This window comes from Mesorhizobium sp. f-mel, from assembly GCF_053850215.1.
Genome location: NZ_JBSPTO010000008.1, coordinates 55,857 through 110,357, shown reverse-complemented (window position 1 = coordinate 110,357; position 54,501 = coordinate 55,857). Strand labels below are relative to the sequence as shown.

Annotated in this window: 57 protein-coding genes (2 of these 57 running past the window's edge); 36 read left to right on the top strand and 21 right to left on the bottom strand. The window is 63.3% G+C overall.

Features of this window, described 5'->3' with window-relative positions; translation table 11 throughout:
* The 3 genes from ACWUKX_RS13195 to leuC form a co-directional block, all read left to right on the top strand.
* A protein-coding gene (locus ACWUKX_RS13195) for an amino acid ABC transporter permease (RefSeq protein WP_456007186.1) crosses the window boundary here: on the top strand, positions 1 to 722 show its 3' portion. Its footprint begins 94 nt before the window's first position; the window shows 722 of its 816 coding nt (coding positions 95-816); the start codon falls outside the window, past its left edge; the stop codon is at positions 720 to 722.
* A 56-nt stretch (positions 723 to 778) separates the two neighbouring features.
* Positions 779 to 1,414: a class I SAM-dependent DNA methyltransferase gene (locus ACWUKX_RS13190; protein WP_456007184.1), complete on the top strand. Its 636-nt coding sequence runs from the start codon at positions 779 to 781 to the stop codon at positions 1,412 to 1,414.
* A 258-nt stretch (positions 1,415 to 1,672) separates the two neighbouring features.
* A complete protein-coding gene (gene leuC / locus ACWUKX_RS13185) occupies positions 1,673 to 3,082 on the top strand; it encodes a 3-isopropylmalate dehydratase large subunit (RefSeq protein ID WP_456007182.1) in 1,410 nt (469 codons plus the stop codon).
* 68 nt (positions 3,083 to 3,150) lie between these two features.
* On the opposite strand, the gene ACWUKX_RS13180 is transcribed toward leuC, so the two are convergent.
* Positions 3,151 to 3,462, bottom strand: a complete 312-nt coding sequence (locus tag ACWUKX_RS13180; RefSeq protein WP_029349343.1) for a hypothetical protein — start codon at positions 3,460 to 3,462, stop codon at positions 3,151 to 3,153.
* Positions 3,463 to 3,625: 163 nt separating this feature from the next.
* Between ACWUKX_RS13180 and ACWUKX_RS13175 the strand changes: the two genes are divergently transcribed.
* Both ACWUKX_RS13175 and ACWUKX_RS13170 read left to right on the top strand, forming a co-directional pair.
* Positions 3,626 to 4,846: a diguanylate cyclase gene (locus ACWUKX_RS13175; protein WP_456007180.1), complete on the top strand. Its 1,221-nt coding sequence runs from the start codon at positions 3,626 to 3,628 to the stop codon at positions 4,844 to 4,846.
* A 52-nt stretch (positions 4,847 to 4,898) separates the two neighbouring features.
* Positions 4,899 to 6,122, top strand: a complete 1,224-nt coding sequence (locus tag ACWUKX_RS13170) for a diguanylate cyclase (protein WP_455840789.1) — start codon at positions 4,899 to 4,901, stop codon at positions 6,120 to 6,122.
* On the opposite strand, the gene ACWUKX_RS13165 is transcribed toward ACWUKX_RS13170, so the two are convergent.
* Positions 6,106 to 6,456: a hypothetical protein gene (locus tag ACWUKX_RS13165; RefSeq protein WP_127208335.1), complete on the bottom strand. Its 351-nt coding sequence runs from the start codon at positions 6,454 to 6,456 to the stop codon at positions 6,106 to 6,108. The two genes, ACWUKX_RS13170 and ACWUKX_RS13165, sit on opposite strands and share 17 nt — an antisense overlap.
* A gap of 235 nt (positions 6,457 to 6,691) precedes the next feature.
* Here ACWUKX_RS13165 and ACWUKX_RS13160 point away from each other — a divergent pair, with 235 nt between their 5' ends.
* The 7 genes from ACWUKX_RS13160 to ACWUKX_RS13130 all read left to right on the top strand — a co-directional run bounded on the left by ACWUKX_RS13160 (position 6,692) and on the right by ACWUKX_RS13130 (position 12,402).
* On the top strand, positions 6,692 to 7,027 hold the full coding sequence (locus ACWUKX_RS13160; protein ID WP_456007178.1) for a hypothetical protein: 336 nt from the start codon (positions 6,692 to 6,694) through the stop codon (positions 7,025 to 7,027).
* 481 nt (positions 7,028 to 7,508) lie between these two features.
* On the top strand, positions 7,509 to 7,928 hold the full coding sequence (gene sdhC, locus ACWUKX_RS13155) for a succinate dehydrogenase, cytochrome b556 subunit (RefSeq protein WP_456007175.1): 420 nt from the start codon (positions 7,509 to 7,511) through the stop codon (positions 7,926 to 7,928).
* A 23-nt stretch (positions 7,929 to 7,951) separates the two neighbouring features.
* Entirely contained in the window at positions 7,952 to 8,326 is a 375-nt protein-coding gene (sdhD, locus tag ACWUKX_RS13150; protein ID WP_210335001.1) for a succinate dehydrogenase, hydrophobic membrane anchor protein, read from the top strand.
* Positions 8,327 to 8,331: 5 nt separating this feature from the next.
* Positions 8,332 to 10,170, top strand: a complete 1,839-nt coding sequence (sdhA, locus tag ACWUKX_RS13145; protein WP_456007173.1) for a succinate dehydrogenase flavoprotein subunit — start codon at positions 8,332 to 8,334, stop codon at positions 10,168 to 10,170.
* Positions 10,171 to 10,476: 306 nt separating this feature from the next.
* Positions 10,477 to 10,935 (top strand): DUF3052 domain-containing protein, encoded by a 459-nt coding sequence (locus ACWUKX_RS13140; protein WP_456007171.1) that lies wholly within the window; start codon positions 10,477 to 10,479, stop codon positions 10,933 to 10,935.
* Positions 10,935 to 11,714: a succinate dehydrogenase iron-sulfur subunit gene (locus ACWUKX_RS13135; protein WP_065007241.1), complete on the top strand. Its 780-nt coding sequence runs from the start codon at positions 10,935 to 10,937 to the stop codon at positions 11,712 to 11,714. Before ACWUKX_RS13140 ends, ACWUKX_RS13135 begins: the two co-directional genes overlap by 1 nt.
* A 46-nt stretch (positions 11,715 to 11,760) precedes the next feature.
* Positions 11,761 to 12,402: a YceH family protein gene (locus ACWUKX_RS13130; protein ID WP_456007169.1), complete on the top strand. Its 642-nt coding sequence runs from the start codon at positions 11,761 to 11,763 to the stop codon at positions 12,400 to 12,402.
* Positions 12,403 to 12,447: 45 nt separating this feature from the next.
* On the opposite strand, the gene ACWUKX_RS13125 is transcribed toward ACWUKX_RS13130, so the two are convergent.
* Positions 12,448 to 12,873, bottom strand: coding sequence for an OsmC family protein (locus tag ACWUKX_RS13125; protein ID WP_456007166.1), 426 nt, complete (start codon positions 12,871 to 12,873; stop codon positions 12,448 to 12,450).
* Here ACWUKX_RS13125 and ACWUKX_RS13120 point away from each other — a divergent pair.
* The 3 genes from ACWUKX_RS13120 (at position 12,872) to ACWUKX_RS13110 (ending at position 14,279) form a co-directional block, all read left to right on the top strand.
* Complete coding sequence (locus tag ACWUKX_RS13120; RefSeq protein ID WP_456007164.1) at positions 12,872 to 13,276, top strand: hypothetical protein; 405 nt, start codon at positions 12,872 to 12,874, stop codon at positions 13,274 to 13,276. The genes ACWUKX_RS13125 and ACWUKX_RS13120 overlap by 2 nt on opposite strands.
* A 3-nt stretch (positions 13,277 to 13,279) precedes the next feature.
* Positions 13,280 to 13,636 (top strand): YciI family protein, encoded by a 357-nt coding sequence (locus ACWUKX_RS13115; protein WP_456007162.1) that lies wholly within the window; start codon positions 13,280 to 13,282, stop codon positions 13,634 to 13,636.
* A 115-nt stretch (positions 13,637 to 13,751) separates the two neighbouring features.
* Complete coding sequence (locus ACWUKX_RS13110) at positions 13,752 to 14,279, top strand: hypothetical protein (RefSeq protein WP_456007327.1); 528 nt, start codon at positions 13,752 to 13,754, stop codon at positions 14,277 to 14,279.
* Positions 14,280 to 14,324: 45 nt separating this feature from the next.
* Here the strand turns inward: ACWUKX_RS13110 and ACWUKX_RS13105 are convergent, their stop codons facing one another.
* Entirely contained in the window at positions 14,325 to 15,587 is a 1,263-nt protein-coding gene (locus tag ACWUKX_RS13105) for a ubiquinone biosynthesis hydroxylase (protein ID WP_456007160.1), read from the bottom strand.
* A 95-nt stretch (positions 15,588 to 15,682) separates the two neighbouring features.
* On the opposite strand from ACWUKX_RS13105, the gene tesB reads away from it, so the two are divergent.
* From tesB to ACWUKX_RS13075, 6 genes are all read left to right on the top strand, one after another.
* Entirely contained in the window at positions 15,683 to 16,558 is an 876-nt protein-coding gene (gene tesB / locus ACWUKX_RS13100) for an acyl-CoA thioesterase II (protein WP_029349314.1), read from the top strand.
* Between the two features lie 218 nt (positions 16,559 to 16,776).
* Positions 16,777 to 17,115 (top strand): P-II family nitrogen regulator, encoded by a 339-nt coding sequence (locus ACWUKX_RS13095; RefSeq protein WP_023800571.1) that lies wholly within the window; start codon positions 16,777 to 16,779, stop codon positions 17,113 to 17,115.
* 31 nt (positions 17,116 to 17,146) lie between these two features.
* On the top strand, positions 17,147 to 18,574 hold the full coding sequence (locus tag ACWUKX_RS13090; RefSeq protein ID WP_456007158.1) for an ammonium transporter: 1,428 nt from the start codon (positions 17,147 to 17,149) through the stop codon (positions 18,572 to 18,574).
* Positions 18,575 to 18,848: 274 nt separating this feature from the next.
* Positions 18,849 to 21,503: a DNA translocase FtsK 4TM domain-containing protein gene (locus tag ACWUKX_RS13085; RefSeq protein WP_456007156.1), complete on the top strand. Its 2,655-nt coding sequence runs from the start codon at positions 18,849 to 18,851 to the stop codon at positions 21,501 to 21,503.
* A gap of 167 nt (positions 21,504 to 21,670) precedes the next feature.
* Entirely contained in the window at positions 21,671 to 22,354 is a 684-nt protein-coding gene (locus ACWUKX_RS13080; protein WP_455840863.1) for an outer-membrane lipoprotein carrier protein LolA, read from the top strand.
* 386 nt (positions 22,355 to 22,740) lie between these two features.
* A complete protein-coding gene (locus tag ACWUKX_RS13075; protein WP_065007232.1) occupies positions 22,741 to 23,547 on the top strand; it encodes an exodeoxyribonuclease III in 807 nt (268 codons plus the stop codon).
* A 209-nt stretch (positions 23,548 to 23,756) separates the two neighbouring features.
* Here ACWUKX_RS13075 and ACWUKX_RS13070 read toward each other — a convergent pair whose 3' ends face one another.
* Complete coding sequence (locus ACWUKX_RS13070) at positions 23,757 to 24,212, bottom strand: cyclic nucleotide-binding domain-containing protein (protein WP_456007154.1); 456 nt, start codon at positions 24,210 to 24,212, stop codon at positions 23,757 to 23,759.
* 231 nt (positions 24,213 to 24,443) lie between these two features.
* Positions 24,444 to 25,127 carry a response regulator transcription factor gene (locus tag ACWUKX_RS13065; RefSeq protein ID WP_029349304.1) on the bottom strand — a complete coding sequence of 228 codons (684 nt, stop codon included), beginning with the start codon at positions 25,125 to 25,127 and terminating at the stop codon, positions 24,444 to 24,446.
* 84 nt (positions 25,128 to 25,211) lie between these two features.
* On the opposite strand from ACWUKX_RS13065, the gene ACWUKX_RS13060 reads away from it, so the two are divergent.
* Positions 25,212 to 25,808: a L,D-transpeptidase family protein gene (locus ACWUKX_RS13060; protein ID WP_456007152.1), complete on the top strand. Its 597-nt coding sequence runs from the start codon at positions 25,212 to 25,214 to the stop codon at positions 25,806 to 25,808.
* A 113-nt stretch (positions 25,809 to 25,921) separates the two neighbouring features.
* On the opposite strand, the gene ACWUKX_RS13055 is transcribed toward ACWUKX_RS13060, so the two are convergent.
* Entirely contained in the window at positions 25,922 to 26,158 is a 237-nt protein-coding gene (locus ACWUKX_RS13055; RefSeq protein WP_456007150.1) for a hypothetical protein, read from the bottom strand.
* 165 nt (positions 26,159 to 26,323) lie between these two features.
* Between ACWUKX_RS13055 and gcvA the strand changes: the two genes are divergently transcribed.
* Positions 26,324 to 27,265 carry a transcriptional regulator GcvA gene (gene gcvA / locus ACWUKX_RS13050; protein ID WP_456007148.1) on the top strand — a complete coding sequence of 314 codons (942 nt, stop codon included), beginning with the start codon at positions 26,324 to 26,326 and terminating at the stop codon, positions 27,263 to 27,265.
* A 51-nt stretch (positions 27,266 to 27,316) separates the two neighbouring features.
* On the opposite strand, the gene ACWUKX_RS13045 is transcribed toward gcvA, so the two are convergent.
* The 6 genes from ACWUKX_RS13045 to tsaD form a co-directional block, all read right to left on the bottom strand.
* Positions 27,317 to 27,739 carry a DUF1761 domain-containing protein gene (locus ACWUKX_RS13045; protein ID WP_456007146.1) on the bottom strand — a complete coding sequence of 141 codons (423 nt, stop codon included), beginning with the start codon at positions 27,737 to 27,739 and terminating at the stop codon, positions 27,317 to 27,319.
* A gap of 109 nt (positions 27,740 to 27,848) precedes the next feature.
* Positions 27,849 to 28,448, bottom strand: coding sequence for a class I SAM-dependent methyltransferase (locus tag ACWUKX_RS13040; RefSeq protein ID WP_456007325.1), 600 nt, complete (start codon positions 28,446 to 28,448; stop codon positions 27,849 to 27,851).
* Between the two features lie 53 nt (positions 28,449 to 28,501).
* The gene (locus ACWUKX_RS13035; protein ID WP_029349291.1) at positions 28,502 to 28,927 is read right to left on the bottom strand and encodes an EVE domain-containing protein; all 426 of its coding nucleotides are present in this window, start codon (positions 28,925 to 28,927) and stop codon (positions 28,502 to 28,504) included.
* A 27-nt stretch (positions 28,928 to 28,954) separates the two neighbouring features.
* Entirely contained in the window at positions 28,955 to 29,251 is a 297-nt protein-coding gene (locus ACWUKX_RS13030; RefSeq protein ID WP_065007224.1) for a YciI-like protein, read from the bottom strand.
* A 24-nt stretch (positions 29,252 to 29,275) separates the two neighbouring features.
* Positions 29,276 to 30,286, bottom strand: a complete 1,011-nt coding sequence (locus ACWUKX_RS13025; protein ID WP_456007144.1) for an NAD(P)H-dependent glycerol-3-phosphate dehydrogenase — start codon at positions 30,284 to 30,286, stop codon at positions 29,276 to 29,278.
* Positions 30,283 to 31,368, bottom strand: a complete 1,086-nt coding sequence (gene tsaD / locus ACWUKX_RS13020) for a tRNA (adenosine(37)-N6)-threonylcarbamoyltransferase complex transferase subunit TsaD (RefSeq protein WP_456007323.1) — start codon at positions 31,366 to 31,368, stop codon at positions 30,283 to 30,285. The genes ACWUKX_RS13025 and tsaD overlap by 4 nt, the downstream gene beginning before the upstream one ends.
* A gap of 93 nt (positions 31,369 to 31,461) precedes the next feature.
* On the opposite strand from tsaD, the gene hemC reads away from it, so the two are divergent.
* From hemC to ACWUKX_RS12990, 6 genes are all read left to right on the top strand, one after another.
* Positions 31,462 to 32,388, top strand: coding sequence for a hydroxymethylbilane synthase (hemC, locus tag ACWUKX_RS13015; RefSeq protein WP_456007142.1), 927 nt, complete (start codon positions 31,462 to 31,464; stop codon positions 32,386 to 32,388).
* Position 32,389: 1 nt separating this feature from the next.
* Positions 32,390 to 33,106, top strand: coding sequence for a uroporphyrinogen-III synthase (locus ACWUKX_RS13010; protein ID WP_456007140.1), 717 nt, complete (start codon positions 32,390 to 32,392; stop codon positions 33,104 to 33,106).
* A 314-nt stretch (positions 33,107 to 33,420) separates the two neighbouring features.
* Positions 33,421 to 34,917: a COG4223 family protein gene (locus tag ACWUKX_RS13005; RefSeq protein WP_456007138.1), complete on the top strand. Its 1,497-nt coding sequence runs from the start codon at positions 33,421 to 33,423 to the stop codon at positions 34,915 to 34,917.
* Between the two features lie 10 nt (positions 34,918 to 34,927).
* Entirely contained in the window at positions 34,928 to 36,529 is a 1,602-nt protein-coding gene (locus tag ACWUKX_RS13000) for a heme biosynthesis HemY N-terminal domain-containing protein (RefSeq protein WP_456007136.1), read from the top strand.
* Positions 36,530 to 36,574: 45 nt separating this feature from the next.
* Positions 36,575 to 37,054: a tellurite resistance TerB family protein gene (locus ACWUKX_RS12995; RefSeq protein ID WP_456007134.1), complete on the top strand. Its 480-nt coding sequence runs from the start codon at positions 36,575 to 36,577 to the stop codon at positions 37,052 to 37,054.
* An 11-nt stretch (positions 37,055 to 37,065) separates the two neighbouring features.
* Positions 37,066 to 37,782, top strand: a complete 717-nt coding sequence (locus ACWUKX_RS12990) for a glutamine amidotransferase (protein WP_456007132.1) — start codon at positions 37,066 to 37,068, stop codon at positions 37,780 to 37,782.
* A 249-nt stretch (positions 37,783 to 38,031) separates the two neighbouring features.
* On the opposite strand, the gene ACWUKX_RS12985 is transcribed toward ACWUKX_RS12990, so the two are convergent.
* Complete coding sequence (locus ACWUKX_RS12985; protein ID WP_287336324.1) at positions 38,032 to 38,847, bottom strand: oxidoreductase; 816 nt, start codon at positions 38,845 to 38,847, stop codon at positions 38,032 to 38,034.
* 89 nt (positions 38,848 to 38,936) lie between these two features.
* Positions 38,937 to 39,293 carry a hypothetical protein gene (locus ACWUKX_RS12980; protein WP_455848991.1) on the bottom strand — a complete coding sequence of 119 codons (357 nt, stop codon included), beginning with the start codon at positions 39,291 to 39,293 and terminating at the stop codon, positions 38,937 to 38,939.
* Positions 39,294 to 39,513: 220 nt separating this feature from the next.
* Here ACWUKX_RS12980 and ACWUKX_RS12975 point away from each other — a divergent pair, with 220 nt between their 5' ends.
* The gene (locus ACWUKX_RS12975) at positions 39,514 to 40,116 is read left to right on the top strand and encodes a TetR/AcrR family transcriptional regulator (protein WP_456007131.1); all 603 of its coding nucleotides are present in this window, start codon (positions 39,514 to 39,516) and stop codon (positions 40,114 to 40,116) included.
* A 193-nt stretch (positions 40,117 to 40,309) separates the two neighbouring features.
* A complete protein-coding gene (locus tag ACWUKX_RS12970) occupies positions 40,310 to 40,579 on the top strand; it encodes a hypothetical protein (RefSeq protein WP_456007130.1) in 270 nt (89 codons plus the stop codon).
* Between the two features lie 211 nt (positions 40,580 to 40,790).
* On the opposite strand, the gene ACWUKX_RS12965 is transcribed toward ACWUKX_RS12970, so the two are convergent.
* The 6 genes from ACWUKX_RS12965 to ACWUKX_RS12940 all read right to left on the bottom strand — a co-directional run bounded on the left by ACWUKX_RS12965 (position 40,791) and on the right by ACWUKX_RS12940 (position 48,492).
* Positions 40,791 to 42,023 (bottom strand): MFS transporter, encoded by a 1,233-nt coding sequence (locus ACWUKX_RS12965; RefSeq protein ID WP_456007128.1) that lies wholly within the window; start codon positions 42,021 to 42,023, stop codon positions 40,791 to 40,793.
* Positions 42,024 to 42,230: 207 nt separating this feature from the next.
* Positions 42,231 to 42,692: a MucR family transcriptional regulator gene (locus ACWUKX_RS12960; RefSeq protein ID WP_029349266.1), complete on the bottom strand. Its 462-nt coding sequence runs from the start codon at positions 42,690 to 42,692 to the stop codon at positions 42,231 to 42,233.
* A gap of 147 nt (positions 42,693 to 42,839) precedes the next feature.
* A complete protein-coding gene (locus ACWUKX_RS12955; RefSeq protein ID WP_456007126.1) occupies positions 42,840 to 43,544 on the bottom strand; it encodes an ROK family protein in 705 nt (234 codons plus the stop codon).
* A 17-nt stretch (positions 43,545 to 43,561) separates the two neighbouring features.
* A complete protein-coding gene (gene zwf / locus ACWUKX_RS12950) occupies positions 43,562 to 44,938 on the bottom strand; it encodes a glucose-6-phosphate dehydrogenase (protein WP_456007124.1) in 1,377 nt (458 codons plus the stop codon).
* Positions 44,939 to 44,954: 16 nt separating this feature from the next.
* A complete protein-coding gene (gene gnd / locus ACWUKX_RS12945; RefSeq protein WP_455848996.1) occupies positions 44,955 to 45,971 on the bottom strand; it encodes a phosphogluconate dehydrogenase (NAD(+)-dependent, decarboxylating) in 1,017 nt (338 codons plus the stop codon).
* Positions 45,972 to 46,089: 118 nt separating this feature from the next.
* Entirely contained in the window at positions 46,090 to 48,492 is a 2,403-nt protein-coding gene (locus tag ACWUKX_RS12940; protein ID WP_456007122.1) for a glucan 1,4-alpha-glucosidase, read from the bottom strand.
* A 193-nt stretch (positions 48,493 to 48,685) separates the two neighbouring features.
* On the opposite strand from ACWUKX_RS12940, the gene ACWUKX_RS12935 reads away from it, so the two are divergent.
* The 5 genes from ACWUKX_RS12935 to ACWUKX_RS12915 form a co-directional block, all read left to right on the top strand.
* Complete coding sequence (locus ACWUKX_RS12935; protein WP_456007120.1) at positions 48,686 to 49,699, top strand: substrate-binding domain-containing protein; 1,014 nt, start codon at positions 48,686 to 48,688, stop codon at positions 49,697 to 49,699.
* 45 nt (positions 49,700 to 49,744) lie between these two features.
* Positions 49,745 to 51,265: a sugar ABC transporter ATP-binding protein gene (locus tag ACWUKX_RS12930; RefSeq protein WP_456007118.1), complete on the top strand. Its 1,521-nt coding sequence runs from the start codon at positions 49,745 to 49,747 to the stop codon at positions 51,263 to 51,265.
* Between the two features lies 1 nt (position 51,266).
* On the top strand, positions 51,267 to 52,247 hold the full coding sequence (locus ACWUKX_RS12925) for an ABC transporter permease (protein ID WP_456007117.1): 981 nt from the start codon (positions 51,267 to 51,269) through the stop codon (positions 52,245 to 52,247).
* A 3-nt stretch (positions 52,248 to 52,250) separates the two neighbouring features.
* Complete coding sequence (locus ACWUKX_RS12920) at positions 52,251 to 53,198, top strand: ABC transporter permease (RefSeq protein WP_456007115.1); 948 nt, start codon at positions 52,251 to 52,253, stop codon at positions 53,196 to 53,198.
* A 120-nt stretch (positions 53,199 to 53,318) separates the two neighbouring features.
* Positions 53,319 to 54,501 carry the 5' portion of a 3-hydroxyacyl-CoA dehydrogenase NAD-binding domain-containing protein gene (locus ACWUKX_RS12915; protein ID WP_456007114.1) on the top strand. 887 nt of this gene lie beyond the right edge of the window, so 1,183 of the gene's 2,070 nt are visible here — the first part of the coding sequence; the start codon lies at positions 53,319 to 53,321; its stop codon lies beyond the right edge, outside the window.

The window sequence follows — 54,501 nt, the reverse complement described above, 5'->3', positions numbered from 1 at the left end:
CCGCAAGCGACCTCTATGCCCAGGTTTTCGCGACCGTCGCCAAGGGCATCGGCATCACCGTCTTCGTCACGATGGTCGCCTTCGCGCTGGCCTCGGCAATCGGGCTCGGCATTGCGCTGATGGGGCTGTCGGGATCGCGCTCGCTGCGCCAGATCGCTCGCTTCTATGTCGAGATCATCCGCGGCGTGCCGATGCTGGTGCTGTTGTTCTGGATCGCCTTCGCCGGGGCGCCAGCCTTCGTAGCGGCGTGGAACGCAGTGACCGCGCCATTGCAAAATGCGGGTCTCTTCGGAGAACTGCTGGTGCGCGACGTGTCGTTGCTGTGGCGCGCCATCATGGCGCTGACCATCGGCTACTCCGCGTTCATCTCGGAGGTCTTCCGCGCCGGCATCCAGGCAGTCGAGAAGGGCCAGATCGAGGCCGCGAAGGCGCTGGGGCTGACCCGCACGCAGCGTTTCCGGCTGATCGTCTTTCCGCAGGCGATCCGCACCATCCTGCCGCCGCTCGGCAATGATTTCGTCGCCATGGTCAAGGATTCCTCGCTGGTCTCGGTGCTCGGCGTCGCCGACATCACCCAGATGGGCAAGATCTACGCCGCCGGCTCGTTCCGCTTTTTCGAAACCTATTCGATCGTCGCCTATATCTATCTTATCCTGACGGTCGGCCTGTCGCTCGCGTTGCGGGGGTTGGAGAAGCGGCTGCGCCGCCAGCATGAGCAATAGCCGGCGGGCGAAGTCGGCGCTACGATTGACCTGTCGGGTTGCAGAGGAATTGATCCATGAACATCGACAAAGCCAACGCGGCACTGGACTCCGTCTATACGGCAGATACGCCGAAAGCGCTGGCGGAGGCCTATGCCGCATGGGCTGCGACCTATGACAGCGAAACCGCCTCGCTCGGCTATCTCCTGCCGTTCCTGATCGCCGCCTGGGTGGCGCGCCATGTGCCATCAGGCGAGGGGCCGCTGCTCGACGCCGGCTGCGGCACCGGTCTGTCGGGACCGTCGCTCAAGGCGCTCGGCTATCGGGACATCGCCGGGCTCGACCTGTCGGAGGACATGCTGAAAATCGCCGGCAGCCGCCAGGCCTACAGCGAGCTGAAGCAGGCGATGCTTGGCGGTCCGCTGCCTTGGCCGGACGGCTATTTCCGCGCCTTCTTCTCGACCGGCGTGTTCACCATCAGCCACGCGCCGGCGTCCGGCCTGTATGAACTGGTGCGCATCACGAAAAAGGGTGGCCACGCCATCTTCACCGTTCGCGACCAGGTGTTCGAGAGCGGCGGTTTTCGTGATGTCTTTGCCGAACTGGAGCACAACGAAAAATGGCGGCCGATCGAGGAAAGCCCGTGGTTCCGCTGCTATGCGAATGCCGAGCCCGAGGCGCTGGTGAAGACCTTCGTGTTCGAGGTGGTTTGAGCACCGGTTTGCAGGACCTGGGTTCTGCGAGGGCAGCCGCGATTGCCGAAAACCCAAAACATTGGTATGAGCCACGCCATGGAACAGCTTTTTGGCGATCCGGCCTACAAGGGCTTCGTGCTGCAGGACAGAAAACGCCTGCCGTCGCGATTCTCGGCGCGCGTTTCCGGCGCTCTGACCAGCCGACTTCGCTAGGCCGTGTTCGCCGGCTAGCCGGCGCTTGTCCTTTCCCATTTTCATATCGACGGATTTACGCACATGAGCGCACCTCGCACCCTCTACGACAAGATATTCGACGACCATGTCGTCGATCGCCAGGACGACGGCACCTGCCTGCTCTACATCGACCGTCATCTCGTCCATGAAGTGACCAGCCCGCAAGCCTTCGAAGGCCTGCGCATGACCGGCAGAAAGGTCCGGCATCCGGAAAAGACGCTGGCCGTGGTCGATCACAATGTGTCGACTTCGCCGGAGCGCAAGTTCGGCATCAAGAATGAGGAAAGCCGCATCCAGGTCGAGGCGCTGGCCAAGAACGCCAAGGATTTTGGCGTCGAATATTATTCCGAGAAGGATATCCGCCAGGGCATCGTCCATATCATCGGTCCCGAGCAGGGCTTCACGCTGCCCGGCATGACCATCGTCTGCGGCGACAGCCACACCTCGACGCATGGCGCTTTCGGCGCATTGGCGCACGGCATCGGCACCTCGGAAGTCGAGCATGTGCTGGCCACGCAGACGCTGATCCAGCGCAAGGCCAAGAACATGCTGGTGCGCGTCGACGGCGTATTGCCGGAGGGCGTCACCGCCAAGGACATCATATTGGCGATCATCGGCGAGATCGGCACTGCCGGCGGCACCGGCTATGTCATCGAATATGCCGGCGAGGCGATCCGCGCGCTGTCCATGGAAGGCCGCATGACCATCTGCAATATGTCGATCGAGGGCGGCGCCCGGGCCGGTCTGATCGCGCCTGACGAGACGACCTTTGCCTATGTCAAGGACAAGCCGCGCGCGCCGAAGGGCGAGGCGTGGGATGCCGCGCTCGCCTACTGGAAGACGCTGCAGTCCGACGAACGCGCGCATTTCGACAAGGTGGTCGTGCTCGACGCGGCGAAATTGCCGCCGATCGTGTCCTGGGGCTCCTCGCCGGAGGATGTCGTCTCGGTCCAGGGCATCGTGCCGAACCCCGACGATATCACTGATGAGAACAAGCGCACCTCCAAGCAGCGCGCGCTCGACTATATGGGCCTGACGCCGGGCACCAGGATCACCGATATCGCGCTCGACCGCGTCTTCATCGGCTCCTGCACCAACGGCCGCATCGAGGATCTACGCGCCGCCGCCAAGGTGATCGAGGGCAAGACGGTCAATCCGCGGGTCAATGCGATGATCGTGCCGGGCTCCGGTCTGGTCAAGGAGCAGGCGGAGGCCGAGGGTCTCGACAAGATCTTTGTCGCCGCCGGCTTCGACTGGCGTGAGCCGGGCTGCTCGATGTGCCTTGCCATGAATGACGATCGGCTAAAGCCGCATGAGCGCTGCGCCTCGACCTCGAACCGCAATTTCGAGGGCCGTCAGGGCTTCAAGGGCCGCACCCATCTGGTGTCGCCGGCCATGGCGGCGGCAGCGGCGATCGCCGGCCATTTCGTCGACATCCGCGAGTGGAAATAACTCAGGCTGCAACTGTCCGCATATGAGTGCATACCAGAGCCCGAACCGCGATACGGTTCGGGCTCTTTTCACGCCGGGCGCCTGACGAGTTCATGGAATTGCTCACGCCGGCCGGGTTGCTCTGCGGCGACCACCAACGCCAGTTGGCGTTCGTCGAACAGCTTGAACCACTCGTCCCATTCAACCAGTTCGTAGCCGCCCGCGTTGGTCGGGCGTTCGGCCTGATCCTGGTCCTGATAGGCGTGCTGGCCGAAGACCAGCCTCAGCAGGGCTTGGGTCCCTGCTTCGGGCGACACGTCGACGATTGCCGGAAATCCAGCGCGCGCCGCGGCCCATGAACGAATTGCGTCGTGGTCGGTCAGCATGATCGTATCGGCCATGAAAGCGTCTCCTCTTGGCTGCTGCCGGAAAACGCCGGCCGCGGTTTCAAGTTCCGTACAGCAGCTTCATCGGCGACCTTGCGCATATTCGACTTTGCTTAACCGCTTGTTCGGGCTTCCGCTCTAACGTCTTGCCTGACGGAAGCGTGGGGGTCACGGTCCCTTGGACACCGGTCTGCTGATAGGGTTGCTCAACCCGACGATCGCGCTTGCGCTCGGCACGGTGTTTCTCGTGCTGTGGTTCTATCAGCGTCACCGTCCCTATCTGGCCGTGCTCGCCGCCAGCTACTGGCTTTCGGCGGCCGGTTTCCTGTTGCAGTATTTCACGCTGCCCATCGGCATGGCGCCGACCAAGCTACTCTCCAACCTCTGCTTCACCATCGCCGCCTGTGGTCTCGCTGGCGCGATCGTGACGCGTTATGGACGGCGCGTGCCCTTTGTCGCGATCGGCGTCCTGGCGAGCGGCGGCCTGGCCGCTTTTTGCTGGTTCATGTTCTTCCAGCCGGATCTCACCTGGCGAATCCTGGTGATGAATTTCGCTTTCGGCGGCCTCAGTCTGGTTGTCGCCGCCGAACTGCGCGTAGTGCGCGACAAGGGCCCGACGGAAATGATCCTGTTCGTGCTGTCGCTGCTTTCCGGGTTGAACTTCTTCGTGCGCACCCTCGTAATCGTCATCGCGCATGGACCTTACCAAAGCTATGACGGGTTCTATGCCTCGTCCTACTGGACAACGGCGCTGCTGTCGCATGCGCTGCTGTCTTTGCTCATCGCGCTTTGCCTGTTTTGCGCGGCTGCACTCGACGTGATGAAAGCGCTGAAGGCCGAGGCGTACACCGACCCGCTGTCGGGCCTGCTCAACCGCCGCGGTTTCGAGGAGCGCGCCACGCTGCTCCTGCAGCACTGCTTCACCGCCAAACTGCCGGTCGCGCTGGTGCTCGCCGACCTCGATCATTTCAAGGCGCTCAACGATCTGCACGGGCATGCCGCGGGCGATCGCGTGATCGCCGACTTCGCCGCCAAGCTTCTATCGGCTGCCGGCACCAGCGGCGTCGCCGGCCGCATCGGTGGCGAGGAGTTCGCCGTGCTTTTGCCGCTGAGCGACCTTGGCGCGGCAAGGCTGTTTGCCGAAGCAATTCGCACGCTCTATTCGGCGGGCAGCATCGACGGGCTTCCGCACGGTACAAGAGTGACGGCGAGCTTCGGCGTGGCGGCCCGCACCGACGAGGAAGGGCTGGAGCTGCTGATGCGCCGCGCCGACGAGGCGCTTTACAAAGCCAAGAGGAACGGCCGCGACAGCGTGCAGCTATCCCATGAACGGTCGGAAAAGGTGCTCGTTGTGGAACCGCTCAAAGCCGCTGATCATCCCGCTCTAGGCCGACGTTAACGTCTTTTTCGCCCGTTCATGATTTGCTGGCGCAGGGAGTGCGAAAAACCACATGGGCGGCGGCGCAGAGTTCATCCTTGCAATCAACTTGCTCGTCGCCGGCCTGTTGGCGGCTGCCTTTATGACCATCTCGTTCAACGATGTGGCGCGCGCGCCGGCGCGCTGGCTGGTCTTCGGTTATCTGCTCGGGATGGCCTATTTCGCCATCGAGTTCAGCATTCCGATCTTCGAAAATGCGCGACCGGCAGTCGTCGCGGGTTTCGCCGTTTTCCTGGGCGCCACCATCGCCTTCAATGGCGGGCTTGCCCATAAATACGGCGTGGCGCCGCGCTGGGCGCCGATGCTCGTCTTCCTGTTTGCGGCCACCGTGGCCGTGTATTTTGTGCAGGACCTGCCGCGCCAGTCGTTTGCCCGCATGATGGCCTACCAGCTTCCCTATGCGGCCATGCAGTTCGTCGGCGTCGGCATCGTCTGGTCGTCCAGGCAAAGACGCGACTGGCTCGATCATGCGTTGATGGCCGTTCTGACGGCCAGCGCCCTGCAATTCGTGAGCAAGCCGTTCATCGCCCATGCAATGGGCGGCTGGGGTGTCAATCCGCAGGCCTATCTGCAGAGCAACTACGCTCTGGTGTCGCAATCGCTCGGCACGGTGTTCGGCCTGACAATCGCGCTTCTCATTCTGGTCATCCTGGTCCGCGACGTGCTCGCCGAGGCGACGTCGAAGTCGGAGACGGACACGCTATCGAGGTTGCTCAACCGCGGCGGCTTCGAACGTCATGCCGAGCTGGCGATGCGTGACGCCGTGCGCAAGGGTATTCCGGTCGCCCTGGTCATCGCCGACCTCGATCATTTCAAGAGCATCAACGACAGTTTCGGCCACGCGTCCGGCGACCGGGTCATCGAAGCCTTTGCCGGCTTCCTGCGTGATGCGGCCGCCGATCATCACGTCGCCGGTCGCATCGGTGGTGAGGAATTCGCCATCATCCTACCGGGAACCAACCTCGCCGCCGCGCGGCTCTTCGCCGAAGGGACGCGCAGCGCTTTCGGGGCCTTGCCGATCGACTGTCTGCCGGCGGACCATCGTTGCACCGCCAGCTTCGGCGTTGCCGAGCTTCACCCGGCCGAAGGGTTTTCCGACCTGCTGCGGCGCGCCGACGAAGCGCTCTATCAGGCGAAGGGCAGCGGACGCGATTGCGTGCGCATCTCGATAGGATCAATCGCCGCCCGGCAGACGGCTGTTGCCAACGCCGGGCCGAAGATCAGCGGCAGGGGCTGAGTTCGGGCATCTCGCCGTCGGAAAGCCCGTACATATAACTGCGGCCCTTCACAAAAACCGGCGGCCTGTAGCAGTCGCGGCTGCTGACGTCATCCGCGTCGTTTTCATAGATTTTGGGCTGGCCGGCGCCGGTGTAGTCCGACAGTTCCTTGGCCAGGCTGCCCTCGCCAACGAGGATGCGCTTGTAGCCGGCGGCGCTTTCGATGACGAGATTGCCAAAGGAATCGGCGTAGACGCGGTCGCGCGTCCCGGCGAGTGCCGGTGCTGCGAGGCCGATGGCCACCGCCACCAGGATGAGCGCCGTAAGGCGCGATCTGCCTGAATTCGAATGCATGGCGTCCCCCATTTGTCAGAGGCGAGTCTTCCTCGAATCATAAATTAACCTTTTATTAACCTTTGTTAAGAGGCCAGGCCTGCTGGCAGCCAGATCTCGGCAAACATGGTTAATATCCGGCGCCTTGGAAGGCTGCGGCCATCTTTCGGCCATGCTTGCCCGCACCATCGCGGCCGGCGCGGGTGATCTTGGCCACGCATCGCGGCTGGATTGACGCGTAGGGAGGCAGCAGCATATGGCGTTAAGCCGGACGTTTCGGGTGACGCTTGTCCATGTTCCATTGCTGATCACCGTTGCCTGCGTCTCGCAGACCAATGCGCCGGCCACCGCGACCGATTCACCACAGCCGCGCACCGCCACCTACAGTTGCGCTGATGGCACAAGGATCACCATCGAAAACCTCGGCACATCGGTGCGCGTGCTTGGCCCGGACGGCGCCAGCGAGGACCTGCCGGCCTCGCCCGCCAATCAAAGCAGCCGCTTCGGCGCGGCGCATGACGCAATCGTGATCGACGGACGCGACGCGCTGGTGATGAAGGGCGGGAAGACGCCGCTGACCTGCACCCGCTGACCGGGTGTGTCGATATTCAGGTGATGCCGGCCTGCAAATGGTGGATCCCTGCGCTTCCCTACAGCGCTGCCTCTTAGGCGCGCAAAGGACGCTGTAGAACTTTGATTTTGCGCATGACCCTTCCGAAACGAATTCGATTTCGGGATCATGCGCGGGCTCACGTACCGAAATGTACGCTCCGCTCCGGTTCTCGGCATCCACCATTTTCGGCGCGGCCTGACCTGAATCTCAACACACCCTGGACTGCTTGGTCGGGCAGATATGCCGCACTGCAGCGAACATTGCGCCGGCTTTGGCTCGCGCCCTAATCGATTGAAGCGAAACACCGCCCTTTTGTCAGACTAAATTACGTTTTCGAAACGATTTTCCGGCTTTGACGCGGTGCAAAAAGCGCATTAGAAACCGGCTGTCCGAAGTCGCAACCGGAAGCGGTAACGCCGCATTTCCCCTGGGGCTCCAGAGACGCCGAACTGGGGGAGCCATGAGCAAATCACCAGCCACCCGCGAATTTGCCAGACGTGAACGGCCGCTTTCGCCGCATCTGACCGTCTATAGACCGCCGATCACGATGACGATGTCGATCATCCATCGCATCACCGGTGGGGCGCTTTATTTCGGCACGCTGCTGGTCGCGCTGTGGCTGATGGCGGCGGCGAGCTCGCAATCCACCTTCGATGCCGTCAACTGGGCCTTCGGCTCGTGGCTGGGACGGCTGGTGCTGTTCTTCTATACCTGGGCGCTGATGCACCACATGCTGGGCGGCGTGCGCCATCTGATCTGGGATACCGGGGCCGGTCTTGAAAAGGACACGGCCTCCAGGATCGCCTGGGCGACGCTGGCCGGCTCGATCGTGCTGACGCTGCTGATCTGGATCGCCGGCTACGTGGCACGGGGAGCCTGATCGTGAGCCACCGCAACACCGACATGCGCACGCCGCTGGCGAAGGTCCGCGGCCTCGGCTCCGCCCGCGAGGGCACGGAGCATTTCTGGCGCCAGCGCCTGACGGCGATCGCCAACATCCCGCTGATCCTGTTCTTCGTCGGCTTCCTGATCGCGTTGAACGGCGCCGGCTATGCGGAAGTGCGCGCCGCACTTGCCAACCCGTTCGTTGCGCTGGTCCTGGCCCTGGTGCTCTTGTCCGGGCTCTACCATATGCGCCTCGGCATGCAGGCGATCATCGAGGACTATGTGCATGGCGAGGGCATGAGGCTGGCGCTGCTCGCACTCAACACATTCTTTCCCGTGGTGGTCGGCGTCGCCTCGATCTTCGCCCTGCTCAAACTGGCATTTGGAGGCTGAAAATTTTGGCCAAGGACGCGAAAAACGCCAACACGGCGTCCGCCTATAGCTACGTCGACCACAAGTTCGACGTGGTGGTCGTCGGCGCCGGCGGCGCCGGCCTGCGCGCCACGCTCGGCATGGCCGAACAGGGACTGCGCACCGCCTGCATCACCAAGGTTTTCCCGACGCGGTCGCATACGGTCGCCGCTCAAGGCGGCATCGCCGCCTCGCTGTCCAATATGGGCCCCGATTCCTGGCAGTGGCACATGTACGACACCGTCAAGGGGTCGGACTGGCTCGGCGATGTCGACGCCATGGAATATCTGGTGCGCGAAGCACCTGCCGCCGTCTACGAGCTTGAGCATTACGGCGTGCCGTTCTCGCGCACCGAAGAAGGCAAGATCTACCAGCGGCCGTTCGGCGGCCACATGATGAATTTCGGCGACGGCCCGCCGGTGCAGCGCACCTGTGCGGCGGCCGACCGCACCGGCCACGCCATCCTGCATACGCTCTACGGCCAGTCGCTGAAGAACAACGCCCAGTTCTTCATCGAGTATTTCGCGCTCGACCTGATCATGGAGCCGGACGGCACCTGCACCGGCGTCGTAGCCTGGAACCTCGACGACGGCACCATCCACCGCTTCTCGGCAAAAATGGTGGTGCTGGCGACAGGCGGTTATGGCCGCGCCTATTTCTCGGCGACCTCGGCGCACACCTGCACCGGCGACGGCGGCGGCATGGCAGCGCGGGCCGGGCTGCCGCTGCAGGACATGGAGTTCGTGCAGTTCCACCCGACCGGCATCTACGGCGCCGGCTGCCTGATCACCGAGGGCGCGCGCGGCGAGGGCGGCTATCTCGTCAACTCCGAAGGCGAGCGCTTCATGGAGCGCTACGCGCCGTCGGCCAAGGACCTTGCCTCGCGCGACGTGGTCTCGCGCTGCATGACACTGGAGATTCGCGAGGGACGCGGCGTCGGCAAGAACAAGGACCATATTTTTCTCCACCTCGACCACCTCGATCCGGCCGTTTTGCACGAGAGACTTCCGGGGATTTCGGAATCGGCAAAAATCTTTGCCGGCGTCGACCTGACCAAGGAGCCGATCCCGGTGCTGCCGACGGTCCACTACAATATGGGCGGCGTGCCGACCAATTACTGGGGCGAGGTGCTCAACCCCACCGCCTTGAACCCGGACCAGGTGTCGCCAGGGCTGATGGCGGTCGGCGAGGCTGGCTGCGCCTCGGTGCATGGCGCCAACCGGCTGGGCTCCAACTCGCTGATCGATCTGGTGGTGTTCGGCCGCGCTGCGGCGATCCGGGCAGGCCAGGTGATCGACCGCAACGCCGCGATCCCGTCGCCCAACGAAGCCTCGGTCGAGAAGATCATGGACCGCTTCGACCGGCTGCGTCACGCCGACGGGTCGACGCCGACGGCGGTTTTGCGTGAAAAGATGCAGAAGGCAATGCAGGACGATGCGGCGGTGTTCCGCACGCAGGAATCGCTGGAAAGCGGCTGCAAGCGCATTTCGCAGATCTGGGCCGAGCTCAAGGACGTAAAAGTGTTCGACCGCTCGATGATCTGGAACTCCGACCTGGTCGAGACGCTTGAGCTGGAAAATCTGATGGCCAACGCCATCACCACCGTCTACGGCGCCGAGGCGCGCAAGGAGAGCCGCGGCGCGCATGCGCGGGAAGATTTTTCGGCTCGTGATGATCTGGCCTGGCGCAAGCATACGCTGGCCCGGCTCAGCGAAGACGGCGAGGTGTCGCTCAGCTATCGGCCGGTACACACCGAGCCGCTGCTCAAGGAAGCGGACGGCGGCATCAACCCGGCCAAGATCGCGCCCAAGGCGAGGGTGTATTGACGATGAGACTGCTGGCGATCTTGATACTCTCCATTGCCGTCAGCGGGTGCGCGACGTCGGCCGATACCGTCTATATCTATAGTGACGTCTACAAGCACTCAAAGGCAGTGGACGATATTCCGGTTTGGAAGGACGCCTCCAGCGCGCAGTCGTCAAACAGGTTTTGGTTCGAGAAAGGCAATGGGCCAGTTAGGTGCGTGGTAGGAGACCGGAATTTGCCAGCCCGTGCCGCGAGAAAGCAAATTATAGGGAAAGCCGTGGAAGTGCGCGTATACGGCAGTTGCACGGGATTCGTAAATTCCCTCTATGTTCACGCGGAGAAATAGGGTGGCGTCGACGACAGCGGGATATTCCGGCACGCCCCTGCCGGCTAAGCTTGGCTTCAAGGACGGGATGACGGCGGCCTTCATCGCGCTGCCGGCGGAACTGGATGATCTCGCCGATGCCGTCAATTTTGCCCAGCTCGACCGGCTGGCCGAATGGTCTGCGATCTCGGGTATTCGCCACAAATATGATGCCGTCCATGCCTTCACCCGGCAGCGCGCCGAGATCGAGGATCGCCTGAGCGATGTCGAGATGGCCGTCAAGCGCGACGGCATGGTCTGGGTCTCCTGGCCGAAGAAGGCGTCGAAAGTGCCGACCGACGTCACCGAGGACGTTATCCGCGCCGAGGCGCTGAAGCTCGATCTTGTCGACGTGAAGGTCGCAGCCGTGAACGATATCTGGTCCGGGCTGAAGCTCGTCATCCGAAAGGACCTGAGGTAATGGTCGAACTCACGCTTCCGAAAAACTCGAAGATCAAGGCCGGGAAAACCTGGCCGAAACCGGAGGGCGCGACCAATCTGCGCGAGTACCGCATCTACCGCTGGTCGCCGGACGATGACGAGAACCCGCGCATGGATACCTATTTCGTCGACATGGACGATTGCGGGCCGATGGTGCTTGACGCGCTGCTCTACATCAAGAACAAGATCGACCCGACGCTGACGCTGCGCCGCTCCTGCCGCGAGGGCATCTGCGGCTCCTGCGCCATGAATATCGACGGCTCGAACACGCTCGCCTGCACCAAGGGCTGCGACGACATTTCCGGCGCGATCAAGGTCTATCCGCTGCCGCATATGCCGGTGGTCAAGGATCTGGTGCCCGATCTCACCAATTTCTACGCCCAGCACGCCTCGATCGAGCCATGGCTGAAGACGGTGTCGCCCGAGCCGGCCAAGGAATGGCTGCAGAGCCATGAGGACCGCGAAAAGCTCGACGGGCTTTATGAATGCATATTATGCGCCTGCTGCTCGACCTCTTGTCCGAGCTATTGGTGGAACGGCGACCGCTATCTTGGCCCGGCGACGCTGCTTCAGGCCTATCGCTGGCTGATCGATTCCCGGGACGAGGCCACGGGCGAACGGCTCGACAACCTCGAAGACCCGTTCCGGCTCTATCGCTGCCACACCATCATGAACTGCGCCCAGACCTGTCCCAAGGGGCTCAATCCGGCCAAGGCGATCGCCGAGATCAAGAAGATGATGGTGGAGAGAAGGGTGTAGCTTCGGCGGCGCATGTCGCGATCCAGCTAAAAAGGATAGCCGACCTATGACCGACACCGAACTGCCCATCCTTTCTCCCGTCGAAGCGCGCGTGCTCGGTTGCCTGATCGAAAAGAAGGAACTGACGCCCGATATTTACCCGCTGACGCTCAATGCGGCACTTGCCGCCGCCAACCAGAAGACGGCGCGCGAGCCGGTGATGTCGGTCGAGCTTGTTGAGGTAAGACGAGCGCTTGGCCAGCTTGAGCACAAGGGCTTGGTCAGGCAGGTCTTTGCTTCGCGCGTCGAGCGCTACGAGCATGTCGTCGCGCAGCGCTTTTCGCTGACCTCAGCGCAGATTGCGCTGCTTGGGCTGCTGTTGCTGCGCGGTCCGCAGACCGCCTATGAATTGCTGGCGCGGAGCGAGCGCATGGCGCGGTTGCCCTCCATCGACGAGCTTCGCAGCAATCTCGACCTGTTGATCGGCCGCAAGCCGCCGCTCGTTCAGCAGATCGATCGTGGACCCGGCCAGCGTGAGGACCGCTATGTGCATCTCTTGAGCGGGCCGGTGCAGACGCCGGTGGTGGCTGCACCGCCCCTGCAATCACCTTCGCCGGCCTCGGATCTCGAAGCACGCGTGCAAGCTCTCGAGGAAGAGGTCGGACAGCTGCGCGCACGCATCAACGCGCTGACCGGCGAGGGACAGTAGCGCCCCGCCGGTCCAGTGCGCTGCCGGTTCGCGAGGTTCGGCCGCTCAGCGGAGCTTGGCGTCGAGTGACACTTTTATCGCGCCGAGCGCCTTCGAGACCGGACACCCGGCCTTGGCCTGTTCAGCCAGCTCCTGGAATTTCGCGGCATCGATGCCTGGCACTTTGCCGACCAGTGTGAGCGCGCTGCCGGTGATGCCGGTGCCCGGAATCAGCGTCACCACGGCCTTGGCGTCGAGTTCGGTGGCGGGGGTGCCGTTCTCGGCCAGGACATGCGAAAGCTGCATGGCAAAGCAACCGGCATGCGCCGCTGCGATCAGTTCCTCCGGATTGGTGCCGGATTTGCCGCTCTCGTCCTCGAAGCGCATCTTGAACGAGTAAGGCGTGCCTTTCAGGGTCCCGCTCTGCGTGTCGAGCGTGCCCTTGCCCTCTTTCAGATTGCCTTTCCAGACGGCGTTTGCGGTGCGGTCCATGAATTCCTCCTTGATGCGGTGGCTCAGCCGTGATCGGCGTCTGATCGACTATAGCGCGCGCGGGCGCGAAGGCCACCCGTGCTTTCGCGCCAATGGCGAAGCAAAAAAATCCGCGTGCAAAATGTCGACTTCCATCTGCCTCGGCCGTCCTGCGGGCGGCCACGGGTTTCGTGGCCGGATGGAGGATCACATGAATGATTTGTTTTCTGCCCACTGGAGAGACACCGGCCGAAAGGCGGCTGAACAAGAAGCCGACTGGTTGCATCGGTCACCTTCCGGTTTCGGTCGACTGCTTGCGGCGGTCGCCATCATCGGGATTGCGGTTTCGCTTATCGATCATGCGGCGGTCAAAAGCCCGGCTGGGACCTCGGCTGCCAACGGTTCGTCCCAACAAGGAAGATGAGAGATGAAATATGTTTGCCTGGTCTACGGTGAGGAAAAGGAGCTTTATGCAATGAGCCCGGAGAGGTTGGCCAAGCTCGACGCCGACTCGCTGGCTTATGACAAATCGGTGGAGCAAAGCGGCCGGCTGATCATCGCGCAGGCGCTGCAATCGGTGAAGACCGCGAAAAGCGTGCGCCGGCGCAAGGGCAGGCGGCTGGTCACCGACGGCCCTTTCGCCGAGACCAAGGAGCAATTGCTCGGCTTCGTCATGATCGAGGCCGGGGATATCGACGAGGCGATGGAGATTGCCGGCGGCATCCCTCTGGCCGAAATCGGCACGATCGAGGTCAGGGCGATCTACAACGTGCCGGGGTCCTAGAGATTATTCTGTTTTGCGTCCGGCTGAATCAGTGTTTCTTCTGCGGGCGCAACTTTTGCGTGTTGAAGCGAGGCTGCACTTCTCCTATCGTCGCTGCGGTTTGGGGATCACGGGCATGCATATACTGATTGCTGCAATTGGGCTGTTGGGAGCGGCGGCGTTCTGGTGGTATCGGATGAAGGCCATGAACGATGCGGCGCGCGAGGTCGCGGACGTCGTCGGCCGTGTGCAAGGGAACATTCGCCGCAAGAGACTGCGCAAGCAGGCGGCGCTCTCACCGCTGACGGCGATCGACGATCCGGTCGTGGCGGCCGCGACGCTGATCACCGCCATCGTTTCCGAGAACGGCCCTGTCCTGCCGCAGCGCGAAGCCGCGATTCGGTTGGTGATTTCCGAAATTGCAGACGAGAAGAAGACGGATGAGGCCGTGGTCTACGCCAAATGGGCGGCGTCACAGATTGACGATGCCACTGTTGTCATCGACAAGCTGGCGCCGTTCCTGCGCGAACGTCTGGATGTGACTGAGCGAAACGATTTGCTGCAGATGGTGAACCGCGCGGCGCAGGCTGGCGAGCAACCTCTGAAGATATCCGACCAGCGGATACTGCGGCTGCGGCAGAAGCTGGGCTTCGAGGTCAATTGAACGAAATTGCCTGGCGCTCAATATTGGTTTGCTGCCCTTCCGGGCTCAGATCGCCTCGCCCTTGAGCAGCTTCGGCGTGTCGCCGGACAGACCGGACGCCTGGCGGATGAAGAAATCCTTCAGCCGCGGCATGCGTTCGACCAGGCCTAGGCCGATGTCGCGGACGGCGCGCAACGGGCTGATGTCGTTGGAAAACAGCCGGTTCAGGACATCGGTGGTGATGCCCATCTGCAGCGTGTCGAAACGCCGCCACTGCTGATAGCGTTCGAGCACGTCGAGCGCACCGATATCCTGGCCGAGCCGGTCGGCCTCGACCACCACTTCAGCCAGTGCCGCCACATCCTTGAAGCCGAGATTGAGGCCCTGGCCGGCGATCGGGTGGATGCCGTGGGCGGCGTCGCCGGCGAGCGCAATGCGCGGCGCGACGAAGGCGCGGGCAAGCGTCAGGCCGAGCGGCCAGGCGCGCGGCTTGTCGGCGACGCGGATTTCGCCGAGCTTCAGGCCAAACCGCTGTTCGAGCTCGTGCTCGAAGACGAGGTCGTCGCCGTCGACCAGTTTTTCGGCATCTTCCGACCGCTCGACCCAGACGATCGACGAGCGGTTGGTCCCGTCCTTGTCCGGCTTGAGCGGCAGCGTGGCAAAGGGGCCGGCTGGCAGAAAATGCTCTTCGGCGCGGCCATTGTGCGGCCGTTCATGCGCCACGGTGCAGACGATGCCGGACTGGCCGTACTGCCATTTCACCGTCCTGATGCCGGCCATGTCGCGCAGCTTCGAGTTCACGCCGTCGGCGGCGACCAGCAGCCGCGCCTTCAGCGTCGCGCCGTCGACAAGATGCACGGTGATGCCGGCGCCGTTCACGTCGAAGGCACTGACGGCGACGCCTTCGATGATGTCGATGCCTAGTTTTTCAGCGCGCCGGCGCAAGGCGCCGTTCAAATCCCGGTTGGCGACCATATGCGCAAAGGCTTCGCCGGGCGCGACCTCGCCATCGAAGGTCAGAAACACCGGGCGCACCGGATCGGAAGCGCGCGAATCGGTGACGATCATTTCGGTGATCGCCTGCGCTTCGGGCGCGATTTCGGCCCAGACGCCGAGCTGGTCGAGCATGCGGCAAGCGGCAGCGGCGATGGCCGAGGCGCGGCCGTCCTTTTGCCAGACGCCGGCGGGCGCGGCGTCGACGACAGCGACCGCCAGGCTCGGTCGCGCCTGTTTCAGCGATACTGCGGCGGCAAGCCCGACATAGCCGGCGCCGGCGACCAGAATGTCGAGCGCGGTTCGGTTTTTTCCATCCTCCTTGCGATCCACCATGGCAAATTCCTTTCCGGCCAAATTCCCTTCCGGCCTTGACTGCCCGCCATTCCTGTCGGAAACCGCCATAACACTTTGCGGTGAGGGCGCGAAACATGACGGCGGCCATGGACGAGCTTCTCGGCATTCTCGACCTCGAGCAGCTGGAACACAACCTGTACCGTGGTCGCAGCCCCAAACTTGACTGGCAGCGCGTCTTCGGCGGCCAGACCATTGCCCAGGCGCTGGTCGCCGCCCAGCGAACGGTGGAGCCCGAACGCCACGTACATTCGCTGCACGGCTATTTCATGCGGCCCGGCGACACCAAGGTGCCGATCATCTACCAGGTCGACCGCATCCGCGACGGCGGCTCCTTCACCACGCGCCGTGTCGTGGCTGTCCAGCACGGCCAGGCGATCTTTTCGCTGGAAGCCTCGTTCCAGCAGGATGAGGCCGGGCTCGAGCATCAGGTGCCGATGCCGCAGGACGTGCCGGCGCCCGACACATTGCTGTCGCAGCGCGAACTGATTGGCAAGTTCGGCGAGGCCGTGCCCGACGGCATCAGGCGCTACTGGGAGCGTGACCGGCCGATCGAGATGAAACCGGTGATGCTTGAGCATTACACCAGCCGGGAAAAGCTGGAGCCGAAGCAGAACATCTGGATCCGCACGACCGGCCCGGTTCCGGCCGATCGCGCCACGCAGGCGGCAGTGCTTGCCTATCTCTCCGACATGACGCTGCTCGATACCTCGACCTTTGCGCATGGCCGCGCCATTTTCGATAGCGACATCCAGGCGGCGAGCCTCGATCACGCCATGTGGTTCCACCGCAGCCATCCGCTCGACGACTGGATGCTCTACACGCAGGACAGCCCGTCGACGCAAGGGTCGCGGGGGTTCACTCGCGGGTCGCTGTTTGCCCGCGACGGCACGTTGATCGCCTCGGTTGCTCAGGAGGGCCTGATCAGGCTGAAGCGGCCGCCCGCCGAATAGGCATTTTTGCAAAATTGCCTATTTTTTAATCAACTGCGTTGTCGCGACTATGCACAGTCAGCCGACAAACCTTTCCCAATCCCTTATTTAACAACAGGTTAACACCCTGCTTCGGCAACTGGCACGGAGCTTGAATCCTAGCGGGCACTCTCCGGCTCTTTGGGGATCGGCGACGTCGTACAAACGCGGGGGACCGCAACAGCAAAGGGTGAAACCTTATGAAAATCGTGATGGCAATCATCAAGCCGTTCAAGCTCGACGAGGTGCGCGAAGCGCTCACCGCAGTCGGCATCCAGGGCCTGACCGTCACCGAAGTCAAAGGCTACGGGCGTCAGAAGGGACACACGGAAATCTATCGCGGGGCGGAATACGCGGTCAGCTTCCTGCCGAAGATCAAGATCGAAGTCGCGGTCGGCCTGGACATGGTCGACAAGGCCGTCGAAGCCATCACCGCGGCGGCCAAGACCGGTCAGATCGGCGACGGCAAGATCTTCGTTTTCGGCATCGACCAGGCGGTGCGCATTCGCACCGGCGAAACAGACACCGACGCGCTTTGAGCTGCGGACACGTATTCCAATGGAGAGTTCAATGAATATTCCTTCTACTTTGAAGTCGGCGGCGCGCACCGCGCTGCTGGGCTCGCTCGCTATCGTAGCACTGGGCACGGTCGCCGCATTCGCGCAGGAAGCGGCTCCGGCCGCACCGGCAGCGCCAGCGGCGCCGGCCTTCACCGTCGACAAGGGCGACACGACCTGGATGATGATTTCCACCATCCTGGTGCTGTTGATGACCATTCCCGGCCTTGCGCTTTTCTACGGCGGCCTGGTTCGCGCCAAAAATATGCTGTCGGTGCTGATGCAGGTCTTCACCATCACCAGCGTGGTCATGATCGTCTGGGTTCTCTACGGCTACAGCCTTGCCTTCACCCCCGGCAATGCCTTCGTCGGCGGCCTTTCCAAGATGTTTCTTGCCGGTGTCGACGTGACGACGGTGTCGGAAACCTTCACCAAGGGCGTCGCCATTCCTGAGCTGGTGTTCGTCATCTTCCAGATGAGCTTCGCCTGCATCACGCCCGCCCTGATCGTCGGCGCCTTCGCCGAACGCGTTAAGTTCTCCGCCGTGATCCTTTTCACCATCCTGTGGGTCACATTCGTCTACTTCCCGATCGCGCATATGGTCTGGTTCTGGGGTGGCCCGAGCGCTTACAGCGACCCGTCGGGGCTCATCTTCGGCTTCGGCGCCATCGACTTCGCCGGCGGCACGGTCGTTCACATCAATGCGGGCATCGCCGGCCTTGTCGGCGCGCTGATGATCGGCAAGCGGATCGGCTACAACAAGGACATTATGGCGCCGCACTCGATGACGCTGACCATGGTCGGCGCTTCGCTACTGTGGGTCGGCTGGTTCGGCTTCAACGCCGGTTCGAACCTCGAAGCCAACGCCTACGCGGTGCTGGCCATGGTCAACACCTTCGTCGCCACGGCGGCGGCGGCAGTGACCTGGATCGTGCTCGAAACGCTGCTGCGCGGCAAAGCGTCGATGCTTGGCGCGGTTTCGGGCGCGGTTACCGGCCTTGTCGCCGTCACACCCGCTGCCGGCTTTGCCGGTCCGATGGGCGCCATCGTGCTCGGCATCGTCGCCACCTGCGTCTGCTACTTCTTCGTCTCGGTCGTGAAGAACAAGTTCGGCTACGACGACAGCCTCGATGTCTTCGGCATCCACTGCGTCGGCGGCATCATCGGCGCGCTCGGCACCGGCATCCTGGTCAACCCCGCCCTCGGCGGCGCTGGCATCGTCGATTATTCGACAGCCGACTTCGCCGCCGGCTATGCCGGCACGGCGACCCAGCTGTGGTCGCAGTTCAAGGGTGTCCTGGTAACCGTCCTGTGGTCGGGCATCGGCAGCGCCATCCTCTACAAGATCGTCGATATGATCGTAGGCTTGCGTCCAACAGCCGATGCAGAGCGTGAAGGGCTCGACCTCACCGCGCATGGCGAAGCGGCCTATCACCCGTAAGCCTTGCACTCGTAAGTCTTGTCTGGGCGGCCTCGGCCGCCCTGCATCCTCCCATCCCGTCGTGACGCTCCTGCAAGGGCTCACGCATTGAGGCCCGGACCCGTTCCGGGCCTCTTTTTTGCGCGCAGATGGCCAGGCCAGATACTAGCCGCAAGATACTTCCCCCAACCCCTTATAGTTAATGCTGCCTTAACCTTCCCGCCGATAGTCTGGAACCCGAATCTGCCGAGCTGCGCGCACGCTATCGGCCAGGCAACGACAGACGGGGAAGAGCATGCGTTCAGGGGCTTCAGCACCGCTCGCGCTGGCCGATACGGGGTACGGCATTCGGGCGTTCGCGCGGCGTCAGGTCGGCCGGCTGGTCGGTGCCGGCCTGTTTGCGCTGGTCGCCTTCGGTATCGCCAGCCTCGCCACCTGGAACGTCGCCGACCCAAGCTTCTCCCACGCCACCGATAATATCGTCAGCAACGCCATGGGCTATGTGGGCGCTGTCTTCTCCGACCTTGCCATGCAGTTCTTCGGCCTTGCTGCCGTCGCGGCGCTGGTGCCGGCGGTGGTCTGGGGATTTCTGCTGTTTTCGGCGCGCGGCGTCGACAGGCTGCCGAAGCGCGGGCTCGCCTGGTTTGGCTACGCGGTGCTTGCCGCGGCCATCGCCGGCTGCGTGGTGCCCCCCAAGACCTGGCCGCTGCCGACCGGTCTCGGCGGCGTGTTCGGCGACATGGTGCTCAAGATTCCCGGCTTCGTCGTCGGCGGCTACCCGACCGGTCTCATCGCCAGCGTGCTCGCCGTGCTTCTCGCCGCGCCGGCACTGTGGCTGTTTGCCTACGGCTCGGCGCTGATTGCACGCCAGAACGGTTTCGCGGTCCTGGAGCAACCGGCTGCGCCCGATCCCCGGGACCAGGACGACCTGCTTTTCGACAATGACGAGGACGAGGGCGACGAGGGCATTCTGGCGCTTGGCGCGATCACGCACTGGTGGCTGTCGTTGCGCGCCTATCTCCGCCGCCGTGCCGCGCGCCGCCGGGAGCACGATGACTTCGAACCAGAGATGGAACCGCGCGCCAGCGCCTGGCGGCGCGCTGCCGAGCGGGTCGAATCGGCCGAATTTGCCGAATCGCGGATGAGTGCCGATGGCCGGGCCCGCGTCGAGCCGGAATTCTTCGCCGCCATGGTCAACGACCGCAGCGCCTCGCTCGATCCCGACGACGCCGATGTTTTTGACGATGACGACGACATGGATTTTGCGCCGGAGCCCGTGGGCCAGCGCAGCACTGCGCCCAATGCGAAGGTGCAGCCGTTCCGCTCCGACGCGGCCACCCGCGTCGCGGCGCCGGCGCCCCGGCCCGTTCCGGGCGCCCGTGTCCAGCGCGAAGCCCAGACCTCGCTGATCGGCTCCGAACAATTCGAAATGCCGTCACTGCATTTCCTGTCCGAGCCGAAGAATGTCGTGCGCGATGCCAGCCTGTCCAAGGACGCGCTGGAGCAGAATGCCCGCCTGCTCGAGGGCGTGCTGGAGGATTTCGGCGTCAAGGGCGAGATCATCCATGTCCGCCCGGGCCCCGTCGTCACGCTTTATGAGCTGGAGCCGGCGCCCGGCATCAAATCGTCGCGGGTCATCGGCCTGTCCGACGACATCGCCCGCTCGATGAGCGCGATCGCCTGCCGCGTCGCCGTGGTGCCGGGCCGCAACGCCATCGGCATTGAGCTGCCGAACGCCAAGCGCGAGACCGTCTATCTCAGGGAAATCATGGCCAGCCGCGATTTCGAGACCACCAAGGCCAAGCTGGCGCTGGCGCTCGGCAAGACCATCAATGGCGAGGCGGTCATCGTCGACATCGCCAAGATGCCGCACGTGCTGGTCGCCGGCACCACCGGTTCGGGCAAGTCGGTCGCCATCAACACTATGATCCTGTCACTGCTCTACCGGCTGACGCCGCAGGACTGCCGGCTAATCATGATCGACCCGAAAATGCTGGAGCTCTCTGTCTATGACGGCATCCCGCATCTTTTGACGCCTGTTGTCACCGATCCGAAGAAGGCGGTGGTGGCGCTGAAATGGACCGTGCGCGAGATGGAGGACCGCTACCGCAAAATGTCAAAGGTCGGCGTCCGCAACATCGACGGTTTCAACGCGCGGGTGCAGCAGGCGGAGAAGAAAGGCGAGAAAATCTCGCGCACCGTGCAGACCGGCTTCGACCGCCAGACCGGCGAAGCGATCTACGAGACCGAAAACCTCGATCTCGAGCCGATGCCCTACATCGTCGTCATCATCGACGAGATGGCCGATTTGATGATGGTCGCTGGCAAGGACATCGAAGGCGCGGTGCAGCGCCTTGCGCAGATGGCGCGCGCCGCCGGCATCCACGTCATCATGGCGACGCAGCGGCCGTCGGTCGACGTCATCACTGGCACGATCAAGGCCAACTTCCCGACCCGCATCTCCTTCCAGGTGACGTCGAAGATCGACAGCCGCACCATCCTGGGCGAGCAGGGCGCCGAACAGCTGCTTGGAATGGGCGACATGCTCTACATGGCCGGCGGCGGCCGCATCCAGCGCGTACACGGCCCCTTCGTTTCCGATGACGAGGTCGAGAAGATCGTCGCGCATCTGAAGCTGCAGGGCGTGCCGGAATATCTCGATGCGATTACCGAGGATGACGATGAGGACGAGGACGAGCCGTCGGGCAAGGGTGGCTCGGGTGGTGGCGGCGGCAATTTCGAGGATTCCGACGATCCCTACGACCAGGCCGTTGCGGTGGTGCTGCGCGACGGCAAGGCCTCGACCAGCTACATCCAGCGCCGGCTCGGCATCGGCTACAACCGTGCCGCCTCGATCATCGAGAAGATGGAGAAGGAAGGTATTGTCGGCCCGGCCAACCATGCCGGAAAACGCGAGATTCTGGTGCCGACGGAGGACGACAAGTTCTGATCCGACCGGCAAGAACCATGGGATTTGCCCGGCTGCAAGGTCGACGGCGGCAACTATGACCCTTCTGGCGCGTTTGCAACGACCAAGCGCTGTTAGACCGCCAAACTTAAGCCCAACTGGGGGGCCAAACACTGCGACAACAGATAAACCAGACGAGAGTGACCGGCATGAAAAACTCCTCTTTCGCCACGATTAGCGATTTTGCCCCGACCCGCCGCCAGCTGCTTGGCCTCGGCCTGGTCCTGGCAGGTGCTGCGGCCATCAACGTCGTGCCCGGGGTCCAGTTGCTGGCGTCGGCGCAAGCGGCGGTGCCACCCACCGCGCAGAAGATCGCCGACCATTTTTCCTCGGTCAAATCGATGACCGGCGAATTCGTGCAGTTCGGACCCAAGGGCGAGCAGACCGGCGGCAAGTTCTTTCTGGAACGGCCGGGCAAGATTCGCTTCAACTATGACGGGACGTCGAATTTCAGGGTGATTTCCGACGGCAAGTCGGTGGTCATCCTCAACAAGCGGCTGAAAACCTCCGATCTCTACCCACTGTCGAAAACGCCGCTCAAGCTGCTGCTCGACACCAAGATCGACCTCTCCGGCGGCCGCGTCAAAAGCGTCAAGGAAGAGAACGACGTCACCACCATTCAACTCGCCGACAAATCGGTGTTCGGCAGTTCGAAGATCACTATGATGTTCGATCCGAAAACCTACGAATTGCGCCAATGGACGATCACCGATGCGCAAGGCAAGGACACGACGGTGATGATCTTCAACGTCAGGGAAGGCGTGAGCTTCGCCCCCGACACCTTTGCCATCGACTATACGGCGAACCGCGAGCTGAACACCAAGTCGCGCTGAGGCATGGTGATGTTCAGATAATGCCGGCCTGCGAACGGTAGTTTCCTGCGTTTCGTCGTGGGAAGCCTTTCTGAACGTCAGCACTGCCCCTCATCTGGCTACCGCCATCTTCTCCCCGTAAACGGGGAGAAGGACGCTGTAATCGACGATTTCGCCATCCACCATGGTTGAAAGAAAGGCGCGCCGCGGCTGGAGCCGAGCGTCTTTCTCCGGGGGAGAAATGCCCGGCAGGGCAATGAGGGGCGGCGCGAGGGTCAATGATTGCGCCCGGCTTGTTTTTGCAGCGTATGGCTGGCAGTAGTTTCCGGAACTGCCTTGCCAAAAAATGCACCAGCCCGTCGGAGCTATCCAGGTTCCTGCGGTCCCGTGCCGTCCGGACCCTCCGTATGCCCTTTTCCATCGCCACCTGGAACATCAATTCCGTCCGCTTGCGCATGCCGATCGTCGAACGCCTGCTTGTCGAACAGGCACCGGACGTGCTCTGCCTGCAGGAAACCAAAGTTCCCGACGAACTGTTTCCCGAGAAGGCCTTTCGCAAGCTCGGCTACGAGCATATCGCCTTCCACGGCCAGAAGGGCTATCACGGGGTGGCGACGGTGGCGCGCCGGCCGATCGCGATTGTCGAAAAGCGCCGCTTCTGCGAGATCGAGGACTGCCGGCATCTGTCGGTCACCGTGCGGGCCGGCGGAAAGGCGATCCTGCTGCACAATTTCTACGTCCCGGCCGGCGGCGACGAGCCCGATCCGATCATCAACCGCAAGTTCAAGCACAAGCTCGATTTCGTCGCCGAAATGAACGCCATCCGCGCCGAGCATGACGAAGTGTCCGGTTCGATCCTGGTCGGCGACCTCAACATCGCACCGCTCGAGCACGATGTCTGGTCGCACAAGCAGCTCCTGAAGGTGGTCAGCCATACGCCGGTCGAGACGGAAAATTTCGAGGCGATGCGGCTCGCCGGCGACTGGGTCGACCTGATGCGGCTCAACGTGCCTTATGAGCAGAAGCTCTACACCTGGTGGAGCTATCGCGCGCAGGATTGGGAAGCGTCGGATCGCGGCCGGCGGCTCGACCATGTCTGGTCGTCGCCAAACCTGGTGCCGAGCTTTGCCGGCTACGAGATCCTGCGGCCGGCGCGCGGCTGGGAACGGCCGTCGGATCATGTGCCGGTCATAGCGCGGTTCGACCTGGATTAGGTGTATCGATATTCAGATGAGGCCGGCCTGCGAATGGTGGTTTCCTGCGCTTTCGGTGCTCACGTACCCAAAAGTACGCTCCGCTCCGGTTCTCGGATCCCACCAGTCTCGGCTCGGCCCGATCTGAATCTCGATACACCTCAGCCTTGCCGCCCTGATTCGATAGCTTTCACGGGTCATTGGTTGCGAGAGCGAGTTGAAACCCGGGTTCAGTTCTCGAAACGCGGCGCCAGCTCCTCGATGCGGCGCATCATTGCCAGAAAATCGTCGGAGATGCGCTGGTGCAGATGGACCGCGATATCCGGATATTCCTCCAGGATGCGGTGGAACATCTTGCGGCTGAGCCGCAGCACTTCCGAATCGATCTCGGCGGATGCGCTGGTCAGCCGGTTGGTGTCGGCGATCAGCGCCAGTTCGCTCAGCATCGTACCGGGACCGGCCGTGCCTATCGGGACGCGGGGTCCATCCTGCTCGCGATACAGCACGATGCGCCCGCTGACGACGATATAGGCACAATCGGCCTCGTCGTCCTCGCGGTAAAGCTTGTGGTCGGCCTGCAGCTTGGTGGTTTCCGCGCCAAAGGCGAGCAGACGCAACTGTTCCTCCGTGAAGCCCTCGAAGAGCCTCACGGCGGACAGGATGCGGATGTCGTCATCCAACGCCATCTAGCTAGGTCCCCGAACGGCCAGTCCAATCCCTCCCTTACAGCGCCGAGCATCCCTTTGAACGCGCAAAGGACGCGCTAAACGCTTTGAAATCGACGCACCGTGCTTTCGAAAAAAAGATTCCGATTTTTGGTCCGATGCGTCAGCGAGTTCGATCCAGAACCACCTCCAGTCTCAGGATCGTACCCGAAAGCGGCCCCTGCCCCGACCGCTGATTGAATGATTAAATGTTTAAGGAACCAGCTTGTAGCCGCCGCTTTCTGTCACAAGAATTTCTGCGTTAGAAGGATCGCGCTCGATCTTCTGGCGCAGCCGATAGACATGGGTTTCCAGCGTGTGCGTGGTGACGCCGGAATTGTAGCCCCAGACTTCCTCGAGCAGCACGTCGCGCGTCACCACCTTCTGGTCGGCGCGGTAGAGATACTTGATGATCGAGGCTTCTTTTTCGGTCAGCCGCACCTTGGCACCGCGCTGGTCAATCAGAAGCTTCTGGCTGGGCTTGAAAGTGTAGGGGCCGACCGAAAAGGTGGCGTCTTCGCTCTGCTCATGCTGGCGAAGCTGGGCACGGATGCGGGCCAGGAGAACCGCGAAGCGGAACGGCTTGGTCACATAGTCGTTGGCGCCGGCTTCGAGGCCGAGAATCGTGTCGGAATCGGTGTCGTGTCCCGTCAGCATGATGATGGGCGACTTATAGCCGCCCTTGCGCAGTATCTTCACTGCCTCGCGGCCATCCATATCGGGGAGGCCGACATCCATGATGAGCAGATCGATGAGGCCGCCGCGGGCCGTGGCGACACCTTTGGCGGCGGTTGATTCCTGCAGGACGTCGAATTCCTCATAGAGAGACAATTGCTCGACGAGCGTGCCGCGCAGGTCGTCATCGTCATCGACGATCAGAATGGTGCGTGAAGTCATGGATCAATCCGTTGTTTTGAAAAGAAAATTCAGTTGACCGCTGCCTGTTTATGCGGAAGCTGACCGACACAACAGCCGATCACAATGATTTGTTCCGTGGCACGATCATACAAGAAAAAACGCGCGCGCAATGAGGCGAGCGCATTTTTGCGAAAAGGGCTTCGTGTTCTCACCGTGCGCGCCAGGCCCGGCCACGCCAGCCAGGGGCTTCTGCAGGCTGGCAAGCTGGTGTTTTCATGTGCGCTGGGACGCGGCGGCATATCGGCCGGCAAGCGCGAAGGCGACGGCGCCACGCCGCTTGGTTCGATGCGGATCCTGTCGGGATACTTTCGTAACGATCATTTTTCCGGAGGCCGCAAAACCCGGCTGGCGATGGCGCCGATCGGTCCAGATCTCGGCTGGTGCGAAGTGCCTGATGACCGCAACTACAACCGTCCGGTCAGGATTCCCTATGGCGCCAGCCACGAGCGGATGCTGCGCACCGACCGGCTCTATGATGCCTGCCTCGTGCTCGACTGGAACATTTCGCCGCGTCGCCGCGGGCGCGGCAGCGCCATCTTCTTTCATCTGGCGCGCCCCGGCTTCACGCCGACGCAAGGCTGCGTCGCGGTGACGGCGCGCACGATGGCACGGCTGCTGCCGCTGCTGTCGGATCGCACGGTGATGAAGGTGGTGAGGTAGGGGAATAGGGGAATAGGGGAATAGGGGAATAGGGGAATAGGGGAATAAGAAAGTGTCAGTAGGATCGCGCAGGCGCGCCGCTTACCTTTTAGCTGCCCTACTGCCCTACTGCCCTACGTCCGCGGCCTCTGCCAGCCGATGTCGAGCAGACCCAGCCGGCCGAGTTCCCGGTCCATCACGTGCGCGACATCCTTGCGTTCGGCGCCGATATCGCGCAATTGGCGGTCCGCAAGATCGTCGACATTCTGATGCGGGAGATTGACCGCAACTTTCGCATGGCGAAACCAGTCAAGCGTCGCGCGCAGCCAGGCCGACCGGGCGATTGCAGGAGTCATAACTATGTGGGACATGGCACAATCCACTTCATTCGGATGTCAAATCCGGTTTGATGTTATTTCGATGGTCCCATCATGCCGGATTGAAATTAAAATGAGAAACGAGTAGTTTTCTCAGCATCTTCAAGTTTTATTTGAGGATTGGAAAATGATCGACCGGCCTCTCCTCGTCCTACTGTGATGGCTCGCCTGCTGCCGGGAACCCGTGCACTGAGGACGCTGGAGGCGGCGGCCCGGCACCTCAATTTCACCCGTGCCGCAGATGAGCTCGGCCTGACGCCGGCTGCGGTCAGCCACCAGATCAAGGAAATCGAGGATCAGCTCGGCATCGTGCTGTTCACGCGCACCAGCCGCACGATCCGGCTGACGGAGGCGGGCGCGGTGCTGTTCGAGGCGTCGACCGACGCGCTCGATCTGCTTGGCCGGGCCGTCTCACGGGCGCACAAGATGGCGCGCGGAACGGCGCTGCTGAAAGTGACCCTCGACGCGCAGTTCGCGACAAAATGGCTAATGCGGCGCGTCGATGACTTTCGCAAGCAGCGGCCGGGCATCGAGCTCCGCTTCGACATTGCCTCTGAATTGCGCGATTTCGACCTGGACGACGTCGATGTCGGTATCCGTTTCGGCGCGGGAAAATATCCGGGACTTTGCACCCACCGGCTGTTCGACAACATCATCATCCCTGTGTGCAGCCCCAGCCTGCTGGCCTCCGGCCCGCCGCTGCGCGAGCCGCGCGATCTCTTCCATCACACGCTCGCTCATATCGAGTGGGCGCGACAAGGCGTGACGTGGCCGAATTGGCGCATGTGGATGGCGGCGGCCGGCGTCGACGATTTCGACGACAGCCGGACGATCGTGTTCGGCACCTCGACCGACGCCGTTCAGGCCGCGCTCGACGGCAATGCCGTCGCGCTCGCCGATTTTGCCATGGTGGCAAACGATCTTTCCGAGGGCCGGCTGATCCGGCCATTCGAACTTGGCATCAGGGTTCCGCCCGACTTCGCCTATCATCTGGTCTACCCCATCGGAACGGCCAACGACGCCAGGATCGAGGCGTTCAGGGATTGGCTCCTGAACGAAGTTCACAACCCGCAGCCGGACCAACGCTTGGATGAGCTTTAGGTCGCTCTGCGTGATCAGCCGGCGGTCGTCGACCATTTCGTGGCGGCAGGATCAGCCCGCGACTTCCCCTGCGCCGAACCAGCCGATCACCGCGCCGATGATAAGCAGCACGCCGAGCCAGTGACCGCCGTCTATGATGGTCAGGTCCCAGCCGAACCCTTCGTAGCGATGATTGACGGATAACGTCGTGGCGACGAATCCGAGCCAGAGAACGAAGCCGAAGACGAGCCCGGCAACGAGGCTCGGTTCGCCACCGGTCATCGCTCCGATAAGCAGGGACATGACGATCGCCATGACAAGTTCCGCAATGAAGCTGATGACGAAGGGCAGCGGCGATTTACTCATGGTCGCCGGATCAAGCCTGGCGGCCTTGAGCCACGGCTTGCTCAGGCCCATGTACCATGCAGCCCCGAACAACCACGCCACCAGGGCGGCGACGATCACCGCCAGCCAGTTCACTGCTGAAAAATCCATGATTTCCCTCCCCGGAAGCATGTCGCCCAAAAGTGCCCAGCGGTTTTGGGACAACGATATGCGTACTCTCAAAATCGATGCGTGATGGAACGCCCGTTCGGCGATACCGTCAAGCAAACCGCCAGACGGTCGTGCGCTTGACCAAGGCGTCTTCCAGTGCCCGGGTTACCGCCACTTCATAGACGGCAAGCGGCTCCAGTCCTGCTTGCGGCATATAGGAACGGCCGGGATCGCCGACGATAATGTCGGCGCCGCGCGCCTTCAGCGTCGCGAACCATGGCATCAGCCGGTCGGCCAACGATTTGTCGTAGAAGACGTCGCCGGCCAGAACCACATCCCAGCCCGCATCGGCTCCGATGCAGTCCGAGCCGAGGAACTTTATCCCGACATCATTGGCCTCGGCGTTGAGGCGGATCGCGGTCGCGCAGAACGGGTCGATGTCGGCGGCGATCACCTCTGCCGCGCCCGCCTTCGCCGCGGCAATGGCGACAAGGCCGGAACCGGAGGCAAAGTCGAGCACGCGCTTGCCCTGCACATCAGACGGATTGTCGAGGATATAGCGGGCAAGGCCTTGGCCGCCGGCCCAGGCGAAAGCCCAGAAGGGCGGCGGCAGGCCGATTTCGGCCAGTTCGTCCTCGGTCCGCTGCCACAGATCATGCGCTTCGTCGGCCAGATGCAGCAGGATCTCCGGCACATGCGGCGGCGCCATCAGCGCCGTGTTGTCGAGGATGAAGCTTTCCGCGCTGTTCGGCGTCAGCGCCGTCACGGAGCCGGCGTCAGGCCGCCCATGCGGCAGACCTCTTTCCATTCGGCCGGCGTCACCGGCTGCACGGAAAGCCGTCCGAGCCGGACCAGTGCCATCTCGGCAAGCTTGGGATTGGCCTTGACCTGTTCCAGCGTCACCGGCTTCGGCATATCCTTTACGGCGCGGATATCGACGCATTCCCAGCGCGGATCGTCGGTAGTCGTGTCCTGATGAGCCAGCGCGCAGACCTCGGCGATGCCGACCACATCGAGCCCGTCATTGGAGTGGTAGAAGAAGCCGAGGTCGCCGATCTGCATCGCCTTCATATTGTTGCGCGCCGCATAATTGCGCACGCCGTCCCATTGCGTGCCGGCTTTGCCCTTCGCCTTGAGGTCCTCGAAGGAGAAGACCGAGGGTTCAGATTTGAACAGCCAGTAGTTCATTTTTTTGCTCCTCCTGGCAGCTGGCGATCAGGCAGCCGCCGGCTTGTTGAAGGTCCAATTCCATTGCCGGATTTCGACGCTTTCGAACAGCCCGGCCTTGGCATAGGGGTCTGCCGCCGACAGCGCTTGTGCCGCGGCCAGATCGGGCGCCTCGACCACGACGAGGCTGCCGTTCGGCTTGCCGTCGGCCTCGAGGAACGGACCGGCGAAGGCCAGCTTCTTCTCGCCGTTCAATCCTTCCAGGAAGGCAACATGCTCGGGCCGGGTATCGAGCCGCACCTGCAGGCTTCCAGGCTTGTCCTTGCAAATCAACGCAAACAGCATCTTCCATCTCCGGATTGTTCGAAATTACACGTCGGTTTCAGTCTTCAGCGGCCTTGTCATCAGCGCCGCGACAGCCTGGCGGATGGTGATCGTGCCGTCCAGTATGGCGGCAACGGCGGTGATGATCGGCGCATCGATCTTGCGCTCGGCGGCAATGCGGGCGGCGATCGCCGCCGTCGGCACGCCTTCGGCCAATGGCAGGCCGGCAAGTGGCTTGCCTTGTCCCAGCGCCAGCCCGTAGGCGAAATTGCGCGACTGGGCGGACGAGCAGGTGAGCAAAAGATCGCCGAGGCCGGAAAGTCCCATCAGCGTTTCCGGCCTGGCGCCGAAGGCAGCACCGATGCGGCGCAATTCGACGAAGCCGCGGGTCACCATGGCGGCCTGGGCGCTGGCGCCGAGCGCGGCGCCGGTGACGGCACCGGCGGCAATGGCGAAGACGTTCTTCAGCGCGCCGCCGATCTCGACGCCGATGAGATCGTCGCTAGAATAGCAGCGCAGGTTTTGCGCCGAGAAGCGGGCGGCCAGGTCGGCCGCCAGATCCTCGTCGCGGGCGGCGACCACTACGGCCGTCGGCAGGCCCCTGGCGACGTCGGTGGCGAAGCTTGGGCCGGACAGGGCGGCGACCGGATTTTCAGGCAGGATCTCTCTAGCGATGGCCGACAGCAGCGCGCCGGTGTCGCGCTCGATGCCCTTGGCGCAGAGAACCAGCGGGGCGCCTTTCGGCATATGGGTTTTCGCGGTGGCCAGCATGGCGCGCAGCGACTGCGCCGGCGCCACCGCCAGAACGCAGTCGGCGCCGTCGAGCGCGGCCTCGATGTCGCTCGTTGCCACGATGCCGGCCTGGAGCGCGATGCCCGGCAGATAGCGCGGATTTTCGCCACGGTCGATCGCGGCGACGGTCTCCGGGTCGCGCGCATAGAGGCGGACGAAATGACCGGCTCGCAGCATGGCCAGCGCCAGCGCCGTGCCCCAGGCCCCGCCGCCCAGCACGGCAATGCGCCAACCGCTTGGCGCTTTATGCCCGCTACCGGTCATGCCTTGGCTCCGCGCCGGCCCGAGCCGACCATCGGGGCAGAGATACTGTCCAGCGGCCAGCGCGAGCGCGGCACGAAATCGGCGGCGTTCTCACCCGCGATGCCGACGCGCAGCCGTTCGATGCCGGCCCAGGCGATCATCGCCGCATTGTCGGTGCAGAGTTTGAGCGGCGGTGCGACGAAAGCAAAGCCGGCTTTCTCGCATAGGGCTTCGAGAGTCGCCTTGATCGTCCGGTTGGCAGCGACGCCGCCGGCGACGACGAGCGCGGGCTCCATCTCGCCTGGAAACTCCTGACGGAATCGGTTCAGCGCCCTCGAAACACGATCGTCCAGCGCATCCGCCACCGCCGCCTGGAACGAGGCGCAGATGTCGGCGACATCCTGGTCGCTCAACGGGGCAATGGCCGTTGCTGCCTGGCGCACGGCGGTCTTCAGCCCGGAAAAGGAGAAATCGGGCTGCGCCGATCCCTTCATAGGCCGCGGGAAGGCGAAGCGTGCGGGGTCGCCGGTCGCCGCCGCCTTCTCGACATTCGGCCCGCCGGGGTAGGGCAGGCCGAGCATCTTGGCGGTCTTGTCGAAGGCTTCGCCGAGCGCATCGTCGATGGTTGTCGCCCAGCGCTGATAGTCGCCAACGCCACGCACCGCGACGATCTGCGTGTGGCCGCCGGACACCAGCAGCAACAGGTAGGGAAAATCGAGCCCGTCGGTCAGCCGCGCGGTCAGCGCGTGGCCTTCGAGATGGTTGATGGCGATCAGCGGCTTGTTCGCCGCGGCGGCGATCGCCTTGGCCGTCATCAGCCCGACGATCAGCCCGCCGACCAGGCCGGGGCCGGCAGTCGCGGCAATCGCGTCGACGTCGGCGAGATCGACGCCCGAATCGGCGAGCGCTGCCTCGATGATGCCGTCCAGCGCCTCGACATGGGCGCGCGCGGCGATTTCCGGCACGACGCCGCCGAAGGCGGCATGCTCCTCGATCTGGCTGAGCACGATATCGGACAGGATTTTCGGCGCGCCGCCGCCGTCCAGCGCCACCACGCTCGCGGCGGTCTCGTCGCAACTCGTCTCAATGCCCAGAACGCGGATCAATTCGTCGCTATCCCTAGAGATTGTGCAACCAGTCTTTCCCCGTTAGGAGGAAGGCCTCAATCTGCCGGGGGTTATCACGGACGGCGCGCCATGCAAACAACCTTGAAAATCGGAACACGCGGCAGCCCGCTGGCGCTGGCGCAGGCGCATGAAACGCGGGCGCGACTGATGGCCGCGCACGGCATGCCGGTTGAGGCATTTGAAGTGGTCGTCATCTCGACCAGCGGCGACCGCATCCAGGACCGGCCACTGTCGGAAGCCGGCGGCAAGGGCCTGTTCACCAAGGAGATCGAGGAAGCGCTGCTGGCGCGCCGTATCGACATCGCCGTGCATTCGTCGAAGGACATGCCGACGGTGTTGCCCGACGGGCTGGAACTGTCCGCCTTCCTGCCACGCGAGGACGCCCGGGACGCTTTCGTCGGCAAGGCGGCGAAAACGATCGCCGGATTGCCGCACGGCGCAAAGGTCGGTTCGTCGTCGCTGCGGCGCCAGGCGCTGATCCGGCGGATGCGGCCGGACCTCGACGTGGTGATGTTCCGCGGCAATGTGCAGACGCGGCTGCGCAAGCTCGACGAGGGCGTTGCCAACGGCACCATCCTTGCCTATGCCGGGCTGAAGCGGCTCGGGCTCGAAAATGTCATCACCGACCTGATGCCGCTCGACACCTTTCCGCCGGCGCCGGGGCAGGGCGCGATCTGCATCGAAAGTCGCGTCGGCGACCTCGATGTGGAAAAGATGCTGACGGCAATCCATGATTTGCCGACCGGACAGGCGCTGGCCTGCGAACGCGCTTTCCTGGCAGCGCTCGACGGGTCGTGCCGAACGCCGATCGCCGGCCATGCGACGATATCGGGCGGAACGGTTGTCTTTGCCGGCCTGATAATCTCGCCGGACGGTACGCAGTCCCATGAGGTCAAGGCGGAAGGCCCGGTGCAGGATGCCGCCCACATCGGCGAGGATGCCGCCAGGACCGTACGGGCCAAGGCCGGCGAAAAATTCTTCGACGGCTGGGTCTGACATGGTTCGTGTCCTGGTGACGAGGCCGGAACCGGGCGCCTCGCGCACGGCGCAGCGGCTTTTGGACCAGGGTTTTCAGCCGATCCTGCTGCCATTGACCGAGACGGTCGCTCTGCCGGTCGATGCGGACGGGGTCGCAGACAATGCCGTGGCCGTTGCCGCCACCAGCGCCAATGCCGTGCGTCACGCGCCGAAGGAAATCATCGCAGCGCTCGCCGGCTTGCCCTGCCATGCCGTCGGTAAAAGGACCGCGGAAGCGGCCCACACTTCGGGATTCTTCTCCGTCAGCGAAGGCCCCGGCGATGCCCAGGCGCTGGCGGATGCGCTTGCCGGCGATTACGCCGGACAGACCATCGTCTATCTGTGCGGGCGCGTGCGGTTTCCGGGTTTCGAGCAGCGGCTGCAGGCGACAGGCGTTCACGTCCGCACCGTCGAGACCTATGATACCGTCGCGCTGGACTATTCCGACGAAGCCGTTCTTGCGCGCTTGTCCGGCCTGCCGGTCGAGGCGGTGCTGCTCTATTCGGCCAACGCGGCCACAGCGATGCAGGCACTGGCCGGCCGGCCGGCGCTGCTTGGCGTTTTTGAGAGGACGGATTTTTTCGCTTTGTCGGCGCGCATTGCCGCGGCGTTGGACGATGTCGCCGGCGACCGGATCCGGATAGCGCCTGAGCCCAGCGAAGATGCGCTGCTGGGCCTTTTGCAGGCGCGGCGCTGACCGGCGCCTGCCGCTGCTTGCCTGCCCGTCCCGGGCGTCAGCGCTGGGGCGACTGCCTGTATCGGCATGTTTGTTCTTGCTTTGTGCCGGCAGCTGTGCTAACAAAATGCTTGTCGTGCCCATTCGCGCCGACGACCCGCCGCCAAGGCGGGTTTTTTGTTTCTGATCTCCCTGAAGCGCAGACACGGGCCCTGCGGCGTTTCGCCAAAACCGACCCCGAAGCCACGGCGTCATCACGCCGCCCCTTTTCACCGCTTGGTGATGTGCTAGACCCTTTCTGAACCATCCCGAAGCGAATTTTGTGGAGCCCAAGCATGGTCAAGACGCCGAAGATGCGGCATTCGAAAAGCCGTCGTGAGCCGGTGACCATCGAGCTCGAACCCGGCGCCGTCTCGCGCGTTGCCGACGAGGATGCCGCCAACGGGCGGACCGACGAGGCGAAGGCGGAGGAAGCGGCAAACGCGTCGCAGCCGGAAGCGCCTGATGAACCCGTGCATGCCGATCAGACCGACATCGAGCCGTGGGAACATGCCGACGCGGCCCCGCCGGCCGGCTCGGAAGAGCCGGCAGAGGGTGGCGCCAAAGGTGCCGAAGGACCCAAACCGACTTATCCGGCCGGCTCGGAGGCGTCGGCGAACCGGGCCTTCGACTACAGTTTCGACGACGGATCCGCCAAAGCCAGCGGGACGGGGACCAGCAGCGGGACTGATGAAGCGCCGAAAGAAGCCCAGACAGGGAATAAATACATGGCGCAGCCGAAGCGTGGCGGCATCAACGGTATCGCTGCCGGCATTATCGGCGGCGTCATCGCGCTCGCCGCCGCCGGAGGGCTGCAGTTTGCCGGCTTGCTCGGCGCGCCAGGGGCTGGTGATGCCTCCTCGGGCGGCGTATCGCTCGATGGCATCAATGGCGAAATCGCTTCGCTAAAGAGCGAGATCGCCGGGCTCAAGGATACAGCCGGCAACAATGATGCATCGGCCAATGTGGACGGGCTGTCGCCGGCCCTGGATCAGGTCAAGAGGGATGTCGCTGCGCTGAAATCGGCGGTCGAGCAGGGTGGAGCAGGCGACAGTGCCGGGCTTGCAGCCCTTGGCGACAAGGTCAGGCAGATCGAGGCGGAGATTGCGGCTTTTGGCCAGACCGGCAATACGGCGCCGGTCGATCTCGGCCCGCTCAACGAAAAGCTGGCCGGGCTCGACGCACTGGTGAAATCCGCCGGCGAGACAGCGAAAGCGCAGGAAGGCCGGCTTGCGGCGCTGGAACAATCCGTGTCGCAGCTTTCCGGCAAGCTCGAGGCACAGGCGGCGCAACCGAAGATCGCGCTCGCCATTGCCGCATCGGCGCTGAAGGCAGCACTCGACCGCGGTGCGCCTTTCGCGGCCGAACTCGACACCTTTGCGGCGATTTCACCCGATGCGCCGGAGCTCGCGACCTTGCGTAGCTACGCCGAGAAGGGCGTTCCGACCCGGGCTGAGATCGCCGCCGAAATGCCCGCCTCGGCCAATGCCATGGTCGCTGCCTCGGAGCCCGTCGACCAGAATGCCGGCCTCCTGCAAAACCTGTTGTCGAGCGCCGAATCGCTGGTCAAGGTCCGGCCGATCGGCGCCGTCGAAGGCGCCGGGGCGCCGGAAACCGTCGCGCGTATGGAGGTGGCGGTCAACCAGGGCGACTACGCCAAGGCGCTCAGCGAATACGACACACTGCCCGAGGCGGCCAAGGCCGCCGGCGCCGAATTTGCCGGCAAACTGAAGGCGCGGACCGAAGTCGAGACGCAGATCGAGGCGCTGATCGCCAGTGCGATGAAGGCGTGAGGAAAACCCGATGATTCGCATTCTGCTTTTCCTCGCCGTCGTTTTCGTGCTCGGGCTGGGTTTCGCCTGGCTGGCCGACCGGCCGGGCGAGATGGTCGTCACCTTCAGCGGCTATCAATACCAGGTCAGCCTGATGGTGGCGGCGGTGGCGGTTGTCGCCGTGGTCGCCGCGGTGATGATCGTCTGGTGGCTGCTCAAGGCGCTGTGGAACAGCCCCTACACCATATCGCGCTATTTCCGCGTGCGCCGTCGCGACCGTGGCTATCAGGCGCTGTCGACCGGCATGATCGCCGCCGGCGCCGGTGACGGAGCGCTCGCCCGCAAGAAGACCAAGGAAGCGGCAAAGCTCATTCGCTCCGACCAGGAGCCGCTGATCCACCTGCTCGAGGCGCAAGCCTCGCTGCTCGAAGGCGACCACGAGGGTGCCCGCGAAAAGTTCGAGACCATGCTCGACGATCCCGAAATGCGGCTGCTCGGCCTGCGCGGGCTCTACCTCGAGGCCGAGCGCCTCGGCGATCGCAACGCGGCGCGGCACTATGCCGGCCGCGCCGCCGCAATGGCGCCGCAACTGGCCTGGGCCGCCGAATCGACGCTGGAAGATCTAACCGGGCGCGGCGACTGGGACGGCGCGCTGAAACTGGTCGAGGCGCAGAAATCGACGCGCCAGATCGAACGCGACGCCGCCAACCGGCGTCGCGCCGTGCTGCTCACTGCCAAGGCGCAGGCGCTGATCGACAGCGATCCCAATGCCGCCAAAACCGCTGCTCTCGAGGCCAACCGGCTGCGGCCGGATTTCGCGCCGGCGGCGGTGATCGCAGCCAAACTGCTGTTCAGACAGAATGATGTGCGCAAGGGCGCGAAGATACTGGAAGCGGCGTGGAAAGCCGAGCCGCATCCGGAGATAGCGGAGCTTTACACCCACGCCCGGCCGGGCGATGCCGTGCTCGACCGCCTGAACCGGGCGAAGAAGCTGCAGGAGATGAAGAAGAACCACGCCGAATCGTCGCTGGCGGTGGCGCGCGCCGCACTCGACGCGCAGGACTTTTCAACCGCCCGCAAAGAGGCCGAGGCGGCCATTGGAATGGATCGCCGCGAAGGCGCCTATCTGCTTCTGGCCGACATTGAGGAGGCCGAGACCAGCGATCAGGGCAAGGTGCGGCAGCTTTTGTCCAAGGCAGTGCGTGCACCGCGCGATCCTGCCTGGGTTGCCGACGGCGTCGTCTCCGAACGCTGGGCGCCGGTGTCGCCGATCACCGGCAAGCTCGACGCCTTCGAGTGGCGGGCGCCGATGGAGCGGCTCGGCCAGCTCATCGACAGTGATGAGGACGCGCCGGACGCCGCAGTGCCGACGATTGCGGCGCCCATCGAGCCGGCAAAAGAAAATGTGATCGAGCTGAACCCCGCTGGTTCGGCCGAAAGACCGACCACCGCGGCGGCCTCGGAAAGTGGCGAAGACGATGTTGCGCCGGTCAACGCCACGGCGTCTGCCGCGGTGCCGCCGGATGCCGAAGCTGTCGAACCGGCGGAGGAACTGGCCCGGCTGCCCGACGATCCCGGCGTCGATCCGGACGAGGAAGACCAAAAATCACCACGCAAGTTTCGATTGTTTTGATTCGGCTGAGCTTGATAGTTTTGGCCGATGGGAAATAGGAATCACATGTTCGAACGCGTTCTGTCGTTTCTGAAGGACCTGCCGGCAGCTGGCAGCGCCCGCAACAACGCCGATGATCCGCGCGTTGCCGCTTCCGCCCTTCTCTACCATGTGATGAGTGCCGACGGCGTGCGTCAGGATGCCGAATGGGAGCGGTTCAAGGCGGTGCTCGCGAAAAGCTATTCGATCAGCGGCGACGAGCTCGACGCGCTTGCCGCTGCCGGAGAGCGGGCTGACAATGAGGCGATCGACCTCTACGCCTTCACCAGTGTTTTGAAGCGTCAGCTCGATCCAGACGCGCGAAAAGCCTTCATCGGCCTGATGTGGGAGATCGTCTATGCCGATGGCGAATTGCACGAACTCGAGGACAATATCGTCTGGCGGGTCGCCGAGCTGATGGATGTCGAACGCCACGACCGCGTCGAGGCACGCCGCAAGGCGGCCGCCGAAGCGCCGGGCGCTACTGGAACGTCGAGCGACGAATAGACAGGATACCCATGCCATCCACGCCGAGGCCGAGACCAAAAATCCTGATCGTGCTGCATCAGGAGAGTTCGAGCCCCGGGCGCGTCGGCCACATGCTTATCGAAGAGGGGTTCGACCTCGATCTCCGCTGCCCGCCGCTCGGCGACGCCTTGCCGGAAACGCTGGACGGTCATGCCGGAACCGTGGTGTTCGGCGGACCGATGAGCGCCAATGACGAGGACGACTTCGTCCGCCGCGAGACCGACTGGCTGAAAGTTCCGCTCCGGGAGAACCGGCCGTTGCTCGGCATCTGCCTCGGCGCGCAGATGCTGGTCAACCACCTTGGCGGCAAGGTCGAGGGTCATGGCGAGGGGCTGGTCGAGATCGGCTGGTATCCGCTGAAGGCGACGGAGGACGGCAAGAAGCTGATGCACTGGCCTGAGATGGTCTACCAGTTTCACCGCGAGGGCTTCTCGCTGCCGAAGGATGCGACGCTGCTGGCGACGGCCGAAACCTATCCCAACCAGGCCTTTCGTTATGGCGACAATGCCTGGGGCATCCAGTTCCATGGCGAATTGACCAGGGCGATGATGCAGCGCTGGGTCGTTCGCGGCGCGCATCGCTTCGAACTACCCGGCGCGCAGCCCGGCCGCGACCATCTCGGCGGCCGGCTAATCTGGGACATGCATCTGAAGCGCTGGCTCGGCGAATTCCTGCAGACGATCTTCGGTAAGCCCGCGCTGTCCTGATCTAGTTTGCGTCTATAAACGCAAACTATTGATCTAATTTTGTATCGCCGTCTTTGGGGACGAGGCGCTGCGGCTTCAGGTGTCCGGATTCGTGCCACCGATTCCAAGTCCCGCCACCGCCGGAGCCGACAATGCGCCAAGAGTTTCGTCAGCCCACTGGACGGCAAGGTCTGCCTGCCGAAACGGTGAACCGAGCGACAGCAGCCTGGCTTGCCGGTTCGACCGAAGCAGCAGTCGTTGACGTGGACGTCAGACCGGCAGCCCGTTCTGCTTACGCAGGCTTTTGTCGAATGCGGATGCCGGGACGAAACGGCGCAGGAAACTGACCTGGCGCGCCATTTTTCCCGCCGGATAGCGCCTCTTAGGAGCGGGATCAGTCGCAGCCGCCAATACGGTCTTGGCTACCACTTCGGGCGCATCGCCTTTTTCCATCGCCTTCCGCACGGCTACATTCATGCCAGCGCGCGCAGAGTCATAGATATCAAGCAACTGATCCGGCCTGGCGAGATTGTCTTCGAATAACGTACGGGTATAGGCGGGCTCGACCAGCACGACGCGAACTCCGAACGGGCGCAGTTCGTGGTCGAGGGATTCGGAATAGCCTTCAATGGCATGTTTGGTCGACGCATAAAGCGCGAAATAGGGAGCTGGGATGAACCCCTGCACCGAGCTCAAATTGACGATCCTGCCCTTTCCTTGGCGGCGCATTGTCGGCAACACTGCGTTGGTCACGCGGAAAACGCCGAAGACGTTCACGTCGAACAACGACTGAGCCTGGGCCATCGAGGACTCCTCCGCGCCGCCAAGCAGACCCATGCCGGCATTGTTGACGAGCAGATCAATACGCCCGGCCTCGGCCAGAACGTCATCGACCAGTTTCGCCACGGACGCGTCATCGGTGACGTCGCAGGTCAGCATGGTAATGCCGTCGGATCGTTCGGCGACCGCGCGACGGCTGGTTCCGAACACGCGAAAGCCGGCATTCTGCAGGGCTTTGGCCGTTGCGTGGCCGATGCCGGTGGATGCGCCCGTCACCAGGGCGACGCCAAGATTGGTCTTGTTCATGGAAATCACTTTCTTTGTGCTGGATTACCGGCTGCAGGCGTGCGCACAAATGGAGATGTGGCGCACGCCCCGGCGACCTAGTGATGCCATTACTCGGCAATGGCCCCAGTTTTCTGGTCGGACACCGATCCCACCTCGGTGACGGTAAGCTTGTCGCCCGAGCGCGACATCTCGAGGCTTTGGTCAGGTTCGCCCAATTTTCCCGGCACCGATATGGTGGCCGACTGCCCTTCGGCGAGGGTGGCCGAGAAGCGCACCGGAGCCCCGGCCTCACCATCCGCCATCGTTGCGATCACCCGATAGCCGTCATTGTCGTTGGTGTAGTAGAGGACGCCATGAAGGCCGCCGATACGGATACTCTCCCCCGCCATGGCCGACAGTTCACCGGCATGCAGCGGAGACGCGGCCAGGCCGAATGCCACCACACCACCGATGAGGTTGATCATCGCTAGGCTCCGTTTGGAGTGTGCCGCTCTCGGCCGGTCCGGGAGGGCAGGATGCGCCGATTGCGCGCGCTGATAAGTAAGGGCGAGACGGGTTCCGACTTCATTTGCAACGGTGTTCATAGCAGGCTCCAATGTTGACAGCGTTAACTTCCAGGCATTGACATAAGCCCGAAAGTAGGCAATGTCAACAATGTTTCTGATGATAACTTTGTGAGCCAGCATGCAAGAAGCCACCGATCGGCCCTACCACCACGGAAATCTGAGGCACGCGATCATCGAGACCGCCATGGCCATGCTGCACGAGGACAAGGGCTGGCAGTTCACTCTGAGGGAAGTGGCGCGCCGTGCCGGCGTCAGCCATGCCGCTCCCTACAAGCACTTTCCGGACAAAGCCGCCCTGCTTGCCGAAATGGCGCTGCTGGGATTCGACAGGCTGCATGAGGCGATGACGACGGCAAAGCCAAGAGGGGCAAATTCCTGGCGGGACGAATTTCTCGCCGTCGGCCGGGCCTATGTTCGGTTTGGAACCTCAAATCCGGGTCTCTACCGGCTCATGTTCAGCGCGGAGGCCGGCAAGGCAGCGGACGTGCATCTGAGCGAGAGGGCGCTCGCTGTGTTTGGCGTGGTGATCGCATTGCTGGAGCGGGGCGAGGCCGAGGGCGTGCTGCGCAAGCGCGACGTGCGGGGTCGCGCGGCAGCCTGTTGGGCGCAAGTCCATGGCATCACCATGTTGACCATGGAAGGTTTGTTCCAACTCGAAAAAGTCGGCCCAAATCCCTTGGACGCCGCCTTCCTCACGCTGCTCGAAGGTCTGGAGAACTGACTATTCAAGCCAGATGACGTGATCCCTGTCGATGATTTGGGGGTACGCGACGATATCGCTCCTTGGGAAAAGGATTTGGACAAAGCCGAAAAGGATAAGGCAGAGAAAGCCGAAAAAGATAGCGAAAGTGATAGCGACAGTAACACAGCTGACAATGAATCTGAAGGCAGAGGGTCGGAGACGGACAATTGCCATGGAAACGGAAAACATTAAGCTTATAAAATATTATGCCGAGATGCTATATATTCTTGGCGTTGTGTTTGTGGAAATCAGAGCGAGCGATAAGCTGGAGGACGCACATATTATCGCCGATGTTTTCCACAACATCCCGGCCAAAATATCCGTGGGGGCGACCATTGAGGACATAGAGTCGGAAATAATGTCTAAGGCAAAGCGCCACGGATACGAACGCGACGCACATAGAATGTTATCTCACGCGAAACATCGAACTAAACCGATTTAACAGTCGAAGCTCCGCGAAACATGATGCTGCGGATTACCTCTTCCTAAGGAACTACAGTTAAGGAATTACGGTCACAGTGCTCTTTTTCTATGCTCGCGATGTTCTCCCGGCCGTCGTTTACGCTTGGGAGCTGCTGGAAAGCGGCGCTACGTGGCAAGCGCGGGGTCATTCGGGACTCGCAGTCCCGTACCCCGGATCAGTGTGCCCCGGATCAGTTTCGGCCATTCAGGTGCCGCACCTTGCGCAGTTGCGGGAACAGCACCGCCCACAGCCCGGCGACAACGACTGCGCCGACGCCGCCAATCACCACCGCGGGCACGGTGCCGATCAATGCCGCCATGGTGCCCGCGCGGAATTCGCCGAGCTCGTTGGACGCACCGACAAAAACCTGATTGACGGCGTTGACGCGGCCGCGAACCTTGTCCGGCGTCCATAGCTGGATCAGCGTCTCTCTGATGTAGACGCTGAACATATCGGTGGCGCCGAGCAAGGCGAGCGCTGCGATCGACAGCCAGGTGATTGTGGAGAGGCCGAACAGCACGGTAAAGGCGCCGAACAGCGCGACGAAGCCGAGCATGACAACGCCGGCATGATTGCGGATCGGATGTCCGGCCAGCCAGATGGCAACGCAGATGGCGCCGATCCCCGGCGCCGAACGCAACAGTCCCAAGCCCCATGGGCCGAGTTCGAGGATGTCGCGCGCATAGACCGGCAGCAGTGCCGTGGCGCCGGACAAAAGCACGGCGAACAAGTCGAGCGAAATGGCGCCGAGCACGATCTTTTCGTTCCAGATATAGCCGAAGCCGGCAAACAGGGTCTGCATCGTCGGCCTGTCGGTCTCGCTGCGCTGGGCAGGCTTCGGGATGCTGAAGACCAGCACTGCGGTGACAAACATCAGAACGGCTGCGGTGCCGTATGCCGCTTCCGCCGAAAGCCCGTAGAGCAGGCCGCCGGCGACCGGTCCGACGATGGTCGCCGTCTGCCAGGCTGACGAATTCCAGGCGATCGCGTTGCCGAAATCCTCTGGCGGCACGAGGTTGGCGAACAGCGACGCTGCGGCCGGTCCGAAGAAGGCGCGCGCGATGCCGAACATGGCGAGCACGCCGAAGATCAAGCCCGGCCCGCTAAGGCCGCGCAGCGTCAGCAGCAACAGGGCCAGTGCGCAGATCGCCTCCAGCAGCACCGTCAGCGCCATGATCAGCCGGCGTCCGAAACGATCGGCGATCACCCCGGTGACCAGCACCAGCAGCAGCGAAGGCAGGAACTGGACAATGCCGACAAGTCCGAGATCGAACGGGTCGCGGGTCAGGTCGTACACCTGCCAGCCGACGGCGACGGATACGATCTGGGTGGCGAATGTGGAGAGGAAGCGCGCCGCCCAATAGCTCAGGAAGGGTTTGTGGCGGAAGGCGGCATAGCGCGATCCATCGGGTTCCGATGTCATTTGTGAATGGCCCCGGGCGCTGGTCCGACCACAGCGCTTTTAGCGCAGTTCGGTGCGGGGCGCGCGCAAAAATCGGCTCTGGATCAAAGATTTCGCGCTACCATGCTAATTGTAAATGGCGGAGGTAGAGAGGTTATTTTGGCGCACAGGTCGAGTTCCTTCGCGCCAATCTTCGAGGCTTCCATTTGCCGGGCTTCGAATGACGTGTCAGACCGTGGCCTTGGGCTTCCTGGTCTTCTTGACCGGCGCCGGCGGGGCGGCCTTGCGGCCAAGACCGATCGCCTTCGCCAACTGCGAGCGCGAGGCCGCGTAGGTGGGGGCAACCATCGGATAGTCGGCCGGCAAGCCCCATTTGGCGCGGTAAGCATCCGGCGTCAGCCCGAAATGAACGCCAATATGGCGCTTCAGGGATTTGAACTTCTTGCCGTCTTCGAGGCAGATGATGTAGTCCGGCGTCACCGATTTCTTGGGATTGACCGCCGGAATCAGCGGCGCTGCCACCGGAGCGGCGGGTTGTCCGAGCCCACCTATCGACGCGCTGACGCTGGCGATGAGATCGCCGAGGCCGGAAGCGGGCAAGCGGTTCTTCTCGACGTAAGCGGACACGATGTGAGCGGTCAGCTCGAGAAGGTCGATGTCCTTGCGGGCTTTGTTGCTGTCGTCGGTCAATCTATTTTCTCCGTTAGTGGGGTCGCAGAATTCCTAGTCGGCAAATCTGCGTAACGCAATGACGGCGCACCACGCCACACATTATTTTGAATAACAATACTAACGGCTGGGCCAGATCAACAGGTCTGGCCCTAAACCCCCATAATATCAGACGATCAGGGATTTGTCGCGCCACAGTCGAAACCCACCTTCGAAGGCGCGTGTGTTGTCGCCGCGCCTGCAACCGGCAGGCAATTCGTCCAGTTTGTCGACATTGCCGCCGCCGATGACCACATAGTCAGGCTGCATGGCGGCGCGCAGCCGCTCGACGACGTCGAACACGTGTTTGCGCCATTTCTTCTTTCCGCGCTTTTCAAGGCCGCGTTCGCCGACATAATCCTCAAAACTGCCGCCCTTCTTGTAGGGAAGATGCGCGAGTTCCATCGGCTGGGCGACATTGTCCACAATCATCGCAGCACCGAGCCCCGTCCCGAGGCCGAGGAACAGCATCCGCCGGCCTTCGTAACTGCCGACGGCCTGCATCAGCGCGTCGTTGACCACCTTTACCGGCTTGCCGAACTGCGTTGCGAAGTCGCATCCGACCCAGCCCTTGCCGAGATTGGCGGGGTCGGTCAGCGGCCTGTTGTGGTGCACCGGGCCGGGATAACCGATCGAGATGACGTCGTAGGGCAAACCGTCGGCGAGCGTCTGCACGGCCGCGATCATCTGCTGCGGCGTCAGGCCGGGTCCGGAATCGGTTCTGCGCTCCTCGCCGCCGGCGCTGGTGAGGATCTTAACATGGGAGCCGCCAATATCGATCGCAAGTACGATCTTCTCGCTGTCCGGTGCAGGCTTTTTCGCCGCTTTGGCCATTGCGTCGCCTCTCGAGTTCATTTCGCCGGATTGATCCAGCCGTTCGGCGGTCCGAACCCGGCCATCGCATCGGCGGGCCCCCATGTCCCCGGCTCATAGAGATGAGGCGGCGTGGTGTCGCCGAGCACCGGGCCGACGATTCGCCAGGCGAGTTCGCTGGCGTCCTGGCGGGTGAACAACTGGCCGTTGCCGTTCATCGCGTCGCCGATCAGCCGCTCATAGGGCGGCATGTCGCCCTTGCTGTCGTCGAGCGCGGTGAGTTCGACCTGCTCGCCGATCATGTCGTCACCGGCAGCCTTGCGCTGGGCGCCGATCGAGATCGCCACCTGCGGGTCGATGCGGAAGCGCACGTAGTTGGCATCGTCAGGCTTGATAGGGTCGAAGACATTAAGCGGCGGCCGCTTCAGCCGGACGATGACCTCAGTGGCGTGCACCGGCATTGATTTGCCGGCGCGGATGAAAAAGGGCACGGCCTGCCAGCGCCAGGTGTCGACGAAAAACCGCACCGCCGCAAAGGTCTCGACCGGCGAATTCGGCGCGACGCCCGGCTCGCGGAGATAGCCCTTGAATTGGCCGCGCACGACATCGTCCTTGGTCAGCGTCCGGATCGCCCGCAGCACCTGCACCTTCTCGTCGATCAGATCGTCGGCCGAGCGGCCAACGGGCGGCTCCATGGCAAGCAGCAGCAGGATGTTGAGCAGATGGTTCTCGATGACGTCGCGGATGCAGCCGACCTCGTCATAGAAGCGGCCGCGGCCTTCGACGCCGAAATCCTCGGCCATGGTGATCTGCACGCTCTCGACGAAATTGCGGTTCCAGATCGGCTCGAGAAAAGAATTGGCGAAGCGAAAATAGAGCAGGTTCTGGATCGCCTCCTTGCCGAGATAATGGTCGATGCGAAAGATCGACTGCTCTTCGAATACCAGGTGCAGGACCCGGTTCAACCAGCGCGCCGATTGCAGATCGTGGCCGAAAGGCTTTTCCACCATCAGGCGCGCGCCCTGGGCCGCGCTCGACTGTTCCAGCCCCTGGATGACCGTCTCGAACATGGTCGGCGGCACCGCCAGATAATGCAGCGGGTGCTGTGCGGTTCCCAGCGCGCTTTTCAGCTTCTCGAAGGTCGCGGCGCTACGGTAGTCGCCGCTGACATAACGAAGCAGCGACGCAAGTTTCGCGAAGATCTTTTCATCGACCTTGCCGATGGCCTTGACGATGCCGTCGCGGGCGCGCGCCTGCAACTGCTTCACGTCCCAGGCGTCGAAAGCGACGCCGATCACCGGCTCGGTCAACGTTCCCTTGGCGACCATGGTGTAAAGTGCCGGGAATATCTTCTTGTGGGCGAGATCGCCGGTCGCCCCGAAAAGCACCAGCGTGTCGGACCGTTCCTGGTTCATGAGCGTGCCTTCCCTGTCACGAGCCGGTCTTCGGCTTTTCGACATGGCCGCCAAAGGCATAGCGCATGGCGGACAGCAGCTTGTCGGCGAATTCGGATTCGCCTTGCGAGGAGAAGCGGTCGAACAGGGCCGAGGACAGAACCGGCGCTGGCACCCCGGTGTCGATCGCCGCCTTCAAGGTCCAGCGGCCTTCGCCTGAATCCGAGACTCGTCCGCCGAACTGCGTCAGCGCCGAGTCGGCCTTCAAGGCGCCGGCCGTGAGGTCAAGCAGCCAGGAGCCGATGACGCTGCCATGCCGCCAGACCTCGGCCACCTCTGCGATATCGATGTCGAACTGGTAGTATTGCGGGTTTTCCAATGGACTGGTTTCAGCGTCGGCCGTCCGCTGTCTCTTGCCCGCATTTGCCGACTTCAGGATGTTCATGCCCTCGGCATAGGCGGCCATGACGCCGTACTCGATGCCGTTGTGGACCATCTTGACGAAATGGCCGGCGCCGCTCGGTCCGCAATGGAGATAGCCGAAGGGGGCGGTTCCTGCAGCCTTCCCAGGGGCCGGCACCCCGGCATCGGCGCCGGGCGCTAGTGTCGCGAAGACCGGGTCGAGATGCTGGACCGCGCTGTCAGGGCCGCCGATCATCAGGCAATAGCCGCGTTCGAGGCCCCAGACGCCGCCGCTGGTGCCGACATCGACGTAGTTCAAGCCTTTCAATGCCAGGCGCGCTGCGTGGTCGACAGCCTCGTGATAATAGGAATTGCCGCCGTCGACGATGATGTCGCCCGGCTCCATAAGGTCCGCCACCTGGTCGACGATCCGGCTGGTGATCGCCGCCGGTAGCATCAGCCAGGCGGTGCGCGGCTTGGTCAGCTTGCCGACGAACTCCTCCATCGAGGCCGCTCCGATCGCACCAGCCGTCACAAGGGCGGCGACGCTGGCCGGGTTGATGTCGTAGACCACGCATTCGTGGCCATCGCGCAGCAGGCGCCGCACCATGTTGGCGCCCATCCTGCCCAGTCCCATCATTCCGATCTGCATGTTTCTCGTCCTGGTTCTTGAGGGATAGAAGATCTACGGGCTCTGTCGTTGGAGCATGATCTTTTCCGAAACCGGTTTCCACTTGTTGCTACGCTGACCTTCGGTTCGGGATCATGCTCTAGTCCGGCTCGCCGATGCCGACGGAAAAGTCGACATTCTCCCAACGGCCGGCATCGGACCAGAAAAAAGTAAAGACGATCGTATTGCCCGGCGAAACATCGGCAACGGGCAGGTCCGTAAAATGGATGCCGAAGGCATTCTCGATCGTCGCGGCATCATGGGCGGTCGCCCAATCGTCGCTGCTCCAATGCACCACCGCCCGCGCCAGCAGCTCGACGCGCAGCATCTTGCCGGCGGGCATAGTGCGGGCCTTGTTGTTGAAGCGCCATGTCCGTCGCGGCGCCACGCTACTGTCATCAATGTAGCGCTTCACGCCTTGCGGCGGTATGTCGAAGACCGCGCCGTCACTGAGCGAACGCAGCAGCTTGATGTGCTCCGAATGCGCCCAGACCAGCGGCATGGCGCTGCCCGATGGTCGGCCGTGCCACAGCTCGCGTTCCGGCATGTCGGGACCATCCCAGACCTGCTCCGGCAGCAGGCCGCCAGCCTCGGCCGAGCCTTCAAACGTCTTCAGCAGGCTCGCTGCTTTGTCCTTGCGGCCCGCCGCCAGTTCGTAATGGGCGCGCTCGCCGACCAGCAGCGGCCAGGGCCGGCCCTGGCCGGTCCCGTCGAACGGCGCGCCGTCGGTATGTTCGCCATAGCCGTCGCCGATATAGCGATACCAGACGGGCCCCTGCGGCAGGTCGCATCGCAGCCGCGCATCGATAACCCTGACGGTGTCGACGATGCGCGGATCGCCGGCAGCCCTGAGGCCGAAGCGGACAAGCGCCAGCGCATCCGGGCTGACGATCGCCTCGGCCGGCCGGTCGGTATCGCCGGGCGGCCGGTTCTTGATCGGCACATAGCCGTCCTTCGGCGACGCCGCGCCGGCGGTGTCGGGCGGCGCGATGCGGACGTAGTAGCCCGCGACGCCCACCTCTTCGCCGAGTGGAGTGCCGGTGACATAGGTCCAGCGCTCGATCTGGTCGTTCCAGACATCGGCGGTTTCACGCAAATAGTTTGCCGGCTCTTCTTTGCCGCAAACGTCGAACATGTCGGCCGCAGCGAGCAGTGCTGCGATCTCGACGGCGAGCGTGAACGGACTGTAGCCGGCATCCTCTTCCCAGCGGTCTTCGCCGGTGACGGGACCGTTGCGCACGACATAGGAAGCGGCGCGCTCGATCATTGGCATGAAGGAGAGCAACGCGGCGTCTGCCAGGTGCCCTGCGCGGCGGAGCGCGTCGGCGAGCAGCAATGGAAAGGCGCATTCGTCCATCTGGATGCCGGGCCAATAGGCTGTTCCGTCGAGCCAGGCGTTCTGCGGCCAATGCCCATCCGACTGTTGGATAGCGCGGAGATAGGCGAGGATCTCAAGCGCTTGCGCCGGATCGCCGGCGGCCAGGAAGCCGCCCGCGGTTTCGACCAGATCGCGCGGCCAGACCAGATGATAGCCGCCGAGATCGTCGTCGCCCATGCTGAAGCCCCATGGGATCGACAGGCTGGCGACGGCTGCTCCGTCGGATGACCGGTGCGTCGCCAGAACCGCTGTGCTGACGCGATAGGTGTTGATCCCTGCTACATGCCGGTCCAGCGGCAGCAAGCCAGCCTGCCAATCCCGCCATTTCTTGACATAGGATTGGGCTGCGGGCTCAAAACCCCGCTTCAGGCTGGCCGAGGCATTTTCCGCCGCCTCTTGCGGCGTCGTTCCGAAACCCAGGGCCAGCAAGGCCTTTGGGTTCACAGCCGAAAAGCCGATTTCTCCGGTCAGCGCGACATTGCCGTCTTCGGCCCTTCGGCAGGCCGGGTCGAGCCGGGCGTCACGACGCAGTTGCTGCCAGCCGTCGGAGACACCGACATAGCCGGCCGAGCATGCTCCCCAGGGCAGCGACGAGGCGAGCGCCAGGCAGACGCGACGCCCGGACGCAAACAGGACAGGCCTTCCCTCGTAGTCGCCGACCCAGGCGGTGTTGCCCATGCCGGCGTTGACCAGGTGCGGTGCCAGCAGTGCGTAGACGCGGTGGTCGGCAACTGGGCCTCTCAGCAGCGTGAAGCTGATTTCCTGCAGCAAAACGGGGCGTTTCGTATCCGTGATGATACGCTTTTCGATCCGGTAGGTGCCGTCGGCGGCGGTGTTGACCAGCCTGTAGGCGGGCACCCCATCCTCGAACGGCTCGACGCTGTGCACGGCATCGCGCTTTTCTTCCGAGAAATAGCCGCCGGGGCCGGTGACGACCAGCCCCATGTCGCGGGTGCAGGCGCTGTCGAGGCTGGGATAATAGACCTCGTTGAGAATGCCGTGGCTGATCGTGAACCAGATAGGGCAGGCCCGAGAAAGCGCGGTTCCGACGCCGCTCTTGGCGCTCGACGTCCAGCGCGCCGGAATGCCGGGTGCACCCGGGGCAAGGTTTGGCGTCGCTGCCATTCAATCGGTCTCCAGTGCCATCCCTAGACCAGGAGCCGAACCCGTTTCAATCATTGCACCGCAAGTAGATCGTCGGGACGGATTGCTGTTGACAGCTTGCTGCCTATCTGCATTTGTCTGATAATAGATAAAAAACAACGTCGCGAACGTATCAGCCATCAGTAAGACCATCAATCCATGGGAGGAGTATGACATGAAGAGAATATTCGTTTTGGCCGCCTTCGCGGCGATGCTAGCGTCCGGCACCGCGCTGGCCGACACAAGCGACAAGAAGATCGCCTTTTCCAACAACTATGCCGGTAATTCGTGGCGACAGGCGATGCTCAACAGCTATGCCATCGTCACCAAGAAGGCGGTCGCCGACGGGGTGGTGGCAGCCGCGGACATCTTCACGACGGCCGACAAGGAAGTGCCGACCCAGGCGGCCCAGGTGCAGAACCTGATCCTGCAAGGCTATGACGCCATCGTCATCAACGCCGCCTCGCCGGACGCGCTCAACGGCGCCATCAAGCAGGCCTGCGATGCCGGCATCGTCGTCGTCTCCTTTGACGGCATCGTTACCGAGCCCTGCGCTTATCGAGTGGTCGTCGACTTCAAGGACATGGGCAGGCAGGAAGTCGAGCAGATGGCCAAGTTCCATCCCGAGGGCGGCAATCTGCTGGAAATCCGCGGCCTTGCCGGCACGTCGATCGATGACGCCATCCATGCCGGGATTCTGGAAGGCGTCGCCGCTCATCCCAAGTTCAAGATCGTCGGTTCGGTGACCGGCGACTGGGATCAGACCACAGCACAGAAGGCTGTCGCGACAATCCTGCCGTCGCTGCCTGAAATCGTCGGCGTCGTCGATCAGGGCGGCGACGGCTATGGCGCGGCACAAGCCTTTGCCGCCGCCGGCAAACCGCGCCCGACCATCATCATGGGCAATCGTCAGGATGAGCTGCAATGGTGGAAGGAACAGAAGGACAAGGACGGCTACCAGACCTGGTCGGCATCCATTGCGCCAGGCGTATCGTCGCTGGCCTTCTGGGTGGCGCAACAGGTGCTCGACGGCCGCACGGATGTGCCACATGATCTCTTGGTGCCATACCTCGCCTTCACCCAGGATACTTTCGAGGCCGCGCTGCCGAAAATCCCCAAGGGTGGTGTGGCCAGCCACGAATACACGCAGGAAGACGCCATCGCGGCGATCAAAGCCAACGTCAAGTGAGCGTGGCACGTTGTCAGCTGCATTGCTAACTGGACATCGCTAGGGATGCCCGAGGATAACACAGACATCGTCGGACTGAACGGCGCCGAAAAACGTTTCGGCGCCGCCAATATGGACATCATCAGACTGGACGGAGCCGAAAAACATTTCGGCGCCGTCAGGGCGCTCGCCGGCGTCGATTTCCACGTTGGCGCCGGCGAGTGCGTCGGCCTCGTCGGCCATAATGGCGCGGGCAAGTCGACGCTCATGCATATGGTGGCGGGCACACTCGTGCCCGACAGCGGGCGGATCGCGGTGCGCGGCCATGTCGAGGACAATTATTCGGTGCCGCGCTCGCAACAGCTCGGTATACGCTGCGTGTTCCAGGAACTCTCGCTCTGCCCGAACCTCAGCGTCGCCGAGAACACGCGTATCAACCACCCGGCGCTGCGCGGCCTCGGTTGGCGGCGCAAGGCGGCCGATCTGATCGCGGCCAAGCTCGACGAGATATTTCCGGGCCACAGCATCTCCGCCTCCGACATCGCCAGCGACCTTTCCATCGGCAGGCGGCAGATGGTCGAGGTGGCGCGTGCCTTCACGGTGACGCAGGATCCGCTCGAGCTGGTGATCCTCGACGAGCCGACGTCCTCGCTCGACGCGCATACGGCCGGCCAGTTGCTGGCCTTCGTCCGGCGCTTTGTCGCAACTGGCCGGAGCTGCATCCTGATCTCGCATGTTCTGGGCGAGGTGCTGCAGCATGCCGACCGCATCGTGGTGATGCGCGACGGCAGGGTCGTTGCGTCAGATGCGGCGAAGGCTTTCGATCGCGACAGGCTGGTGACGACCATGGGTGGAGCGGAAGCGCGTGAGAAGATAGCGGCCGAGATCGCGACTCAAAAGCCGGAGACCGGGCCGTTGCGGGTCCGGGCCCGCCCAGCGCGCCAAGAGGACGGCAACGAACTTGTGGCGCATGCTGGCGAGATCATCGGCCTTGCCGGGTTGGCCGGCCATGGACAGACCGATCTGCTGCTGGCGATCTTCGCCGCCGCGGCGCGCGCCAAAACCGGCATCGAGGTCACCGCGCCGGTGGCCCTGGTGGCCGGGGACCGGCAGTCGGACGGGATTTTCCCGCAATGGTCGATTGCGCAAAACATCGGCATCCGCTCGCTGAAGCGATTGCGCAACGGCCTGCTGATCTCGCCGCAGCGCGAAGCCGAACTCGCCGACTTTTGGCAAAAGAAAATCGGCATCCGCACCCCCGACATGAACAACAACATCTTCTCGCTGTCCGGCGGCAACCAGCAGAAGGCCCTGTTTGCCCGGGCGCTCGGTTCCGATGCAAAGATTGTGCTGATGGACGACCCGATGCGCGGCGTCGATATCGGCACCAAGCTCGAGGTCTACGACCTCGTGCGCGAAGAGGCCGGCCGCGGCCGCACCTTCCTCTGGTACACCACGGAAACCGAAGAGCTCGACAATTGCCACCAAATCTACGTCTTCAAGAACGGCCGGATCGTCGCCAACCTTCGTCGCGACGAGCTGACGGAGCAAAAGATCATCCAGTCCTCGTTCGGCGACGCTGCCTGAGATGACGGCAGCACCCATCGAGACCGGCCTCAAAGGTTCCTCGGAGCGTGACAGGCTGGCGCGGGCGCGCCTGCTGCGCGGCTTGCTGCCGGCATTGTCGCTGGTACTGGTGCTGCTGGCGATCGCCTGGCTCAACCCGCGCGCCATCAGCTATTTCGGCTTCAGCCTGATGCTCAATTTGGCGATCCCGATCGCCCTGGCGACGATCGCGCAGATGTTCGTCATCGCCGGCAACGAACTCGATCTGTCGATCGGCACTTTTGTCGGTTTCGTCGGCTGCGTCACGGCGACGTGGCTGAAGGATGCGCCGCTGGTCGGCGTCTTGATCCTGCTCGGGTCGATCGGCGTCTATGCACTGCTCGGCGCGCTGATCTATCTGCGCAATTTGCCTTCAATCGTCGTGACGCTCGGCATGAGCTTTGTCTGGCAGGGTCTGGCCATCCTCATCCTGCCGAAGCCCGGCGGCAAAGCGCCGGACTGGCTGCTGTCGCTCATGGCCTTCAGGCCGCATCTCATCCCCTTTCCGATCATTGCGGCGCTGCTGATCGCTGCGGTCGTCCATTTCGGGCTGATGCGCACCTCCTATGGCGTGATCCTGCGCGGATCGGGCGGCAATGCCGCCGCACTCGAACGCGCCGGCTGGTCGCTGCTCAAGACCAAGGTCGTGCTGTTCGCACTCGCCGGCCTGTTCGGGGTGCTGTCCGGCATGGCCCTGATCGGCATCACCACCTCGGCCGACGCCAATATCGGCAATGGCTATACGCTGCTTGCGATCGCCGGAGTCATCCTCGGCGGCGGCGAATTCGTCGGCGGCCGGGTATCGCCGATCGGCGCGGTCATCGGGGCGCTGACGCTGGCGCTCGCCGCGTCGCCGTTGCTCACCTTCATGCACATCCCGCCCGACTGGCAGGTTGCCGCCAATGGCGCCATCCTCATCATCGTGCTGGCGGCCCGGGTGCTGATCAGCCGCAGGGAGAGATGAGCGATGGCATCGTTGCGATTGCTGCTCACCAAACCCTGGATCTGGTCCTTCATCGGCGCGCTGCTGGTGTGGTTGGCGACGATCACCTTCACCGGCGGATATGGCGGCGGCGGCATGATCACGGCGGCACTTTCTCTGGCCGTCTTCACCGTCATTGTCGGTGTCGGCCAGATGTTCGTCATCACGCTCGGACCAGGCAATGTCGACCTGTCGCTGCCGGCCAATATCGGCCTCGCCAGCGCCGTCGCCATGAAGGTGATGGACGGGAACGATGCGATGATCGCTGTCGGGCTGCTGGCGGCGGTGGCCTGCGGCATGGCCGTCGGCGCCGCCAATTATCTCTTGATCTGGGCGCTGCGCATTCCGCCGATCATCGCCACATTATCGGCGAGCTTCATCATCCAGTCGATCGACATCAGCTATGGCCGCGGTTTGCAGATCAAGCCGCCGCCGGGCTTTGCCAATTTCACCAACTGGCAGATTCTTGGCATTCCGGTGCTGGCGATCCTCACCGTGCTGTTCACCATCGGCGCTGCAATCGCGCTGCAGCGCATGATCTATGGTCGTTCGGTGCTGGCGATCGGCCAAAACATCCGCGCCGCATGGCTGGCCGGCGTCAATGTCGGCCGCATCCGCTTCCTTACCTACACGCTGTCGGGCGCGCTCGGCGGCCTCGACGGGGCGCTGCTTGCCGGCTATTTCCGCGGCGCCAATGTCGACATCGGCAACGAGTACCTGCTGGCCTCGATCGCCGTCGTCGTCATCGGCGGCACGTCGGTGGCCGGCGGCAAGGCCAACGTGCCGGGTGTCTGGGGCGCGGCCCTGTTCCTGGTGCTGCTTTTGACCATGCTCAACACGTTCGGCGTCAGCGCCGGCGTCCGGCTGCTGCTGACCGGACTGATCATCGTCGGCGTCATCACCGCCGCCGGCGGCCAGAAGGCGTTGCGCTGAAGTACCGTCAGTGTCAGCCGGTCCTGACGAGAGCCTGCCGGAAAACGTCGGGTTCCCTTCCGGGCATTGGCCCTGTAAATCCCGTCGCGTTGTCAGTCGACATCATTGCGAGAGGTTTGCGTGTCCAATTTCGTGAGCGTTACAAGGGACGGCGGCGTTGCCGTCGTGACCATCGACAATCCGCCGGTCAACGCGCTGAGCTTCCATGTTCGCGAGCCGCTGATGCAGGCGCTTGTTTCCTTGCGCGACGAGCCCGATGTCGCGGCCATCGTCATCGCCTGTGCCGGGCGGACCTTCGTCGCCGGCGCCGACATCACCGAGTTCGGCAAGCCGGTGCAGCAGCCGGATTTGCGCGCCATCATTGCCATGCTGGAAACCATTGCCAAGCCGACGGTTGCCGCCATTCACGGCACCGCGCTCGGCGGCGGCCTGGAACTGGCACTCGGCTGCCATTTTCGCATTGCCAACAGCCAGGCCACGCTCGGCTTTCCGGAGGTCAAGCTCGGCCTGCTGCCTGGCGGAGGCGGCACTGTTCGGCTGCCGCGCCTCGTCGGGCCGCTCAAGGCGCTCAGCATGATCGTTTCGGGAACGCCGATCGGCGCGGCCGAGGCGCTTGCCTCCGGCCTGATCGACGCTGTCTTCGACGGCGCCCTGACCGGGCAGGCGGTTCGTTTCGCCAGCGAAATGGCTGGCAAAGGTGGACCGTTCACGCCGGTGCGCGACCGTGATGGCCGTCTCAACAAGGCTGACTTGGCTGCATTCGACAAGGCGGCGGCGGGACTCGCCAAAAAGGCGCGCGGCCTCGAAGCGCCGATCGCCTGCGCGCAGTCGGTCCGCAACGCCATGACGCTGCCGTTCGAAGAAGCGCTTGCGGTGGAACGCGAACTGTTCGCCAAGCTCGTTGCAGGCGACCAGTCGCGCGCGCAGCGTCATCTGTTCTTCGCCGAGCGGGAGGCGGCGAAGGTTGCCGGCAAGGATATTGTCAGGCGCAAGATCGCGCGGGTCGGCGTCATCGGCGCCGGCACCATGGGCGGCGGCATTGCCATGGCGTTCGCCAATGGCGGTTTCTCCGTCACCGTGCTGGAGGCGACGCAGGAAGCGCTGCAACGCGGGCTGGCGATGATCGACAAGAACTACGCCGTGTCGGTCAGCCGCGGCTCGCTCAGCGAAGACAACAAGCGTCAGCGGCTCGGCCTGTTCAAGGGTTCCACCGCCTATGACGACCTCGCCGATTGCGACCTGATCGTCGAGGCGGTGTTCGAGGAGATGGCGGTCAAGAAGGAGGTGTTCGGCAGGCTCGACG

What these genes read in the sequence shown, in the direction of transcription:
- ACWUKX_RS12980 (WP_455848991.1), bottom strand. Translation starts at nt 39,293, where the DNA reads ATGATCAACCTCATCGGTGGTGTGGTGGCATTCGGCCTGGCCGCGTCT.
- ACWUKX_RS13180 (WP_029349343.1), bottom strand. Translation starts at nt 3,462, where the DNA reads ATGGCCGATACGATCATGCTGACCGACCACGACGCAATTCGTTCATGG.
- sdhC (WP_456007175.1), top strand. Translation starts at nt 7,509, where the DNA reads ATGAGCAAATCACCAGCCACCCGCGAATTTGCCAGACGTGAACGGCCG.
- ACWUKX_RS13135 (WP_065007241.1), top strand. Translation starts at nt 10,935, where the DNA reads ATGGTCGAACTCACGCTTCCGAAAAACTCGAAGATCAAGGCCGGGAAA.
- ACWUKX_RS12990 (WP_456007132.1), top strand. Translation starts at nt 37,066, where the DNA reads ATGCCATCCACGCCGAGGCCGAGACCAAAAATCCTGATCGTGCTGCAT.
- ACWUKX_RS13190 (WP_456007184.1), top strand. Translation starts at nt 779, where the DNA reads ATGAACATCGACAAAGCCAACGCGGCACTGGACTCCGTCTATACGGCA.
- ACWUKX_RS13165 (WP_127208335.1), bottom strand. Translation starts at nt 6,456, where the DNA reads ATGCATTCGAATTCAGGCAGATCGCGCCTTACGGCGCTCATCCTGGTG.
- ACWUKX_RS12935 (WP_456007120.1), top strand. Translation starts at nt 48,686, where the DNA reads ATGAAGAGAATATTCGTTTTGGCCGCCTTCGCGGCGATGCTAGCGTCC.
- ACWUKX_RS13055 (WP_456007150.1), bottom strand. Translation starts at nt 26,158, where the DNA reads ATGTCCCACATAGTTATGACTCCTGCAATCGCCCGGTCGGCCTGGCTG.
- ACWUKX_RS13010 (WP_456007140.1), top strand. Translation starts at nt 32,390, where the DNA reads ATGGTTCGTGTCCTGGTGACGAGGCCGGAACCGGGCGCCTCGCGCACG.
- ACWUKX_RS13140 (WP_456007171.1), top strand. Translation starts at nt 10,477, where the DNA reads ATGTTCACGCGGAGAAATAGGGTGGCGTCGACGACAGCGGGATATTCC.
- ACWUKX_RS12965 (WP_456007128.1), bottom strand. Translation starts at nt 42,023, where the DNA reads ATGACATCGGAACCCGATGGATCGCGCTATGCCGCCTTCCGCCACAAA.
- ACWUKX_RS12940 (WP_456007122.1), bottom strand. Translation starts at nt 48,492, where the DNA reads ATGGCAGCGACGCCAAACCTTGCCCCGGGTGCACCCGGCATTCCGGCG.
- ACWUKX_RS13095 (WP_023800571.1), top strand. Translation starts at nt 16,777, where the DNA reads ATGAAAATCGTGATGGCAATCATCAAGCCGTTCAAGCTCGACGAGGTG.
- gcvA (WP_456007148.1), top strand. Translation starts at nt 26,324, where the DNA reads ATGGCTCGCCTGCTGCCGGGAACCCGTGCACTGAGGACGCTGGAGGCG.
- ACWUKX_RS13115 (WP_456007162.1), top strand. Translation starts at nt 13,280, where the DNA reads ATGAAATATGTTTGCCTGGTCTACGGTGAGGAAAAGGAGCTTTATGCA.
- ACWUKX_RS12925 (WP_456007117.1), top strand. Translation starts at nt 51,267, where the DNA reads ATGACGGCAGCACCCATCGAGACCGGCCTCAAAGGTTCCTCGGAGCGT.
- ACWUKX_RS12930 (WP_456007118.1), top strand. Translation starts at nt 49,745, where the DNA reads ATGCCCGAGGATAACACAGACATCGTCGGACTGAACGGCGCCGAAAAA.
- ACWUKX_RS13035 (WP_029349291.1), bottom strand. Translation starts at nt 28,927, where the DNA reads ATGAACTACTGGCTGTTCAAATCTGAACCCTCGGTCTTCTCCTTCGAG.
- ACWUKX_RS12975 (WP_456007131.1), top strand. Translation starts at nt 39,514, where the DNA reads ATGCAAGAAGCCACCGATCGGCCCTACCACCACGGAAATCTGAGGCAC.
- ACWUKX_RS13065 (WP_029349304.1), bottom strand. Translation starts at nt 25,127, where the DNA reads ATGACTTCACGCACCATTCTGATCGTCGATGACGATGACGACCTGCGC.
- ACWUKX_RS13170 (WP_455840789.1), top strand. Translation starts at nt 4,899, where the DNA reads ATGGGCGGCGGCGCAGAGTTCATCCTTGCAATCAACTTGCTCGTCGCC.
- ACWUKX_RS12955 (WP_456007126.1), bottom strand. Translation starts at nt 43,544, where the DNA reads ATGGCCAAAGCGGCGAAAAAGCCTGCACCGGACAGCGAGAAGATCGTA.
- ACWUKX_RS13030 (WP_065007224.1), bottom strand. Translation starts at nt 29,251, where the DNA reads ATGCTGTTTGCGTTGATTTGCAAGGACAAGCCTGGAAGCCTGCAGGTG.
- ACWUKX_RS13125 (WP_456007166.1), bottom strand. Translation starts at nt 12,873, where the DNA reads ATGGACCGCACCGCAAACGCCGTCTGGAAAGGCAATCTGAAAGAGGGC.
- leuC (WP_456007182.1), top strand. Translation starts at nt 1,673, where the DNA reads ATGAGCGCACCTCGCACCCTCTACGACAAGATATTCGACGACCATGTC.
- ACWUKX_RS12995 (WP_456007134.1), top strand. Translation starts at nt 36,575, where the DNA reads ATGTTCGAACGCGTTCTGTCGTTTCTGAAGGACCTGCCGGCAGCTGGC.
- gnd (WP_455848996.1), bottom strand. Translation starts at nt 45,971, where the DNA reads ATGCAGATCGGAATGATGGGACTGGGCAGGATGGGCGCCAACATGGTG.
- ACWUKX_RS13040 (WP_456007325.1), bottom strand. Translation starts at nt 28,448, where the DNA reads ATGGCGCCGCCGCATGTGCCGGAGATCCTGCTGCATCTGGCCGACGAA.
- ACWUKX_RS13130 (WP_456007169.1), top strand. Translation starts at nt 11,761, where the DNA reads ATGACCGACACCGAACTGCCCATCCTTTCTCCCGTCGAAGCGCGCGTG.
- ACWUKX_RS13090 (WP_456007158.1), top strand. Translation starts at nt 17,147, where the DNA reads ATGAATATTCCTTCTACTTTGAAGTCGGCGGCGCGCACCGCGCTGCTG.
- ACWUKX_RS13025 (WP_456007144.1), bottom strand. Translation starts at nt 30,286, where the DNA reads ATGACCGGTAGCGGGCATAAAGCGCCAAGCGGTTGGCGCATTGCCGTG.
- sdhD (WP_210335001.1), top strand. Translation starts at nt 7,952, where the DNA reads ATGCGCACGCCGCTGGCGAAGGTCCGCGGCCTCGGCTCCGCCCGCGAG.
- ACWUKX_RS13080 (WP_455840863.1), top strand. Translation starts at nt 21,671, where the DNA reads ATGAAAAACTCCTCTTTCGCCACGATTAGCGATTTTGCCCCGACCCGC.
- ACWUKX_RS13060 (WP_456007152.1), top strand. Translation starts at nt 25,212, where the DNA reads ATGATTTGTTCCGTGGCACGATCATACAAGAAAAAACGCGCGCGCAAT.
- ACWUKX_RS13085 (WP_456007156.1), top strand. Translation starts at nt 18,849, where the DNA reads ATGCGTTCAGGGGCTTCAGCACCGCTCGCGCTGGCCGATACGGGGTAC.
- ACWUKX_RS13070 (WP_456007154.1), bottom strand. Translation starts at nt 24,212, where the DNA reads ATGGCGTTGGATGACGACATCCGCATCCTGTCCGCCGTGAGGCTCTTC.
- zwf (WP_456007124.1), bottom strand. Translation starts at nt 44,938, where the DNA reads ATGAACCAGGAACGGTCCGACACGCTGGTGCTTTTCGGGGCGACCGGC.
- ACWUKX_RS13120 (WP_456007164.1), top strand. Translation starts at nt 12,872, where the DNA reads ATGAATTCCTCCTTGATGCGGTGGCTCAGCCGTGATCGGCGTCTGATC.
- ACWUKX_RS13005 (WP_456007138.1), top strand. Translation starts at nt 33,421, where the DNA reads ATGGTCAAGACGCCGAAGATGCGGCATTCGAAAAGCCGTCGTGAGCCG.
- ACWUKX_RS12985 (WP_287336324.1), bottom strand. Translation starts at nt 38,847, where the DNA reads ATGAACAAGACCAATCTTGGCGTCGCCCTGGTGACGGGCGCATCCACC.
- ACWUKX_RS13110 (WP_456007327.1), top strand. Translation starts at nt 13,752, where the DNA reads ATGCATATACTGATTGCTGCAATTGGGCTGTTGGGAGCGGCGGCGTTC.
- ACWUKX_RS12970 (WP_456007130.1), top strand. Translation starts at nt 40,310, where the DNA reads ATGGAAACGGAAAACATTAAGCTTATAAAATATTATGCCGAGATGCTA.
- ACWUKX_RS13105 (WP_456007160.1), bottom strand. Translation starts at nt 15,587, where the DNA reads ATGGTGGATCGCAAGGAGGATGGAAAAAACCGAACCGCGCTCGACATT.
- ACWUKX_RS13160 (WP_456007178.1), top strand. Translation starts at nt 6,692, where the DNA reads ATGGCGTTAAGCCGGACGTTTCGGGTGACGCTTGTCCATGTTCCATTG.
- ACWUKX_RS12920 (WP_456007115.1), top strand. Translation starts at nt 52,251, where the DNA reads ATGGCATCGTTGCGATTGCTGCTCACCAAACCCTGGATCTGGTCCTTC.
- tesB (WP_029349314.1), top strand. Translation starts at nt 15,683, where the DNA reads ATGACGGCGGCCATGGACGAGCTTCTCGGCATTCTCGACCTCGAGCAG.
- hemC (WP_456007142.1), top strand. Translation starts at nt 31,462, where the DNA reads ATGCAAACAACCTTGAAAATCGGAACACGCGGCAGCCCGCTGGCGCTG.
- ACWUKX_RS13045 (WP_456007146.1), bottom strand. Translation starts at nt 27,739, where the DNA reads ATGGATTTTTCAGCAGTGAACTGGCTGGCGGTGATCGTCGCCGCCCTG.
- ACWUKX_RS13075 (WP_065007232.1), top strand. Translation starts at nt 22,741, where the DNA reads ATGCCCTTTTCCATCGCCACCTGGAACATCAATTCCGTCCGCTTGCGC.
- ACWUKX_RS13000 (WP_456007136.1), top strand. Translation starts at nt 34,928, where the DNA reads ATGATTCGCATTCTGCTTTTCCTCGCCGTCGTTTTCGTGCTCGGGCTG.